We start from the raw sequence: 57,671 nt of genomic DNA on the forward strand, positions 1-57,671 counted from the left end.
ATCAATTATTGGAAAACAAATCAGTTAGGTTTTGGCACGACCAATTATTCTGTAAACCTGCTCTTCACGGTGGTGTAGTAGCTTGGCACCAAGACTACTCCTATTGGACCAGGACAATAGCCATGCAACACCTTACCTGCTGGACGGGATTGGATGATGCCACCACAGAAAATGGCTGCCTTCACTATATCCCCAAAAGCCATAAATGGGGTCTTTTGGATGCGCCTTCATTGGCAGGTGATATGGACGGGCTAATGAAATATCTTAGCCCGGAACAAAAAGAGCAATTTAAGCCCACCCCCATCGAATTAAAAAAAGGCTATGCAACATTTCATCATCCACTTATGGTACATGGCTCCTATGAAAACAAGTCGGAAAGAAGTAGGCGGGCGTTCGTACTTAATGTGTTTGCCGATGGCACGGTTAGCAATACGGACGATGAACTTTTGGCAGGAGTTCCCAGAGTACCCAAAGGCAATAAAATGGAAGGCAAGTTCTTTCCAAAATTATATTCCGGAAAATAAAGCAATAAGTTCAATGTTAAAATACTCATCAAACCTTTAGTAACCTTATTATGAAGTCTGATCCAAGACCCTACGTACTTGCCGAAACCAATTGGAAAAATGTAAAGACAGAGGAATATACTGTGGCCATATTGCCATGGGGTGCTACTGAGGCCCACAACTACCATTTACCCTATGGAACTGATAATATCTTAGCTGAAAATGCTGCCATTGAAGCTGCTAAAAAGGCTTGGTCCAAAGAGGCGAAGGTAATAGTCCTGCCCAATATTCCTTTTGGGGTGAATACCGGACAAATGGATGTTGATCTGTGTATAAACATGAATCCAAGTACTCAAATGGCAGTATTAAAAGATTTGGTTCAGGTACTGGAAGCCAATAGTATTCACAAATTAGTTATCGTAAACGGTCACGGAGGCAATAATTTCAAGCAGATTATTAGAGAACTGAGCATAATATATCCCACTGTCTTTGTTTGCTCCCTAAATTGGTGGCAGGCTGCCAAGGCGTCCGACTATTTTCATGAACCTGGCGATCATGCAGGGGAATTGGAAACCGCCGTTGTGATGCACTTAACCCCTAATTTGGTATTGCCACTGGACGAAGCTGGAGATGGAGATGCCAAAACTTTCAAAATAAAAGGATTAAAAGATGGATGGGTTTCCGCTCAACGTAAATGGACCGAGGTAACAAAGGATACTGGTGTAGGAAATCCTAAAATGGCCAGCCCGGAAAATGGAGCAAACTACTTTAGGGCAGTGACAGACGGTATTGCAGATTTTTTTGTAGCGCTGCACCATGCCGATTTAGATGATATGTACGAATAACAATAATTTTTTAATAAAACTTCAATTTGTAATTAGGAGGTCTATCCAAGGGCTGTACACCTTCTTTATTTAGTAACATATTCCAATTTATCTACAACCGGAAAGTCCTCCCTTCTTAACTTCCATCGTCTATGGCTCCACAACCACAACTCGGGAGCACTGATAATGGCCTGTTCCAATTGTTGGGCGTATTTTTCCAATATTTCAAAATTGTTTCTTATTTGTGGGTGATCCTCTATAATCCGAAATTCCAATTCGTAATAACCCCTTTTCAATTTTTTGAAGAACGGAAACAGAACTACCTGATCTGTTTTTTTGGCAATTTTATCGGCACCGACAAAAAAGGCAGTCTCCTGATTTAAAAAATTATACCAGTATTTGGAACTCTTTTTGGTTGGACTTTGATCGCCGATCATACAATTTAAGGTAAGTACCTTCCTTTGATGATTGTCTATAATGGTCCTAAATCCCTTGTCCGATTCCACACAATTTACACCAAACCTTTCCCGCATATTTTTGAACAACTCTTCAAAATATTTGTTTTTGATAGGTTTGTAAAATGTATTGGAGCTATAGGGAAACATTAAAGGCAAAAAAACCAACCATTCCCAATTACCTTGATGCCCAGTGTACATGAGGATACTTCGTTGGTCATCAACATATTTTTGGATCAACTCCGGATTCTTGATGAGCAAGCGTTTTTTTATTTCCTTCTCCCTTATCGTCAACCTTTTAAACGATTCCAAAACGATATCGCAGAAATGTCTATAAAAATCTTTGGCGATCTGCCCTATCTCCTCTTCACTCTTGGAAGGAAATGCGTTTCTGAGGTTACTGAACACCACCTTTTTCCGATAGCCTACTATCTGGTATGCCAGAAAATACATCATATCCGAGACTACATAAAGTGCCCCCATCGGTAGTATGGAAACTGCATAGAAGGGCAGAAATTTAACTTTTGAAAGGTATGTCATCCTGTTCAGTCTTAAGTTCTCCAAATAAAAACCACGGCATTTTTGATTCACTGCAATGGCAATATGCAAAATTATAAATACTTCCCCATTACCGTAAAATCTGAAACGGTAAGAATTTGTTAATACTATTCAAAATCATACTAATATATTGATTTTAAGACAATTGACAACAGCCCGATTATCAAGAGAACAAAAAAGTTAATATCAATTTTTAAAAATGACCAAAATCATTTACCTGCGCTTTTCAATTTCCTAACTTTAAGGTTGCAGGTATAAAAATTTGCTACTACCAACCATTTTTTATCCCTTACCACCTTTTGAGATTAAGAATTAAGCTTGTAAATATTGGGAATATAAAAACCTAAAGAATCATGTATTTAATCTAAAACACAAAATTATGAGTGCTGCAATAAATAATAAAAGTATGATGGAGTGGCTAGACCCCAACGAAATGCACGAGGCCAGTCTAAAATGGATGTCCGAATTAAAATTCATTAGGGACGAACAGCTGTTCTTGAACGATTTGGTAAAATCGTACACTTTACAATTAACAGATTCGGCGGTGTTTAACGAAAGCAAAGACATTATAGGAGCTATAACAGATGCCGAAAAGGAAGTTATCGTGCTTATGAAAAAAGTACAGGCCCATGAGAACCAATTGGAGATCATGTTGGACCAAATAGATCAATTGAAAATGGAAAAAGCCTATACTGAAACCCATTGGCAATTGAATTCAGAAATGGCCCGATATACTGTTGGTTACAGGGAACTCAAGTCACGACTTTTCAAATTGGTATCCAAGGTGATGAAAAAGGACAAAGGAAATAGATTGCTCAACTAGAGATAATTGATGATCACTATGGGAAGCATATTCTACTGCATTGATGTAGACAACAAAAAGACCATTGTCCTAGTGAAAAAATAATTTAACCGTACCTATATATTCAGCAACAGATGTGATAGCATCAAAATTGGTATTACATATTAAGTCTCCTTTTGCCCAAAAAGTTTAGTTCAAAACATTAAAATTATTACACCCATCATCCTGCTTCCGTCAGTTTTAACAAAGTTTGGGAGTGTTTTGCAATTTATTTAAGAAGTTTCTGAGCAACCTTTGTACAGATAAAATATCTAAAGAAAAAAATCGTTTAACCTTGGTCTATTTTTTAGATACTCCGAAATAAATTAATAATATGGAAATAGTGACCCCAATTGTAAAGCTAATAGACAATAATCCATTTATCTCAATAGTTTTTTGTCTGCTTATAGCCTTAGCACTTATCACCTACAAAATCGTTAAAAAAAGAACCTATTAAAACCAATTAAAGGGGATGGGCCAATTGGTCCATCCCCTAATATTTTTATTCTTAAAGAAGCCTTCAGCTGAATGTTCATTTTCATATAAAAAAGTCTTTCAGCCAGCAAGATTACCAATAGGTAGTTTGCAAAAAACCATTAAAGCAGCTTCTATTGCCCTAAACAGAAGCCAAAAAAAAATTACCCTTTTTCTGTTCTTAGAAAGAGCCCCTCAAACCAATACTGCCGGGACCAATTTGAAGGCTCCAGCTAATTTTGTCCTTGGAAAATTCCTCAGGACACCTTTCCTTCTCCAGATACCTATCAATAGAATCGACCACCACAACACTTACTGCTATACTCAGCGCTACATCGGTCAACCAATGTGCTCCGCTCCATAGTCTGGTTACCGGGGAGAGAAGCCCCAAAGTATAAAATCCGCCTTTGGCCCAAGGATTTTCAAACTGTTTACCAATGGCATAGAAGGTAGTGAATGCCAATATGGTGTGCCCGGACGGAAAACTGTGATAGGCAGCCTCGTTACTAAATGGTTCAAAACTTGCTTTTCCTACATTGGCAATGGGCCTGGCCCTCCCCACTAAAGTTTTACTAACGGTCTGTATCAAACCGACCGTAGTGGCCGATGAAATTAAGAGCACCCCTGTTTTTCTCCAATCTTCATTCTTCGTAAAAAGACCTATTAGATATATTCCTCCGTTGATGGAATAGTTGTACAATGGTTTTCCGAGATAATAGCCCGTTTCCTTAAGAACTCCTGGTATATCCTCTTCCTGACCCTGAAACCAATTGGAACTTTCCTCGTCAAAAGTAAATAAGGCGACTGTACCCAAGACTATGCCGCCTGCCGTTAAAAAATCCTTTTTCCCCCAATGAAATGGTCTGGAGTAAGCATATTTTAATCCCCCAAAGGCACTTGCCCCGTCATAGCCCAACATTTCCCATGTTGTTAGCGTGTCCTTAACATGGGATTGCCCCTCCAATTTGGGAATACACAAGAATAGGACTAAACAAAAACCAATTACTTTCACTTTTACCGCCATCAGCAACTCAATCTTAATTGTAGCCAAAATTAACCAATTATGGTTTTATTTGTAAACATTATCGTATTCCAGTATATAAAAGGCAAATAATATCGGAAATTGCCACCCTTATAGGTTCATACAGGCAAATTAAACATTCAACCCCTCATCATTACTTATCCAAACATTATTCGTTGGGCGGTCAATTCATATAAAACTACATTTAAACTTCTTTGAAACGAAAAAACGACCCCACCACAGTTGCAGGACAGCTATTCCATCCCTATTACCAATAACCATTAGCGCATACCTTGGATAGCAGAATCATTGATCCACTTCTGTTGAAAGCAATAAACAATTGATGTACATTGACCGTTTGTAGTCAAAACCAATACGTTATAAATTTACCCCTGTTCCCTGAAGAGAGCTATCGTGATCCCAAGTAATCAACCAAGGGTCACGGGTTTTGATTTGAAAGTCCTTCATTTTTTTGATCATTTCATCCATGACTCCCTTATAGTTTGGATCGTTGGCCAAATTCAACATTTCATCTGGATCTTTTTCCAAATCGAATAATTCAAATTCAGGACGAAATAGATAGTCTTGAACTTTTCTTTTTCCGTAAAACTCCTTGTTGTTACGATATACTTCCTGCCAGGTAGATGCTGCCCATAAGTCCGAGGCAAAGGGATATTCCGATCGCCATGCTATGTTTCTTATAAGCTTGTAATTTTTGTCGCGCACCACACGCATGGGGTAATACATAGTGATTTCATGAAAGGTATGGGAGGCATATATTTGATCCCATCCTTCAGGTTCCTTTACATTAAGTACATCTTTAAAAGAACGCCCATGAAATGAATTGTCCTTTATTTCCACTTTCGCCATATCCAAGATGGTAGGGGTTAGGTCTACCCATGAAATCATGGCGTTAGATGTAGTGTTCTTCAATTTTGAGGAGGGATCCTTAATTATACAGGGCAATTTCATTCCAGGCTCATATAGGGTGGTTTTCGCACCCGGAAAGGCCATTCCATTATCGGAAATATAGATTACAATAGTGTTGTCCGCCTTGCCCGACTCCTTGAGCATCTGCATCAACCTACCAAAACCCTGATCTATCCTGGAAACACTTTGATAATATTGTGCAATTTCTTCCCTGCTTTCCTTGGAATCAGGTAAAAAATCGGGTACAATAACGTCTTCGGGGTTATATGTTATGGTTTCTACTCCGGCATACCCTTCCATCTTATTTCCGAAACTGTTCGGGGCATCCCATTGACCTGGGTTGGTCGAGGCTGCACGATGTGGGTCATCTGTACAGAAATAAAGAAAGAATGGTTTTTCCGAAGCCAATATACCCTGGCATTGCTCGGCCATTTCCACAGTGTTTCTTGGGTTGGCCTTTAACTCCTCTTGAAAATGGTACACCGATTCGGGAGCCACGTGGTACTTGCCTATTCTTGCAGTTGCATAACCTTCTTTTTCCAGTAATACCGGTAAGGATTTCACTTTATCATAGGTGCTAAAATGATGGTAATCATGTACATGCCCATAAGAACCCGTGGCATGGCCGAATAGTCCGGTAAGAATTACCGATCTGCTGGCTGCACAACTGGCAGTTGTACAATAGGCGTTGTTGAAACGTACACCTTCAGAGGCCAATTTATCCAGATTCGGGGTTTTTATCACCTTATTCCCGTATGCCCCGAGGGCATCGGTTCCATGGTCATCAGCAACAAAGAGTATTATATTGGGCCTCTCTACCTGTTTCTGTAAAGCTATCTGTGTTTCCTTTTTTTCACTACAGCCTGTCAACATTAAACCCAAATAAGCGGAAATAATAATTAGCCTATAATTCATAAATTATCGTTTTAAATAGAATAAACAAGAGTCATAATTTCTTCCGCTCGCTATCCGGTTGTAAACCAAAACCACATTGGGTTCTTGCAATAGTAGGTGCTGACCTAATTCAGGGAGAACCAGCAGCATTGGTGTGAATAGAGACATAACAATATCTTTAACTGTGCTAAATTATTCATCCTGCTTCACATAATTCAAAGGAGATATACGCTCCCCTGTTTTATAATCCAACCGCTTTCCGTAGTAGATATAATTATCAAAAATATCGCCATTGCCTAAGGTTCGTGGGTCTCCCTGAGCCATAAGCTCTGTTTCCATTTGAGTGCGAAGTTTTTTTATTTGCACAGCATATTCGGGAAGATCGGCTAAATTATTGATACAATGTGGATCTTCTTGAATGTTATAGAGCTCATGCTCCGGCCTTTTATCAAAATTCATTTCAAAAAAGAAGTATTCCTTATCCCCTGGTTTTAAATCTGTAAGATAAGTTTTGGTTGGGGATCCATCGCAGTTTAAAAACCCGTATTCGGGATTTCCAACAGGCCATCTTTTTGGTTTTATATTATGAACGTAGAGTAACGAATCATTCCGAATTGCACGGACCGGGTAGGACAAATCTGTCCCGTCCTGATCGGAACGACCAACATCATGACGTTCCTTGCCCAATAATACATGGTCACGGGCAGGGTCTATTTGCCCAGATTTTGGAGAGAACAACTGTTTTATAAGACTTCCTCCTGTCATTTGCCGACGTGGTTTAGCCCCCACTACCGCCATAAATGTTGGTGCCAAATCGGAAAAACTCACAAAATCGTTCACGGTACGACCAGGGTAGATTTTACCCTTCCAATAAACGATCAATGGAATATGAAAGCCTTCCTCATATATTTGTCCTTTTACCCTAGGGAATGGCATCCCATGATCTGAGGTAACCACTATCATTGTATTTTCCAACAAACCTTTTTCCCTCAATATTTGTATGGCCTTACCCACTTGGGTATCGTACCATTCCACCTCATTGGCATAATCCAATAGGTCTCCACGAACTATGTCGTTATCCGGATAAAAGGGGGGCACAACTGCTTCTTTCAATTCGCGCCCTGCCTTTTTCCAAGAATCCAGTTCATAGGCCCTATGGGGCTCCTTGGCCCCCAACCAAAAACAGAAAGGTTTTTCCTCTCCCTTTTCGTTCAAAAATGCACCAAAGTTGGCGGCATAATCTATATTACTTATACTCTCATACGGGGGTGTTATTTTTATACTGTTGTATTCCGGTCCGGCCGGATTATCGGCAGTATCATACACCCCGGGACCCCATCCTTTACCAGAAAAACCTACATTATACCCCTCATTTGCCAATAATTGCGGATAGGTCTTAAACTCTGAAGGAAAACGGCCATTGTGATCCGCCGCCTCTTTGAGTTGCCAACTGTATTTTCCTGTAAGAATACAGGCCCTTGCCGGGGAACATTTTGGATTGCCGTTATACGCATTATTAAAAACAACCCCTTCTTTAGCCAGGCCGTCAATAGTTGGAGTGTTCACAAAAGTATCCCCATATGCTCCAAAACTCTTCATGGATGCATCGTCTGCAATGCAAAACAGGATATTGGGCCTTTCCTTACTCTTTTGAGCGTTCGCTACCAGAGTCAGGAACAAGCATCCGATCAACAAGGTATGTAAGGCAGATTTTTTCATATATCAAGATTCAATTCTTTCTTCTTGGCTATGGGTAATTAATACACCTTATTTGAGTTCCAAGTCTTGGATTCCGTCATTTGAATTGCCTCTGATTTTTTCAAAGTCCGCAATTAATTCCTGAAGTTTTTCAGGATTGGATTTAGCCAGATTTTCCTTTTGACTTGGATCGTTTTCCAGATTATATAATTGATACTCTTCTGCATTACCCAACTCAATGTTTACCATTTTGTTTATCGCTGGTCCCTTATATGGAGGAATCATAGCCCAATTACCTTTCCTAAAGGCTGTTCTGGAGGTTGCTTCCAATACCAACTCTTCCCTTCCGTCCTTGGATTTACCCATAAAGGCATCCAAAAGATTCTCACTATCCCCACCTGTCTTATCACTTCCAACCAAAGCGGCCATTGAAGTAAGCAAGTCTAACTGGCATACTAAGGCATCAGATTTACCTGGCGCTATTGTACCTTTCCAATAGGTAATAAATGGAACTCTAGTACCAGCATCGAATAAACTATACTTACCTCCCCTTAAAATTCCTGCAGGAGTATGATTGCCCAATTTTTCTTCGGAGTCGTCATAATAACCATCGTTGACTACTGGGCCATTATCACTTGAGAAGACGATTAGTGTATTATCTAGGATTCCTTCGTCTTCCAGGGTTTTCATAAATTGCCCTATCATCCAATCTGCCTCCAAAATAACATCCCCTCTTGGACCCATTCCAGATTTTCCGGCAAAACGCGGGTGTGGTGTACGTGGTACATGTGGCTGTTGCAAGGCATAGTACAAAAAGAAAGGTTTGTTTTTATGCTCTTTTACATACTGTTGGGCTTTGGCCAGAAAATGGTCCGCCATATCAACATCGCTCCATTTGGCAGACTCCCCACCCTTCATAAAGCCAATTCTTGGAACTCCATTCACTATACTGTTGTTATGACCGTGATGCCATTTCATAGTAGTCAGTTCGGGATTGTCCAATCCCGTGGGTTCCCCTTCAAAATTTTTCTCGTAGCTAACTTCAATGGGGTCATTGGGATCCAATCCGTCTACGTGACCGTCGGCAATATACACTGTTGGCACCCTATCCTGGGTTGCAGCAAGAATATAGGAATAATCAAAACCAACTTCGTTGGGGCCAGGTGACACCCTTTCATTCCAATTCACATTTCCGCTACCAAGTCCCAAATGCCATTTACCCACAATACCGGTGGCATAACCTTCCCCTTGCAACATTCTGGGTACAGTCATTTGATCCGTATCAATTATTAAAGGAGCTGTTCCTGGCAATATTTTGGCATCTTTGTTGCGCCATGGATACCTACCTGTTAATATGGCATACCTACTTGGCGTACAAGTAGCTGAGGAGGCATAACCATTGGTAAATTGCACACCGCCCGTTGCCAATGCATCCATATTAGGGGTGCTGATCTCCGTTGCACCATAGGCACTCATATCGCCATACCCCAAATCATCCATATAAATAAATACAATATTGGGCTTTTTAGCAGTTTCATCAGTAGCGACTACTTTCTCTTCCTTGGATTTACATCCCACCAAAAGCAACACAATTATGGCGGTATGGAACAAATTCCTTTTAATAATTTTCATTTTTCTATTTAGTTAATTTTAATGATTTTGGTTTTAGAGGCTAGTAAGGTACAACCCATATATTTTTGATAGGCACCTTTCCACCTATTTTATTCAATTGCCCTAGACCTCCATAACCTCTTTGGGATCCGTACTTATGGCAATCGATTTAATGACTTTTTCATTTTGCCCTTCCCCTATGATCAAGGTATATTTGGCCAAAGAGTATACTTCTGGCACAAATTCCTTTCCTTTAACCCTCAACGATTTTACCATTTCATTGGTCTCTTCATTAATAATCTTAACAACTTGGTTAGATTCCTTAAGCTGTAATCTAGGCAGGTAGCCCAAGGCCCTTCTGCCATCGTTATCATCCTGGCCAATGGTCAATGGCCATCCCGGGTAGGTATTGTCTTCGGAATCCACATCAAGGTCTGCCAAAAATCGAATTGCTTCCATTTTTATAGTCCTTGCTCCGGTATCAAAAGTAACTATCCCAAAACCAGATGCCTTTTTCTGAGCCTTTAAGTATCTATTTTTCTCTAGGTCAAAATCATCTGTCGGATTCCCAACGGCATAGATATAATTAGTATTTCCAAATCCATCTCGATAGCTACCCGTATTGGGCAGCCCATGTTCTGGTCTATCCGTAAAAGGTACATTGACTGAATCTGGTTGTCCCCATCTTGGGTATCCCGTTGAAATGGCCGGGGTACAGAAGGTCCAGCCCCCATCCCGTACTTCATCAACACTATATTGTACCATAAAAGGCAGGTGCTGATCTCCGTTGATATGAAAAACAGAAGCTTTTCTAATGGTCCGTATTACCTCATCCCGTTTTGATTTTGGCCAACCTCCCGAGTCCAAATCGCCAAATAAGAATTGCTTTTTGGGACCATGATGGGTACCTACATTGGAAAATAAAGTCTGACTTAACAGCACCTTCATATTCGCTCCCTGCCAATCTTCGATCCAGCCATTCAAAAACTCCATTTGACGATTTCCAAAGAAATCCAGGTCATTTGAATCAAGTTCTTCCGGTTTGGCCGGGGCAGTAAGATGATCTATCCTACCTTCCCCACTCCTAAGCATCTCTGGACCGGATTTAAATAATCTATCACTCACAATAGCGAAACTAACCTTCCCGTAAACCATTTGTGTAAACCAATTGGTAATCCCTGATGGTAAAGGTGATGGGTCATATGGATCTGGAAGGTGACCACATTGGGTGCGAAAAACCACATTGACCATATTGGGTGTCTGCACAAGTCCGCCATGGGCATCCCTTACCTTTTCCCAAGCTTCAAAAGAAATGCCTTCACCTCCTTCTCCCCAAAGATTACCTTGATAAACATCGTGGTCATCGGGCGTACAGATTGTAGGCCGGTCGCGCATAATATTTCCAAAAGCCCAACCAAACATATACCATTTTCCCAAATAGTTTAGAATTGCGCTGTCCTCTGGCTGTCTTTTTATAGGATATCCTCCATTGCCCTCGTACAATTGATCCCCCGAAAAATAAAGCATATCCGGGTTGGATTTTTCAAGATTCTCCACCAAGGGACGATATGGATATCCTGCCCATTCCTGACAGGTTAAACCTCCAAATCGCAGTGGCCGGTCATTTGGCTCTTGTCTTATAGCGCCTTTATAATAATGCTTTTCCTTGTCTATGGAATAGACCAAACGATAAGGTGTATCTTGGGCTGAATCCCAATTTTCTATTGAAAAAATAGTACTGTAGGATACAGGATCAATTTCGCCTTTTTCTTCCTTGACCCACTTACCCTTCTTAAAAAATTGAAGCTCCACCTTTTGTGAATCTCTGTTGCTTACAGGAGGTAGTTGTGCCGTTAATTTAAGTTTCCCTTTTGAAAGTGTGTACATGGTCCAAAGGATAGGTCCAAAACTGTTATCGGGGACATATTCAACCTTTGTGCCATCAAGGGCAATTGACCGAGACCAGAAGGTACTCCCCTCCTTTTCGTTCATGTTCTGTTCCAAAGCCACCAGGCCTTCGATCTCTCCGGCGTGGCGATATGCCAATTCCGCTTTACGATCATCCTTGTCCACAGCGATCAAGGTACATTCGTAATCTCCATTTTTTGGTGACACCCCCAATTCCAGAGTAAAATCGCTAAAATCAAAATTTTCCGGAAGCTCAGCTTCTTTGTCGGCCACAAACAATTTGCCTTCCAAGGAAATACCTGTAGATAATCCTTCACCAAAATAACAGGCCGCTTTTACACTCTTTGGATCGGTAGCATCCTTTATTCCGCTAGAAAAACCGACACTCCCTTTGTCATTATTATTTTTTAAAATCCCAATTCTACTTTTAATGCGAAAATCTCCCATGTCCTTTTTAAGCACATAAGTCAATAGATGAAGACGGGCATTTCGCATAGTCCCTTTAAACTCCAGCCTTTTATTTCCTATTTCCCAATCTTCCATGGGAATACTCCAAAAATCCTTTCCAATCCAAACTCTCTCATTTAAATTTTCAAAATTAAAGGCAATGGATTTTCCAGAACTACTTTTTAGCTCATTATCCAACACACCACTTTGGGCGAATATATTGGAGAAAGGGTTGGCAATCATTGGAATTGCCAACCCTACTTTTTGAATAAAATTTCTTCTCTTTAAAACCATTTTAGCAATAGTATTAATTACCTAACTTAGGATTTACATTGATTTCCGATTCTGGAATCGGCCATACATCGTCTACACCTTCCCGGAAATTCTTGGTGGTAACATACCACCTAGACTGTGGATCTATTTTTTTTGATGTGGTTGGATATAAGGTGGAGTTTGGGAATGGTGCACCCCAGAAATCTCCCACTAACACTTCATCTCCAATTCCCCATCTAAAGATATCCCACAAACGTTGCCCTTCCAAAGCCAACTCAATTCTTCGCTCGTTTCTTAATAGTGGTCTAAGAGCATCCGTATTGGTTTCCGTAATAGCCGGCAACCCTACGGACTCCCTACCCCTAACGGCATTGATAGTTTCATCCAACAATTGTTGGGTAATGGCATTACCCGCTTCGAGTTCGGCCTCCAAATAGCTCAACAATACTTCGGCATACCTGATAATAGGAATATTGCCACCATAATCGGTCCTTAGGTTACCGCTGAACGACTCGTCAAAGAATTTTCTTAAACCATATCCTGTCCTGGTAGCCTGCTTGGAATAGGTCAATTGATCTACCGAACCAGTTGAATCCGGATTACAATCATAGGTCCTGCCAGCAAACGTAGCACCATCCCAAATAAAATTGTACCTAAATCTTGGATCCCTGTTTGCACCCATGTCGTTATAGTCAAATCTAGGGTCATCATAGGACAAAGGGGTACCATCATTAAAACCATAGGCATCGGCAAGACTACCCAAAGGGTTTACGATATGCCAGCCCGAAGCAACTGCCGGATAGGCGTGCTGGGGTAATGAATTACCTGCCTGACCACCAAAATATTGGGAACTAAAAATGTTTTCACTGCTATTTTCATTGGAAGGAATAAAAAGTGAGCTATAATCTGGATCAATAATATTATCGCCCATATCTATAATCTGTTTGTATGCTACAGAAGCTTCAGGAAATCTCTTCTCCCCGAGATACAATCTCCCTAAAAAAGCCAATGCTGCCTGTTTACTGGCCCTACCAGCTTCCCCTGCTTTTAAATCGCCGAATGCCGGAAGTGCTGCTGCAGCAGCCTTAAGCTCATTCTCAACAAATGTCACCAATTCCGTTTTAGAGGCCTTATCCACGTTATTAGCCTCATCAGGTGTTAAAGTAGCCGTAACTAAAGGAGCGCTACCCCAAAACTGTGATAGATAAAAATACTGTGTAGCCCTTAGAAACTGTACTTCGGCCTTCATTCTATCAATCTTAGCCTGTTCCATATCTACTTTTTCAATATTTTCCAGGAAATCATTGCAAATGGCGATACGCTTATAAGACCCTTGCCAATATCCGTTAACAACGTTGTTATTTGGTAGCAAAGTACCATTTGTCAATCGGTTCTGGGTGGAATTATCACCTCTTCGATCATAGGCGTTGTCCGTAGCAAATTCCATAAACACAATGCCACAATAGGTCCACCAATCCGAAGGCACAACCTGTGTACTATATTCCACGGCCCCTCTGTAGGCTCCTGTCAGCGCAATGTTGGCATTGGACTCCGAAGTCCAGAAATTATCGGCCGCAAAGGCGTTACTGGGAAATTGTTCCAATTCCTTATCGCAGGAAATTACTGTTCCCAAGGAGACAATTCCTAGAAGAAGTAATCCCAGAACCCTTGATTTAGATGAATGTTTGTTATATATTTTGATCATGATCTTAAAATTTTAGGTTTATACCAAAAGTGTAGGTAGTTAATATGGGATAATATGCTCCGCCCCCAGTTATTTCTGGGTCCCATCCCTTTCTATAGGAATTAAAAGAATGCAAATTCTCTGCGCCCAAATAACATCTTAAATTATCTATCCCTAGAATTTCATTGACCGCATCAGGAAAATTATATCCCATCTGAATATTCTTTATACGCAAATACCCAGAATTGATGACCCAAAAGTCCGATGTTTCCGTATTGGCCGATCCGCTATTGGTCAATACTTCCAGTCTAGGATAATCTGGATAACGGACTGGGCTGTCGGGATCGAACCTACCGTCCATTTGCCAAGTTTGAATATTCCCTAGATTAAAGAAAGCATAACCGGCATAACCGTCCAATTGGCCTTTTACCCCTGCCGTTCCTTGTAATAAAACGGATAGATCGAAGTTTTTATAATTAAAACCTAGATTAGCGCCAAAAGTATACTTAGGTATACGGCTTCCCAAATAGGTCCGGTCATAAGTAGGATCTACCTTACCATCCGGAACCCCGTCCGGTCCACTGATATCCTTATATCTAAAATCACCTGCCTGTGCGGTAGGATTTACCGCTGACATATCTGGCCAGCTATCTACCTCACCATCATTTAAAAACACACCATCGGCTTTATAGCCGTAGTACATTTGCATGGGATAGCCTATAAACAAGTCGGAACCATTTCCTACAAACCCATTGGGCTGCTCTACATTACCAAGTCCCAAGGTAACAACCTCATTATTGATGATCGAAAAATTAGCGTTGATGGAATATCCAAAATCTCCAGCTTTTCCACGATGGCCCAAGTCAAATTCCCATCCCGTATTTTTAACTTCTCCGGTATTGGTCTCACTTATACCAACTCCTAAGACCGAGGATACACTTGCAGAAGGCTTAAATAGTACATCTGTTGTGTTTCTATTGAAATAGGTAGCATTAAAAGTTAGCTGTCCGTCAAAAAAACCGGATTCGATTCCTATGTCAATAGTTTCAGTAGATTCCCATTTAATATTGGCATCCTTGTAATTGGCATATGCTGCCCCAGTTGCAAGTCCACCTCCCAAGGAATAATCCCTTCCTGAGGCCAAAACCGTTTGATAAGGATAATTACCTATATTTTGGTTTCCTAATATACCCCATGAAGCCTTTGCTTTTAAATTGGACATCCAAGATACCCCTTGCATAAAGTCTTCTTGGGAAATACGCCATCCCACAGCCGCAGAGGGAAAAAATGCATATTTATTATTCTCCGGAAAACGCGATGATCCGTCATACCGCATAGTAGCCTCAAAAAGATATTTTTGGTCTATACTGTATTTAAGACGGGAGAAAAAGGATTGCAAGGCCCATTCCGCATCATAGCCCCCAGATTGCTGATTTTCGGCACTTCCAAGATCCATTACAGTATAGTCATTACTCGCAAAATCTTGACGGTAACCATTGAAAAGGGATAGCTCTTCATTTTCAAAGGAATATCCAGCCAATAAGCTAAAATCGTGCGACCCAAATTCCTTGGAATACTCCCCGGTAAACTGCATGGTCTTAAAAATAGTTTTGTTGCTCTGTTGATTTAAATACGATTGACCTAAAAACACATCCTCATTAAGTCTTTGTGATCCCAGATAGGAGCGCTCCTCATAAAGAGTAAAATTATAACCCCCAATAGCGGAAAAGACCAAATCATCATTAGGCTTCCAGTCCAATTTTACATTTACCCCGACCCTAGTTGTAGGATTGGTCAAATAGGACTTGGAATCCAACCAAGCAACTGGAGTTCCTCCACTTTCCGGTCCTATTCCGTAATTGCCCTGGGAATCCCGGCCCAAGAAAGTTGCCGGATAACGCACTGCATTTTGAACAAGTTGATCTAAAAATCCGCCTCCTTTATTTGCAGTGGCCTGTGGCTCTTTTCGTTCCTCCAAGGCTCCAAAAAATCTAGAGTTCAATTCAAATTTTTCGCCCAACTTATTATTGAGATTCATACGAAAGTTATAGCGGTTAAAGCTATTCTTAGGTACTATCCCCTGTTGATCCAAAATACCTGCAGATACATAGTACTTGTTGTTTTCATCACCACCATTTACGGTAAGTGTATGTGATGTCTGAATTCCATTTCTAGAAAACAGATCTTCCAAGAACCTTGTATTGGGATAATTATCAGGATCGTTTTGCGCCCTGTATCTGTCAATGTCATCAGCAGTAAAACTAGTGCTCCCTGAAGCTATATTGTACATTTCCGCATACTCCCAAGAGTTGGCGAATTCAGGAAGTTCAGTGGCTTCATTAACACCAATATAGCTATTGTAGCTAACTGAAAATTTCTTGTTACTGCCGCTTTTAGTAGTAATTAAAATTACCCCATTGGCTGATCTGGCCCCATAGATAGCTGCCGAAGAAGCGTCCTTAAGAACGGAGATGGAAGCAATGTCGTCTGGATTAATATCATTCATGGTACCTGCTATACCATCTATCAAAACAAGGGCATTGGCGTCAGCTCCAAATGAACCAACTCCCCTAACGCGGATCTCCCCTCCACTTTGTCCGGGTCTTCCCGATCTTTGTATTACCGTAACTCCCGGCATCTGCCCCGTTATTGCTTGGGACGCCTGTGTTACAGGCCTATTTTCAATGTCCTTGGAAGATACTTGTGATATGGAGCCAATTACGTTGATCTTCTTCTGGGTTCCATAACCTACTACGACAACCTCATCCAATCCTGCCGCACTTTCTTGAAGGGTAATACTAAGGCTGGTTTGCCCATCTAAAGGTACTTCAATAGTTGAAAATCCAATATAGGAAACTACCAGCGTGGCGTTGGCATCTGCTACCTCAATAGAAAAATTACCGTCAAAATCGGCTGTTACCCCATTCGTGGTTCCTTTTTCCACAATATTTGCCCCTGGCAATGGCGTCCCGCTATCGTCCACAACCGTACCTGAAATAGTAAGTTGCTTCAATCCCATTTCCTGCGTGCTACTTTGGTCAACATTTTCTTCTTTAACCCCAGGTTTTAAGGCTATCTGTTTGTCCAAAACCTTATAAACAATATCGGTTCCCTTAAACACTCTCTCCAATATCTTGGAAATAGTTTCCCTTTTCACTTTTATGGAAAACATTCTTTCCAAATCCACTTCTTTAGTGTCCACAAAGAACTTAAATTCCGTCTGGGATTCAATTTCATTGAGAACGTCAAACACCTTAACATTGTTAAGATTCAAGTCTATTTTTGTGCTTTGGGAATAGGTACTTGCATTAACTTGAAAAAGTGCAACTAATAAAAATAGGGTTGTTAATTTCATTTTCAAATCGAATCGCCATGGACAACCATTACGATTCCGTGGTTTGTTAAATTTTTTCATAATTTAGTAATACATTTGGTGGTTAATAAAAATTTTTAATCACTTTAATCTGCCAGAAAATGTCGCAAGCATTTTCTGGTTTTTTTTATAAAGTAGATTGTGTCCTAGACTCTAAAAATTCACTTCATATTTAATTGTTTTAAGATTAATTAATTACTATTTCATTTTGATCAATGATGTACTCAATAGAATAAATTTCATTTAAAGTTCGCAACACCTGTTCTATACTTTCAACATCGAAAACCGCATTATAGGTCCTCTCTTCCAGTATTTTATTATTGTTTTTAATTGAGATGTTATAGTGTCTTTCCAGTTTTTTCCTAATGATTTTAAAGGGAGTGTTTCTAAAGATCATCCTTCCTTCTACCCAGCTGGTATACTCATTTGTATCTACTCTTGCCAAGGTTGTTTCTTTTGAATCGGGGTTCCATTCCCCTTTATAGCCCGGTTCCAATAAAACTGCGGTTGAAGCATTGTATGTAAAATCCTTATCATGCAGAGCAACAGACCCTTCTACAAGAACAGTATTGATAATCTCATCTTCAGGATAGGAAGAAACATTGAATTTGGTTCCCAAGACCCTGACGTTCAATTCGTTTACATTTACTACAAAAGGTTGGTTTGCATTTTTGACAACATCAAAAAAAGCTTCCCCTTTTAAGAATACTTCCCTTTGGGCACCTTCAATAAATTTTACCGGATATTTAATGGAGCTCCCTGCGTTAAGGTGAATGGTTGTACCATCGGACAAAACCAACTTAAAGGTTTTACCATAAGGTATGGTCAATTCGTTGTATATAGGTTTTGTAGTATCAAGATCATTTGAAACACTCTTATAATTTAGAACATTTCCTTTCTGTATACCAACCAGCTTTCCTTTTTTGTCAACAATGGTTTGTTCTCCATCTTCGGTTATAACCTGAATATTTCCGTTGCCCAATTGCAAGGTTATGGCGTTTTCATCGATGACCGGTAAATCATAATTTGATTTTTGTTGTTTAAAGAAATACCCTATGCCCACTAGAAGTACTAAGATGGCGGCATACATTATGAGTCCTGAGAATCCAGATTTGGATTTGTTGTTGTCTAGTTTTGACTCCAAGGCCTTCCAGGCCAGTTGGCTATCTTCATAGCTTTTGGCACCCAAGGCCCAGGCCTTTTTATATTGAATAAAAACTCTTTTATTCTCTGGGGAATCATCCACCCATTGAAAGATTTGTTCCACTTCCTCCTCTGTGGCATTTCCTAAAAGATACTTTGAAATTAAATGGTGATCCATTAACTGGAATTTAGCGTTCCAATTAAGTACACTTTAGAAGTCCTTTACCCTACATTGATTTATGATTTTTTTGCTAAAATTGCAAAAAACAATAAATAAATATATGTAATACGTAATGGGAGAGTCTTAATTTAAGGAATTTGGTTGCTCGCGTAATATTGGCCTCTACTGCTTTGAGAGTAATACCTAGCTCGTCCGCAATCTCTTTGTTCTTCTTATTTTCAAATCGCTTTTTTACAAATACCAGCTTACATTTGTCTGGCAATTCCTCTATAGACTTTTCAATAAGGCTTTCCAATTCCGAAAAGGTGACGGAATCAAAATTTAAGGAGTTTAAAATTTCTGTGTGCAAGCTGCTCTCCCTTTCGTGCAGTAGCTTGGATTCATACTTCCGAACAACTTTGTTATGTCTTATTAAGTTTAAGCAATCGGTTTTTACCGAAGTATATAGAAAGGATCTAATTCCATTAATTTTCTGGACCTTTTCCCTATTCTCCCATAGCTTTATGAATGCATCCTGGGCAATACTTCCAGCTTTGTCCTTGTCCCTTATAAATTGAATACCAAACCCAACAATACTATTGTAATATTCTTTAAAATAATACTCGAAAGCACGCCGATCTCCTTCCTTAAATTGAAGGAACCGAAAATCTGCCAAACTTAACTGCGCTTTCTCCATTATAAATTAAGAATTACACAAACTTAAAGAAGCTTATTTGCCAATATAGCAGCTAAATATACAAAATTTTATTAAATGTAAAATATACGTGTAAAAATTATTTTTTTTAACAATGCCTAGGCTACAGCAAATTTTCACGAATTCCATTAACCATTCAAGAAAGGATTTGTCTCTTTCAATTGGACTGAGTGGTATTTTGAATTATTTTTTCCATTTCTTTTTTAGAGGGTCGCGGGCGTTTCCTAAACGAATTTGATTTACCGGTTTCCCTATCAAATTCATCCGGAGTCCTAAAAGAAGGTAGACTATCATTGGTAATCCGTCTTATCTTTTTCATTTCTTCCCGCAAAGTCACCAAACTTTCCTGATAATCTCTGTCCTCTGCCAAATTAATAAGTTCATAAGGGTCATTCTCCATATCGTAAAGCTCTTCGTTGGGTCTGGGAGTAAGGAAGCATGCCATCTGGGCTTGGGTAAGTCCTCCGGCTTCCTTCAGTCTGAGCATTTCAGTAAATGTACCGCTGACAAAGGCATCCGCCGAAGGGGTGTTGGGAAGATCGGGATAAAAATTACGTATATATTTAAACTTCTTGGTCCTAATAGCCCGGGTATAGTCCTCATAGTCGTGCCAATGATCTTCGGCATATACCATCTCCCTAATACTAATTTCAGGACTCGTCAACATCCTTGAAAAATCCTTTCCTTCAAAAGCAGGAAGGGGTTCAAGACCAGCCAATTTTAAAAAGGTGGGCGCAATATCCACAGCACTGACCAGGTTGCTACAAATAGAATTAGGCTTCACGCTTTTGGGCCATTTTACAATCCACGGAGTCTTTATACCTCCATCGTAAAGGGTTGTCTTATCTCTTGGAAATGGCCTTCCATTATCGCTAATAAAGAGAATTAACGTATTCTCCGATATTCCCTGCTTATCCAATTCCGCCACTACTTGGCCCACATAATCATCCAGCCTTAAAATTTCGTTGTAGTAATACACAAAGTCCTCCCGTACCTTTTCCGTATCCGGCATATATAGAGGTACAATTACATCTTCATTGTTCTGCGGAAAGGCTACAATATCATCCGTATAAGGACGATGGGGATCAACGGCCGCCAACCATAGAAAAAAAGGCTGATCCTTGGGCCGCTCTTTAATTAAGGGAACCCAATTTTCACAACCGCTACCATCTCCTTTTTGCTTGGCTTTGGAACCATCCGGTGCCAACTGAAACCCAGATGTCCCTATGTCATACACCACATCGAAGCGGTCCTTAATAGCATCTCCCATATGCCATTTTCCGGCCTGGGCGGTCCAATAACCGGAGTCTTTCAACTTTTCCACAAGGGTCATTTTGTCCGGGGTAAGTGGCCAGTGTAGTTGCTCGGCATTGGTATTGTGCGGGTATAGCCCAGTGATAATGCTTGTTCTACTGGGACTGCAGGAACTGGCAGTAAGAAATGCCTGGTCAAATCGCATCCCATCCTTGGCAAGCTTATCTATATTTGGGGTCCTTATGTTTGGATGTCCATATGCCCCGCTATCGTCCCAAGCCATATCGTCTGCTATTATAAGAACAATATTAGGCCGTTGGTCATCAATTTGCTTTGACTCCTTTTTTGGAGTGCAGGAAATGTTCCATAGTGCAAAAGTGAAAATAAATAGCTTTAAGGCATCTAGGTCATGGTTGGACATTGGGGCTTAATTGTTTTAAAACTTTAAACAAACTGGTTGTGGAATAGCTATTTCATTTCCAGTATAGTTTAAAAGCCCGGTTTGGCCATCTACCTTAAAAACAGTGATATTATCCGATTTCTGGTTGGCTACCAAAAGAAAATTGCCATCTGGTGACAAGGCAAAATTCCTAGGCCAATCCCCCTGCACAGGTTCTATGGTCAGAAGTTTTAAATCTCCGCTTTCAGATACAGAATAAACAGCTATACTATTATGCCCCCTGTTGGAAGCATAAAGGAATCGGCCATCGTTACTAATATGAATATCGGCACAGGCATTTGGTTCCTGGTAATCATCTGGGAGCGTACTCTTTTTATCTATTATTGTAAAAACTCCGGTCTCTTCATCCACGGTGGCCGACAAGACGGTACTGGACAGTTCATTTATAATAAACACCTTGTTTTGCGTTGGATGGAATACAAGATGTCTTGGACCGTCGCCAGGATCCAATTGTAGACCGACTTCCGCTTTGCCCAATTTCTTTTCCGAATTAATTGGATACGTCAAAATCTGATCAATACCCAAATCTACGGCATATAAAAATTTTCCGTTTTGCGAAAATTGTACACAGTGTGCATGGGCTGTTTTTTGGTTGGGATGCGGACCACTTCCCGTATGTTGTATCCCTTGGGGTTCATCCAATATAACCCCCTTTTCATTAATGGGATATAGTACAATACTGCCCGAGCTATAATTTGCTGCAGCAACAAGATGTTCCTCGGGACTTACCCCAACATAACAGGCCCCATCTCCTTTACTTGGTAGATTGGCCACTCTGTTCAAAGCCGTTTTATCTTCGTTCCATTGGAATGCAGATACACTGCCCGGTTTAGTTCCATTAGAGGAATAGACCATGTCACCATTCTTTGAAAGGTATAGATAACCTGGTTTACTCTCTTCGGCCACACGGTGGCTATTGGAAAGTTGCCCTGTTTCAGTATTGAAGTCGAGCTGGTAAATACCTTGGTCCTCACCTTCGGCAAAACTTCCTACCAAAAGTTTTTGAATTTTTCCTTTGGAATTTTCTATTTTTTCAAAATCCGTCTCGGATATTTCTTTCTTTTTGGAGTTCGATTTACATCCGATTAAAATAGACGTCACCAATAATAGGGCTATGAATCCAGAATACTGTTGCAATGGAAGTCTTAACATATCATTTTATTATTAATATTGAATCTTAAATATAATGATACCTGCTCTCTAAAAAAAAAGAGTTTAAACATTTTCATTTACAAGCCTTCATTCTATAAATAAAAACACCCATAGCACATTGAAAACAAGGCATTTGTAGTATCTTGTATAGCCTGAACGATGTAGAATGCGAAAACAACTGCTTTACTTATCCATAGCTCTATGTGGAATACTCTCCCATGCGCAGTTGGAATGCCCAACAATGATAAGTCCCCCCAACGGTTCCGTAAACATTAGTTCACCTACAATTATTTCGTGGTCGGAAACCCCTTCGGCATCTGGCTACCTTTTAACTCTGGGAAGCTCCCCTACTTCTGACGATATCCTGAGCAAAACAATATATATGGTGAATTATAGTGAAGAAATCAATTTTCCAAACAATGCTACTATCTATGTTACCATTACTCCTTTCAACGATATGGAAATTGCCAGCGGTTGCCCAAAGTGGTCGTTTAGCACCCCCCAGGAATGTGACTTTTATATAAATTCAAAAAAAGATATATCGGTCTGTTATACCGAAAACGTAGGGACCAATGAAATTTTTGTAGATTTTGCTAGTATTGAACGGGAACTTATAGGTGCGCAGGAAGATCTTTTGTTAACCTATTCTGATTTGATCGGTAATGCCATTGATCTCAACCAACTTTTGCCAAACCCAAACTCCAGCCCATATACTCTTCTGGTTAGAGCTTCGGATGCCAATGGCTGCTTAAAAGAGACTATATTTAGCCTTAGGTTGGTAAGCCCCCCACTTGTTGACCTATTGGATGATGTGGTGGTGTGTGAAAGTTTTGCGCTACCAGTACTTAGTGCGAACAACCGTTATTATACCGGACCCAACGGCACAGGCAGCGAACTCCAAGCTGGCATTAGAGTTGCCAACAGTCAGCTAATATATATTATAAACCAGGTAGGTTCCTGTATGGAACAATCCAGTTTTAGAATTAACATTGACCCTTTAGACTGTGTTGGCCAGGCTAGCGCAATGCAATTCCCAAAATTCTTCACGCCTAATGGAGATGGCATCAATGACTTTTGGCAGCTTAACCGTGCTGAATTAAATATTACGGAAAGGTCACCTGTATTAATTTATGACCGGTATGGAAAATTAGTACGTATGTTGGAATTTGACAGCCAGGGCTGGGACGGCAGCTATGATGGCTCACCAATGCCCTCATCGGATTATTGGTTCTTTGTGAATTTGGGCAACAATAAGTCCTTAAGCGGACACTTCAGCTTAAAACGATGAAAATACAGCTATCCATTTCCGCCAGTAATGTAAGGCCTTCATTTCTTTTTCCTAAAAATCCTTTTTTTTAATCGCCAAATTCATTCCTATCTAACGACCAATTTCAGCTTTTATCTTGGCGAAATGCTCGGTCAGCCCTTCAAAATTTCCATCTTGAATAAGTTTTTTATTAAAGAGTGAACTGCCCATTCCTACGCCTACAACACCAGCCTCAAAAAAAGATTTGATATTTTCCAAAGAAACCCCGCCAGTAGGCAAAAGCTTAATATCGTTAAGTGGAGCCGCAATGTCCCTTATAAATTGAACCCCAAGCTGGGAGGCCGGGAATATTTTTACAGCCGATGCCCCTAAACTCCAAGCCTTATATATTTCCGTAGGGGAGTAAGCTCCTGGAAAAATAGGTATCTCTTGGGCTACGGCAGTTTTAATAACGGCCTCATCAATGATCGGGGTCACAATAAACTGGGCTCCGGCAGCAACGGCTATTTCATAATCCTGCAAATTGCAGACCGTACCAGCACCAACATTGAGCTGCTGAAATTCTTTCCGCAGCATGGCTATCATTTGGGCAGCTCCAGGAGTGTTCATGGTTATTTCTATGGTGTGCAGGCCCGCCCGTAGATACGCCTTGGCAATATCCTGAATAACGTCCATGGACACTCCCCTTACAATACCCACAATGGGGGCCCTATTGTAGAGCTCCCATGAAAATGATTCTTTATTTAACATTTGCTTCCAAAATTTTTCGCTGGCCAACCAATAGGGCCGTTTCTATAATTTGTGGGTCAAAACAAACTATTCGGGCTTCCGCCAGAAACGATTTCAAAGCCAATTGGTACAACTCGTTTTGTATACCAGTTACCGCAAGGTATACCGTTTCCCTGCTATCTTTCAAATGGGACAACTCCGCTCCGATCAGCAATCCGGACAGAAAATAATAGTTTTCAGAGCTGGAGGATTTATGTATCAAACTATTTGCCCTAATGGAAAAAAGCGATGACATCTGTTGGTTGTCCACTCCTTTTTTAACACCTTTCAAAAAAGTATCCTTAAATAAAGGGCTCCATGGCACTTCCTCCAGGGAGGCGGACAAAATACTGTGTTTCCCAATAACCTCAAATAATTCTCCGGTCATATAGGTAGTGAAATCCATAAATTGCCCATCATTGAATTGGATATGTTTACTATGCGTTCCTGGCAATAAAAGTATCCCCATTCCCCTCTTGGGCAGGTAATCCGTAAGCCCTATGGCCTGGATTTCCTCCCCACGCATTACATCGCTATTGGTTCTAGCCCCTGAGATTAAAAGGAGGTCCAAATCCCTACCCAAAGGAACCCAATTACTAATCAGATCTTCCCCAGAAAATGCAATGGGCAATTTACAATACTCCAATTCCTGCATGCCTATGGATGAGGACAGCATTCCTGAAGACACCACATAACGCTTTCCAACTTCCTTCAAATCCAACTTCTCCAGCTGTGCCAACAAATAATTCGTAAAAAAGGCTTTCTGGGTTAGTTCCTTTTGCTTTTTGTACAACTCATAGCATTTTTTAATCCCCAAATCGCTCCTACATTCCGAAAGGATCTTTAAAGAATTTGTTTCTACCAAACGGAGTCTAAAATTGGAGGTGCCCCAATCACAACTGATAAACTTTTCGGGTAGCCCCATATTTATTATAATGCTTTAATTACTCTTTATTTAGTCAGATTATGGTAAAGTGCAATAGTTGTACAAGCCTCTTCAACATCGCTGATTTTTATTCCCCTTTAGCGCCTGTAATTATCAAAATGAAATCTGGGATTGTTCCTTAGATGCCACTATTTCCGAAAAATACGTTAATTATTTTCATATTTAAAATATATCTCTAAAGCGAAACAAATATTGGCACAAATTCCAAGCTTGCTTCTTGATGTCTGGATTACACCATTTTAGATTTCACCCACAATAGTTCAAACTCACAAAAAATTGACAGAAGAGTCCCTTTGCCCAAAAATTCATCGATAAAATATGGCGATTGGTATAGGGAATCCCCGTTTCAATCTATTTCATTCAATTCTGGTTGCCCTATGCGGGATATTTGATATGAATTTACATTTGAAAGGTTTAAATCCATGAAAAAATATATCATATTAACAATCCTTTTTATTGCTCAGTTTGTAAAAGGGCAAACAACGATTGATTCTGTCCAGAAAATTTGGACATTGGAAGCGTGCATTAACTACGCTCTGGAGAACAACATAAGTGTAAAACAAGCCGAATTGTCCAAGAACATTACTGAAGCCAGCTATCTGGCAACAAAATCTTTAAGGTTGCCCAATCTAAGTGGCAACGCTTCCCAGAATTTCACAAACGGGAATTCCATAGATCCCATTACAAGCGATTTCGTTTCCCAACAGATCAATTCCACCAGCCTGGGATTGAACTCCCAGCTAACCCTTTTCCAAGGGAACCAGATCAACAATCAGATAAAACAAGGAAAGCTGCTAATAGATCAATATACGCTATATGAGGAAGAGGCCAAGAACAATATAACTTTGAGCATTACAGAAAGTTATATTCAATTACTATATGCCAAAGAGAATATATTGATTGCCGAAAACAACCTTGAGGTATCGCAAAAAGAAGAAGAGAGGGCCAAGGCTAGACTGGATGCCGGATCTATCGCCATAAAGGAGTATACCGATGCCCAATCGCAAACCGCTACAAACCGGTACCTTCTTATAAATACAAAAAACGATTATGCGCTGCAGCTTTTATCTTTAAAACAACAATTGGAACTGCCCCCAAACACTAATTTTGAGATTGCCGATGCAGATGAAATTATCCTGGATATTGTCCCCGACCTAAATGAAGTCTATTCCGAAGCATTGGAAAATCTTCCGGAAATAAATGCAGGCAAGATAAATGTTTCCCTTTCTGAAAAAGACTTGGACATTGCCAAAGGAGGCTACCTGCCCACCCTATCCTTAACTGGAAGTCTGGGTTCTGGCTACACCTCTACGCAAGATTTTAATTTCACCGATCAAATGGACCTGAACTTCAACCAAAGATTGGGACTATCCCTGAACGTACCCATTTTTAACAGAAACAAGACCAAATCTGAGGTGCAAACAGCCAAAATCAATATTGACATGGCCAAATTGGAACTGGCGCAGGGAGAAAAAGACCTCTACAGAAAAATAGAAACAGCCTGGCAAAATGCCATTACCTCCCAGAGTGAAATGGAAGCTGCCGATATCGCAAGAAATGCGGCAAAAGAATCCTTCAGACTGGCACAAAAACAATATGAATTGGGTGCTTTGAGTACAACGGACCTTATCTTAAGCCAGAATACCTATACCAATACGGAACAAAATTATATCCAGGCCAAATATCTAAGCCTTTTATACCACCAATTACTACAATTTTATCAAGGAAACGATATTAAACTTTAATTAATTTAAAATGAAAAATAAAAAAAGTATCATTATAGGCAGCATTGTATTAGTAGTACTAGCCATTGTAACTTATAGCCTTTTAAGTGGTGGTGATGCCATTGTTGTTGAAGCCAAAACAGTACTGGCCAAAAAAGCAAATGTAACTACGATGGTTACTGCAACAGGAACTATGGAACCAATTATACAAGTAGAAGTCGGGACACAAGTTTCTGGAGTTGTGGAAAAAATATACGTAGACTATAATAGCATAGTGACCGAAGGGCAATTGATTGCCGAATTGGACAAAACAAACCTAAGGGCGGCACTTACACAAGCACAGGCAGCTTATGATAATGCGGTGAGCCAAAGGAACTACATGCAGACCATCTACGACCGACAAAAAACACTTTATGACAATCAGGTGATCAGTAAGTCGGATTTTGATGACTCCCAATATAATATTGAAACGGCAAAAGGCACGGTGACCCAACGCTTATCCGACCTTGAAAGGGCAAGAACCAATCTAAGCTATGCCGATATTTATTCGCCCATAGATGGTGTGATACTTTCCAGGGCAATAGACGAAGGCCAAACGGTAGCAGCAAGTTTTAGCACGCCTACATTGTTTACCATAGCACAAGATTTAAAGGAAATGCAGGTAGAAGCTGATGTTGATGAAGCCGATATTGGCCAAGTAAAAGAAGGGCAACGTGTCACTTTTACGGTAGATGCTTATATGGGGGAAATCTTTGAAGGTATCGTTACACAGGTTAGATTAGACCCAACTGTAACTTCAAATGTAGTAACCTACACAGTAGTAATTAAGGCAGACAACCCAGATTTAAAACTGAAACCAGGTTTAACAGCCACAATTTCAATTTATACCTTAGAATTGAAAGATGTTTTAACAGCTGAGGCCAAAGCGGTGAATTTTAAACCAAACGTCCAAACCTTTGCGGAATATAATGAACAACACAATTTACCAAATTCCGACAACCATAATAACAATGACAACACAACCCTTTGGGTGTTAGGAGCCAATGGAGCTATAACTTCAAAAACAGTGGCACTGGGTGCAAGTGATGGGGTAAACGTGCAGATAGTAAGTGGTGTTACTGATGGAGAAAAATTAGTATATAGTTTAAAAGGTGTTAGTAAATCTGAAATTTCAAAAGAAGCAACAAATGAGAGTCCATTTATGCCACAACGACCTGGTGGCAAGAAAAAATAAAAATAACCATGAGTAAAGAAATTATAAAAATTGAAGATTTAACTCGTGAGTTTATTATGGGAGCTGAAACGGTTCGCGCTTTACGAGGTATCTCTTTTACAATTAAAGAAGGCGAATTTGTTACCATTATGGGCTCTAGTGGTTCGGGGAAAAGTACCTTATTGAATATTTTAGGATGTTTAGATCAACCAACTTCTGGAATTTACGAAATTGATGGCGTAAAAATGAAGGATTTAAGTAAGAACCAACTGGCTACTATACGAAACGAAAAAATAGGCTTTATTTTTCAATCTTACAATTTATTGGCAAGAACATCAGCTTTAGAAAATGTAGAATTACCCTTGTTCTATAATAGTAAAGTTTCGTCAGAGGAGCGAAGGGACAGAGCTATAAAAGCAATAGAAATGGTTGGTTTAAGCGACAGAAAGGATCACACACCTTCCCAACTTTCAGGTGGTCAACAGCAACGTGTGGCCATTGCAAGATCATTGGTAAACAGCCCAGTTATGATATTGGCAGATGAGGCTACAGGAAATCTGGACACAAAAACTGCCTACGAAATCATGTCGATTTTTCAAGAGTTAAACAAACAAGGTATAACCATAGTATTTGTAACACACGAACCGGATATTGCCTCATTTAGCAATAGAACCATCGTGTTAAAAGATGGAAACATCATCCAAGATAAAATAAATAATAAGGTACTATCTGCCGCTGAAGAATTAGCAAATTTACCTAAACAAGACGATTAGTTATGAGACTATTAAATCTATTGAAAATCGCATTTAAGGCCATCGTTCTTAACAAAATGAGAACCTTGCTTACCATGTTAGGTATCATCATTGGGGTGGCTTCTGTAATTGCTATGCTAGCTATTGGAGAAGGTTCTAAAGAAAGCATTAGAGAAACCATTTCAAGTATGGGTTCTAACATGATTACTATTAGACCAGGAGCTGATGATAGAGGTCCAGCAAGAGGAAGTGGTGGTAATGTACAAACATTAACGCTTCAAGATTATGAAGTCATAAAAGCAAAAAGTGAATTGTTAAGTTACATTACCCCAGTTGTAAATGGTGGTGGCCAGGTTATTAATGGTTCTAACAACTGGCCAAGTACAATTTATGGCGTCAATCCAGATTATCTTAATATTAAAGTTGTCGGTTTACAAAGCGGCAGTATGTTTACCGATGCCGAAGTATCATCAGCTTCTAAAGTGGTGATCATTGGACAAACGGTGGTAGATAACGTATTTCCTGATGGTCAAGATCCCGTTGGGCAAATGGTTCGTTTCAATAATATTCCATTTAAGGTCATAGGAGTATTGGAAGAAAAAGGCGAAAACACCTTTGGTCAGGATCAAGATGATGTTGTTATTGCGCCTTACACAACAGTACAAAAACGTATTTTGGCTATCGATTATTTAAATCAAATCATGGCTTCTGCTATTAGTGAAGATGATGCTCCTGAAGCAGTAACCCAAGTAACAGAAATTTTACGTTCACAACATAAATTATTGGATAATGTAGATGATGATTTTCATGTACGCTCTATGGAAGAGTTAATCTCAACTTTTAGTTCAACTAGTGAGATGTTAACCATCCTTTTGGTAGCAGTAGCAAGTATTTCCTTGTTAATCGGTGGTATTGGTATTATGAATATTATGTATGTTTCTGTAAAAGAACGTACTAAAGAAATAGGTTTGCGTATGGCCGTAGGAGGTAAAGGTTCTGATATTCTAATGCAATTTTTAATTGAAGCTATTTTAATAAGCATCACAGGAGGTGTCTTAGGTGTAATCCTGGGGCTTGGATCTACGGTATTTATCGAAAAATTCTTACATTGGCCCACCAACGTTGCATTATACTCCATCATAATTTCCTTCGCTGTTTGTGCTGTAACAGGTATCTTTTTTGGATGGTATCCTGCAAAAAAAGCTTCTGCTTTAGACCCAATTACGGCATTGCGTTATGAATAAGAACAAAGTAGATGATACTGAATAAAAAAAAGAATTTAATCCCTTTACTCCACCTTTTAACATGGGTGATATTAATTGGTCTGCCCTATTTGCTTTCGTTGGGCCAAGATCAGGAACAAATCTTTAATCGGACCCTGATACACTCATGGATTCCCCTGTGCTTTTATGCCATTATTTTTTACTTCAATTATCTTTATCTTATTGATAGATTTCTTTTTAGGAATAAAACTTTAGCGTTCATATTGATCAACTTCGGCTTAATTGCCTTTTTCGTTTTGACCAACCATGAAATTAAAGGACTACTAATGGACCAACTTATCCCTAATCGCACCAACGACAAAGGGCCTCCAAAAAATCTATTTTACTATGTGGACATGATAGCATCCATGGTGCCCATTGTCTTTTCCGTTGCCCTAAAAACCACTGAACGCTGGTACAAATCCGAGAACGAACGCAAAGAGGCACAGACCATTAATCTACAAGCAGAGATACAGCACTTAAAATATCAATTGCAGCCACATTTCTTCTTTAATTCCCTTAACAACATTTATGCCTTAGTAGATAGTTCCCCTGAAACCGCAAAAAAAACCATCCACAGTTTGGGCAAATTAATGCGGTATCTGTTGTACGATACGGAAACCGAGAAGGTTGCTTTACAAAAGGAAATTGATTTTATGACGCAGTATATCGAACTTATGAAACTTAGGTTTTCCAATAAGATCACTATATCGTATTCCTTTCCCACAGTTCCACAAAATATTAAAGTAGTACCGCTATTATTTATTACCTTGGTAGAGAACGCTTTTAAACATGGTATTCCTGCCAGTAGTGAGGCCTCATTGTCATTTAAAATGGAAATAACGGATACCTTTCTGGTCTTTACAGCAAAAAACCAAAACCTGCCCAAAAGCGATTCGGATAAAAGCGGTTCTGGCATTGGGTTGGAAAACCTTAGAAAAAGACTGCAATTGTTATATCCGGATAGCCATAGTTTTGTTTATCAAGTTAAGGACGAAATCTTTACCGCTGTGCTAACACTTGAAATCTAGATTAAATGAATTCGAATAAATTAAGCTGTATTGTTGTAGACGATGAACCCATGGCATTGCAGCTGATAGAGGGATACGTTCAAAAAACTCCCTTCCTAGAACTCAAAAGTAAATGTGATAGTGCCATAGAGGCTTTAAGATTTCTGGAAAACGAGGAAGTTGACCTACTTTTTTTGGACATTCAAATGCCGGATCTCACTGGGATTGGATTATCCAAACTAATCCCCAAAAGTACCCGTGTCATCTTTACAACAGCGTTTAGTGAGTATGCCCTGGAAGGTTACAAGGTTGAAGCTTTGGACTATTTATTAAAACCCTTCGACTACGAGGAATTTTTGATCGCGGCAACAAAGGCCAAGGATTGGTTTGCCTTGGTAAAGGGTAGCGGCAAGGAAGCCACCTCTACCGACAAAAAGTTCCTGTTCGTAAAATCCGAATACAAGCAACTAAAGATAAATCTGGATGAAGTCCTATATTTTGAAGGTTTGAAAGACTATATCAAAATTTGGCTTAAAGGCCAGCCTAAGGCCATCCTAACCTTAATGAATCTGAAAAGCTTGGAAGAGGAACTTCCAAAAGATAAATTTATGCGCGTACACCGCTCTTTTATAGTTTCCTTACAAGCAATAGATGTGATAGAACGTAGTCAGATCATAATCGGAAACCAACGCATCACGGTTTCGGAAAATTATAAGCCTGCTTTTTTGGATTACATTACCAATAACAGCTTGGATTGATTTTCTTTTTTACTATAAAATATTTACTGTTGTAAACCCATTTTGAAGACACCAGTGAATAACATTTAACTCCAGCGTAGGCCCTAGACCCATTGAAGGAACCAAACTTAGGGTGAAAGTATAAAACATAAATCCCGCCAAAAAAGCGGGGTTTGTTCTATTATTGCATTTCTATGCGGCGTTTAAACTTCATTGTGACCCGCTAGTAGTTAAGGTGAGTTCGATGGAATATTAATTATTAATGGGTTGTTTAGGGTAATTTGGTCCGGTCGAGCGCTTCCCGATGGTTATCGGGAGAGGCCTCATTTTAAAAGAAAATTTGTCCAAAACCTCTCGACTGCGCTCGAGGAGACAGAAGCTTCTTAGACTTAATTAGCTCATAATAAGTATTGTATATTTCCTTTTAAACCGAAATCGGCATATTTTTAAACTTCTTTGTGACCCAGTATTAGTCGGTTTTTCGCTTCTTAAACCACAAGTCCTCCAAGCTTAAATTCAGCGTAAGTACATGGTAATTTTCCTTGACGAGTATATTTTCTATTAATCCTGTGGATCCATAGGAATAGGATAAATTAAGCATGGAATTATTACCACGTCCAATTGGCAAACCAATACCTGCGGTAAAATTATAGCCATCTATTTTTTCGTCGTTAATAGACAAATACCCCGTGTCGTAGTTGAAACCAGTTCTATAACGAATACGCTGGTTAAATTTATAACTGGCAGTATTTCTTACAAATTCCAATCCAACAGCATAGATATCCTGATCAACGTATGTCCCTATATTCTCGGTCTGCCCTGTATCACTCCAATAGTTCTTTTTATAATCGGCATTTAGGGTAAAGGATTTTAGAAAGTTTGTGCTAAGTCCCACTCCCAGCTCCAATGGCATATTAAAATCGGCGACAGTATCACTTTCATCCTCTTCCACTTCTATTTCAACCCCGTCAAGACTTTTGATTACAGAGCGTCTTACATTACCCTTTAGACTGGTTGGAAGTTGCACCGTACTTCCAATAGTGATTTTATTTGTGAGATCATATTGCAATCCTAGACCAACACGGGCGCCGCTGTAATTGGTATTCTCCGTGGAGACAAGGGCACTACTGTAAACCTGAAAGGATTCTTCCTCCTCAATTTTCCCAAATAATATAGAGAAACTGGCTCCAAACCTCAAATTATCAGTAATTCCATATCCTAGATTGAACTTAAGATCGCTCATTCCTCCAAGACCGTTTACATTACTTTCAAAGGATTCTTCAGATCCCTCAATATTGGTTTTTACCCCTACCAGAGTATAACCAACATCGGTATATGGAACTAGGGCTATTCCCGCCCCTAGTTTGTCCACTATCCTGAAGGCAAGGGCCAAATTTGAAAAATTGAACGTAGTTTTTGCCTCATCGTTTATCCTATTGCTATAACTGTTATGCTTTCCCCTTATCCCGACATCATAAAAAAATGAATTTTGGCGTGTCAAGGCAAAATTGGCAGGATTTAAATTATTTATTTCTGTGTCCGATTTCAATGCAATCCCGGAATACCCCATCCCATTGGTCCGCCCAATACTGGTCTGATTTATTACACCGAGACCATATAGGGAATAAGGTGAACTTGTGAGCCCTTCGGATTGGCCCAAAACAGGAATTGCAGATAAAAGTGTTAGAAATAGGGCACAGAATGGTAATTTATTCATCTTCATCATATATTGCATAGGTAAGTTCCAATTTTACACCTTGGTCAGTGCCCTCTGTTCCCATTAATACAAAACGGTCTACAGTGCTGTTGTAATTCTCTGGCAAAAGAATAAATGCATAATCCGCATCCCTTTCTGTTGACAATATTCCTTCTATATAGGTAGTTAGGGGTATTTCATAATAAATATCATTGAATTCTTGACCATCGCGGTTTAAAGTGGCCTGTACCGCTGCACCATCCGTTCCCGACAATTGATCTGTTAAATCGTTGTTTTGATCTACTATATAAAGCGCTAGGTTGTCCCTTAGAGCCAGTTCATCACTATAAGACCCCAAAACTGGTTTAATTTTAAGAACAGCATTCAACAAGGTACCCTGTCCCTGAATATCGAAAAGTGTTTTTAGATTCGAAAATTCTATTTTGGTCGTGTATCCAATACCGGATTGTACAAAACTTTGGTTATCCGATTCGGAACTATTGAGAACAACTTCCTTATCTGTTAGAGTCTTTAAATATTCGTTGGTTTCAACTACAGACATCTGGTTGAAGAATGGAATTGGACTGCTGGTCGTATTTATTGCAAAATCTGTGGTATACTGTATACGGCTATCCTCTCCGGAAATACTATAATACATCCGCATTACACTAGTAGCAAAATTAAAACCTACTATAGACCCATCGTCGTCTTCGCCAGGTTGAAATGTAACCCCATGAAAGTAATCCTTAAATTCCTCTGTGTTTGTAATATCCTTTTGTTGTAACTGATCAAAAAGACCAAGTCCTAAAGTGTCGCTCAATTTTATAAATATAGAATCGGTTTCCAAGGGTCTTGGGGTATAGGTTATGGAACCTAAATCTTCCTCTAAAAATGCTACCTTACTGGTATTGTAGAAATTGCTCCCATCTGCCGGATATAATACTTCACTTAACTCCTTAATATGGATGGTATTACTTTTTAGGGTGTCATTGTAGTAGTAATTGTCATATTTCAGAAAGAAGCCGATACTGTCGTATTCCGCGTCGGTATCGATATAATAACTGCTGGGCAACAATTCCACATAACTCGAACTTTTAACGGCCCCAAAAACGGGGTCCAAGTATTTACCTATCAGCATTCGAGTGGCTTGTGAAGTAACAAGACTATCAAACTTCATAGTGTAGGTCCCCACGTTCATGGTATCTATTTGCACCACCCGTATATTACTGTTGGTAAATGTTCCGCCGGCCACAAAATCGGAATCATTGATGGTATCATTGCTACACGAATCCATTAATATAAGCAAGGCTATAAGTCCAAGGAGTTTTCTCATTCGTTCATTATTTGATGCCAAAAGTATATGCGTTTCCCTAGCTCGGAAACCTCAATAGACCAATCCACTAACTTATAAGACCAAATAGGGGATTTCAACTATTAAATAGGGTCTACGATTGGTAGATAAAATAGCCGTTTTCATATGTTAAATAGGTGACTTTATCTATTTAAGTTTCAAACACCATGTTCGCCATCTAGTTTTGAAAAAAAATTAACTAATGAAATACATTTATAACATGAAGGGAAGGGTAAACCACATTAAAATGTTAACGATGGCCAGCGTAACACTTTGCTTAATGGCTAGTTGCTCTAATGACGATGAAGATGAGGATTTGGGAAACTGGATAGACCAATCTGTATTTGATGGGAGTCCACGTAGTGGCAGCGCCTACTTCACTATTGGAAATATAGGATACAGTGGTGTAGGTTATGATGGGGATGATTATCTAACCTCCTTTTGGTCCTATGATATGGATGGTGATTATTGGTCCCAAAAAGCAGACTTCCCGGGAACGGCAAGGAATGCAGCTGTAGGTTTTACAATAAATGACAAGGGATATATAGGTTCCGGTTATGATGGCTTGGACGAATTGGCGGATTTTTATTCTTACGACCCAACCACCAATACTTGGACAACCATTGCAACGTTCCCATCTACCCCAAGGAGAAGTGCCGTGGCCTTTGGAATAAACGGCTATGGTTATTTCGGTACCGGCTTTGACGGCGACAACGACAGGAAAGATTTTTGGAAATACGATCCCTCTACCGATAGCTGGCACGAACTGGTTGGCTTTGGTGGTGACAAAAGAAGGGCTGCGATTACCTTTACCATAGGGGATTATGTATATATGGGAACCGGTGTATCCAATGGTATTTATTTGGATGACTTTTGGGCTTTTGATTCGGCTACAGAAAGTTGGACCCAGAAATTGGATCTAGACGAAGAAGATGATTACTCCATTGTTCGAAGCAATGCCGTAGGCTTTACCTTAAACGATTATGGATATATAGCCACTGGAACTTATGGGGGCACCTTACAATCTATTTGGGAATATGACCCTAGTACCGATACTTGGGAATCCAAAACAGATTTTGAGAGAACATCCAGACAGGATGCGGTGGTATTCTCCAATAACGCAAAGGCATTTATAGGCCTAGGCCGCACAGGAAGTCTGTATTTGGATGATTTGGAGCAATTTTTCCCTTATGACGAGTACGACGACGAAGATTAGTGATTTTGATTATGTTTACTTATTGATTAGCAAAAAGAGCTAGGCTGTTTGGCATAGCTCTTTTAAAATTATAAATAAATGAAAAGAATTCTAGTAGCATATGTTTTTATAGCGGTCGCAACGGGTTTTTTGTTTTTGAGGTTCACAGATTACTCCTTTAGCACCACAAAAAGTAAAATCCCGCTGCAATCCGAAATATTCCCGGTAGGCGATGGCTACGGATATCAAATTGACCTAGAGGACAGAGTCCTTATAAAACAGGAGTATATTCCTATTTTAGAAGGAAAAAGGCCGTTTTCAACCACCGAGGATGCAGAACGTACCGCCAATAAGGTTATCAGTAAATTATTAAAAAAAGAAAGCCCTATATTAACAATTTCCGAACTAAAAGAATTACAGATTCCAGAATTTAACCTTTACTAAAAAAGTGCATGGTACTTGATAAGAAAAATATTCCGCAATGGCTTGTTCACGCACTATTATGGTTTATGCTATACGGCTTGCTGTCTTATCCTTTTTTGACTGGTTCCAGGTCCCTACCCTATAGTCTATTGGCAAAATTACTCTTGGCCATGGCACTCTTCTACCTCAATTATTATTACCTGGTACCAAAATTATTGCTCAAAGACCGTATGTGGTACTATATTGTACTTTCGGTTTTACTGCTTTTGGCAGTAGGCTTTTATACAAATATTGTTTTCCCTCCATCTCCTCCCGATGAGCTTCCCCGTAGGGCCGTACGTATGCGACAACACGGCGATGGTGGTCCAGGGGCATTCCGCTTTTTTTTAATGACCACCGTAATCTTTGCCGTGCCCTATATTTTCAGCACCATGCTAAAGGTCTATACGGAATGGCAGAAAAACGAGGACCTTCGGAAATTAGTGGAAAAAGAAAAAATACAGTCGGAACTTCAATTTTTAAAGACCCAATTAAATCCACATTTTCTTTTTAATTCCTTAAATACCATCTATTCGCTTTCGGTAAAACAATCCCCGGATACCTCCGAAGCGGTCATCAATTTATCTGAACTTATGCGGTACATGCTGTACGAGGCGGACAGAAAATTGGTGCCCTTGGGCAAAGAGCTGGAATACATAAAAAGTTACGTGGCATTGCAACGGCTACGACTATCCAATGGCGAGGATGTTTCGCTAAAAATTTCGGGCGAGGAAAGGGGAAAATTTGTCCCTCCACTTTTATTTATCTCCTTTATTGAAAACGCATTTAAATATGGTACCGATTACAATGGAAAAACCTTTGTGAAAATAAACCTTTCTGTAAATCATGAGTCAATACATCTGCAGGTGATCAACATTATAGGAACTTTTAAGGCAAAAACAAAAAGTAGTGGAGTGGGTCTTGAAAACGTAAAAAATAGATTGAACTATTTGTACCCACATTCCCATGTTTTGCTGATTAATGACGACGGAAAGACCTATGAGGTAAATTTAACTTTAAATTTAAAAAACTATGAATTGCATAATCATTGATGATGAGCCCTTGGCTATAGATGTTTTGGCAGACTATTGCAAAAAAATAGACTTTACCGAGGTAGTAGGGACTTTTACCAACCCTTTGGATGCCATTACGGTTATAAAGGAAAAAAAAGTTGATGTAATTTTTTGCGACATTGAAATGCCCCAAATAAGTGGTCTGGAATTTATAAACGCTTTGGAAAACAGGCCATTATTCGTTTTTACTACGGCCTATACCCAATATGCCGTGGAAGGCTTTGAACTTAATGCAGTTGATTACTTGGTTAAGCCTATTCCCTACCATAGATTTATAAAGGCCATCTCACGGACCAAAGAAATTTTAGCTCAAAAAGTAAAACCTACGGAGGCCAATATATTTCCTTCCTTTGGGGGAAACAACGAGAACCAAAAATTTATTTTCGTAAAATCCGAACACGAGAATATCAAAATCAACTTGGATGATATAGAATACATTCAAGGACTTAAAGATTATTTAAAAATTCATATTGCCGGCACCAACAAGACTATCTTGACACTTTTAAGCTTTAAGGATCTTTTGGAAAAACTGCCGCATTACCAGTTTATAAGAGTGCATAAATCTTTCGTGGTCAATGTTAATGTAATTAGGTCCATACAAAGGAATCGAATTGTAATCAACGATACCCGTATTCCCATCGGAGAAAGTCACAAGACGCAATTCTTTGCATTTTTGGGATTGTGATAGGACTGTATTCTCAAGGTAATATTCTCCGGTCGAGTTTGCCCAGTCGGCAGAAACAGTAACTTTAATTAATTTATAATCAGTTCTTTAAATTTCAACTTTCTAGTTAAACGAATTAATGACCGGCTCAGGCCCCATTTCCATTTCCAAGACCCCGCCTTCCGTAATTTCCTGATGAGTAATCCAAAACCTTTTCAAGGGCTTACCATTTAGGGCCATTGTTTGTATATAGATATTTTCTTTTGAGTTATTATTGGCCACAATTCTAAATTTCTTTCCAGTATAATAATCTTGGTCCAGCTGAATTTCAATTTCATTGAAAACGGGGCTGGTTATCTGGTATTTGTTATCTCCCGGGCTAATAGGATGAATCCCAATTGAAGCCAAGACGTACCAGGCCGACATTTGTCCAACATCCTCATTGCCACAAAGGCCGTAGGCATCTGTGCCATAGGCATCGTTGCATATTTTTCGTGTCCATTTTTGGGTCAGGTGGGGTACTCCGGCAGTGTTGAGCATAAATGGCACGTGGTGCACAGGTTCATTGGGATGGTTGTAATAATCGTTCCATAAAAAATCCTCAGGTGTATTCTCAAAGAAGGATATCAGCTCATTCCTATAGCCTTCTTCTCCTCCCATAAGTGTTTTTAATCCTTCTATATCATGGGGAACAAACCAACCTTGCTGAAAAGGATTGCTCTCTATACAACCTTGACCATGAACCGTTTTGCCCTTCCATTCCAACCAGTTTCCAACGCTATCCTTAGCCCTGAACCAGTTTACCTCATCATTCCATATATTACTGTAATTCTTACTTTTTTCAAGGTATTCCCGAGCTATTTCAGTTTTCCCCAAAGAATTGGCCATAGTGCCCAAGGCCCAATCCGAATAGGCATACTCCAAGGTTTTGGAGATATTGCCTTGGGAATATCCCAACTCCCCATTTCCGGTATTATCAACCGTATTTTTGGAATAGGTGAAAGCCTTTTCAATGTCGTAATAGCGAATCCCCTTTTCGTAGGCGTCCACTATGACCGAAACAGCAGGATTACCCAACATACATCCCGAATAGGAATTGAGCATTTCCCAACGTGGTAAATATTCCCTGCCACTAAACTCCGCCATCTGCAGCAATGAATTAATTTCGTCATTCACCAAATTAGGATTAATAATTGTCTGTAAAGGAAATTGGGAACGGAACACATCCCAGCCGCTAAAAATTGTTCTATAGGTAAAATCGGAGGTTTGATGCACTTTTTTATCGGCACCAATGTAATTCCCGTTTACATCCGAAAACGTTCTAGGATCTATCATGGTATGGTAAAGCGCGGTATAAAAGATGGTTTTCTCCTCTTCGCTACCTCCGGAAACCGTAACATTCTTGATAGCTTCATTCCAACTTTCCCGAGCCTGTTCCTGAACTTTATCAAAATCCCAGTGATCTATATCGTGTTCCAGGTTTTCCTTGGCGCCCTCTACGTTAACAAAGGAAATACCAGTCTTTACCAAAACCTGCTCTCCTTCCTTTGTACTGAAGTTGGCGTAAAACCCTAGATGCTTGCCTTGCATCTCATCTTTAAATGGAAATATTTCAGCATTCTCTACGGCCAGTTGGTAGTCTTCCTGTTCAATAAATCGCATTTTCCTGGGTACATCCGGAATATTGGCACTCCAGATGCCATAATCCTTTAACGGCTTACTAAACTGACAATAGAAGTACACTACATAATCGGCATTGCCATCTCCTCCGCCCCAGCCACCACCTTCAGGCGGACATTTCATCCACCCTTCAATGGTATTCTCGTTGACCACTTTTATATACTGTTCGGTTGAAGTACCGCCCACTCTACGTGATAAATCGATTTGTATCCTGGAACTATCTTTTTCAGGATAGGTAAACCGAATAATTCCTGCTCTAGGTGCGGCAGTAAGTTCTGCCCTAATTTTATGATCATCTAGGGTTACCGCATAATATCCGGCCTTGGTCACCTCCGTATCATGAGAGTAACGGGACCGATATCCTCCCTCGGGATTTTCCGGAACCCCTCTGTTGGTCTGTAGTTTTCCTGTGGTTGGGGTAACCAAAAAATTACCAAGGTCTCCAAACCAGCCCACCCCGCTCATATGGGTAAAACTAAACCCTTCCAAAGTCTTATGCTCATAGGAATAGCCCGATCCATTATCACCTCCCGTAAAGGTATCCGCACTCAACTGTACCAATCCAAAAGGGGTTGCGGCCCCGGGAAATGTCTTGCCAAATCCGTGGGCATCCTTAGTTTTTTCGCCGTAGGTAATCGCACCAATAATGGGATCTATATAGTCTACTGGCTCCGGTCCTGAGGATAGACTTTCCTTGGAGGGAGAACAAGAAAACACTGATAACGCTATAAGGGTAATACCAATATTTTTCAGTACCAGTTTTATTTTTTCCTTTTTCATAGGTTAATTGTAACTTTTTATTTTAATCTGATTTCTGTTACCCTCCCCAATAGTGTTCCTTCCTTATTGAACAGTCCAGCTTTTACGAGTGTTTTGGGGGCCGCGATAAAATCGCTCTCGTACTTTGTTGAAGCTGTTGTGGGGTCTTCCCCGTTAGTAGAATAAAAAATATCATATCCAACGGTTTCCGTATTTAAATACACATAGGCCTCACTCTCTAATTCGTCCAGGGCATAGGAAGCGTATACCGTGAACAAACTTTTGGCATAATTCACCTGCTCCCGTTCCAGTCTTTTAAAGTGGGAAGCTTCCATGGCAGTTTGAAACCGCTTCCAATCCTTAACTTTAGTGTCGCTCCAAGACACCTCTGCACTGGCCAGAGCGCGAGGGTACAACATATATTCACAGTGTTCTTGAGTGGGGGTAAACTCGCCCCATAAACAGGCTTCATTGCCCAGAACCCTATTTACCTCTTCGGGCGTCAATTCTGCCGGTAGAGGCTCATGACCATATACTTTGGACAAGGGCAGAACCACTTTAGGACCTTCGGGCTCCATAAAGGTGGGTCCCTGAACCTGACTGATATACATATGTTTATAAGATGTCATTACAGTAGGATACCCCTCCTTTGGCGCGGTAATTTCTGGGGTGTACGTACCTCTCCGCCATGCCATTATCGTAGCACCGGGTGCACCTTTTCCGCTTAATATCTCATCCCAACCTATCATGGTCTTTTTTTGGGCCTTTACTATTTTATGCACCCTTTGAATAAAATAACTCTGTAGTTCCTCTTCGTCCTTTAAGTTATTTTCTGTTTTTACCCCTTGGCAATACGGACATTTTTTCCAATTGGATTTATTGCACTCATCACCACCTATATGCAGGTATTTTGAGGGGAACAGGGCCGCAATCTCTTCAATTACCCCTTCCAAAAACTCATAAGTAGTGTCCTTACCTGCGCAGACCGCATTATCGGGTGCCTTGCCCCCTACCGCTACTTCAAAATTTGCATCGGGTTCATCATAGCAAAACAGCTGAGGATATGATGCCACCAATGCCTTGCTATGCCCAGGCACATCTATTTCCGGAATAATTTCCACATTGCGCACTTTTGCATAGGCAATAACTTCCTTGATGTCTTCCTGAGTGTAAAAGCCCCCAACCGTTTTTGGTTCTTCGGCGGTTGCCTCCTCACGTTGCCACCAGCTTACGCCAGTTCTATCGGCACGCCAAGCTCCCTTTTCAGTAAGGTTCGGATACTTTTTAATCTCGATTCGCCATCCTTGGTCATCGGTCAAATGCCAATGGAACTTATTTACCTTGTAGGAGGAAAGAACATCTATATGTTTTAGGATAAATTCTTTGGGTTGAAAATGTCTGGAAACATCCAACATGATACCGCGCCAGCCAAATCTAGGGCTGTCCTTTACCGTCATCCCTGGCACATTGACCGTTCCAGAATTTTCCAAAGGAAAGGTTTGGTGTAAGGTCTGGAAACCGTTAAAGAGTCCTCCGTAATTCTTGGCGGTTACCACGATCGATGCTGGTTGTACCTCCAACAAATAGCCCTCATCCTTTACCGCCAAATTTTTATCGAGTTTAAACAAAATATGTTTTTCCCCCATCTCTGGATTTCGGTAAGAATAGGTAAGGTTAAGCCCTAAATCGCTATAAAATTTTTCCGCCAAATAAGGAATTAGCTCCCCCTGAAACTTTTTGGGGACCACTACTTTGGTATTCTTATCCAGAACAAAGGCATCCCCTGAAAAGGAAACCGACTCTGGTTGTGGTACAAAGTGATACTCTTGGGCCGCCACTTGAAGGTTGAACCCTATCATTAAAAAAAACAGTATACTAGTGAGATATTTTATCATTTACCTATTGGTTTAATTGTTCTAGGATTACTTCGGCTACTTTCTTTCCCTGTTCCGTTGTCCCTAGTTTATTATAGTGTACGTTACCTGGTTTTTCCATCCATTTTTCATGATTTGGCAGGGTATACCCATATAAATCATTTATGATAACAGAAGGATAATTCTTTAAGACTTCCAAGGCTGCTTCATTATATTTTTTGGCATCACCCGCATAACGTCCATTTGCATTTTCGGGAACTGGGGTCGTGGTAGCAAAAATCAATTTTGTATTTGGAAAATTGTCTTGCAAATATTCACAAATGGCCACCAAGTTTTCTTGGTAGGTCGGCACCGTAGATACGATTTCCCCATTTTCTTTGTCCATTCCCTTGCTACTCATATACTTAATATCGTGGAGCCCAACATTGAAATGAATTAGGTCCCATTCAAAATCCCAACCACCTTTTAAATGTGGTTTAAACATAGTTTGCTCAAGTTTATCCATCTTAGGAATAAAGTCGTGGCTAGAAATACCATTGCTGAAAATTCTAAAAACCGAGGCTTTCCCGGCCAGTTCTTCCCTAACCGTTGTGGTATAACCTATGGAGATCGAATCTCCGTAGAGCAAGACATTTGGCACACCTTTTTTGGGGTGTATATAGGAAAATACGGGTCCGTCCTGTGCCCTTAACCCTGACCAGGCCTTTTCGGCTATACTTTTATTGGTTCCGCAAGAATATACCTGCGGCAATAATGCTAAACCAACACCGCCTGCACAGGCCTTTTTTACAAAATCCAGTCGTTTCATCTTACGATTTTTACTTAACCATGAATTGCTGTCTCCATTTATTAGATTTGCTATTTCATATACATATGGGATGAACCTATAAGAAGCTCAATGAGGCCTTTAGATAACACAACAAACTATCAATTTAAAACTCCCCAAATTCAGCTCTATTGGTACCTATTGTTGTCCGTTTTTAACTCGGCATCGAATTCGTCCAGCATCTTGATCAACTTTTGTACCATTTTAGGATGGGCTTCGGCTAGGTTTTGGCTTTCGGAGATATCCTCGGCCAGATTGTAAAGTTCTATTTCCCCTTCATTCCTTCTTAGTTTCCAATTGCCTTTTCTAACTGCTTCAAGCGTAGACTCTTTGTAATAAAAGAATCCATCTTTCTTATGAGGCGAAGCCTTTTTCTTTCCTGCCAGTAAGGGCCAAATATTTTTTCCGTCCACGATTTCCTCAGACATATTGCCATCGGTTAAATAAGCAATGGTGGGCAATATATCTATGGTAGAGGCTACTTCTGAACAAACAGATCCTGCAGGTATGGCTCCCTTCCATTGGGCGATCATTGGCTCGCGCATTCCGCCCTCATAAGTCTGAAATTTAAACCCTCTTAAGGGCAGGGCAGATCCCCCATGACCATTCTTGAGATTCCATGGGCCATTGTCCGATGTAAATATTACAAGTGTATTTTTATCCAGATCTAAGGCTTCCAAGGTCTCTAAAATTTGGCCCATGCTCCAATCAATTTCTTCGATTACATCACCATACAGACCACGTTTACTTTTTCCTTTAAATTCTGGGGAGGCATGTAATGGAATATGGGGCATTGAATGCGCTAGATATAAAAAGAACGGCTCTTCTTTATTCTCCTCAATAAACTCCAAAGCTTTTTTGGTATAGCGCTGTGTTAATGTCGATTGATCTACAGGGTATTCAATAATTTCATTTTGTTCTGTTAATGGCACCATGCCTCCTCTCCATTTTTCCTGTCGCAAACTATCGATGGTCATGCCTTCTCTAAACAAAACGTTTTCTGATACTTTGGCTTTCGGATATACGGACATATCGTTGCTATATGGAATACCATAATACATATCGAAGCCCTGAGCAGTTGGCATATATTGATCCTTATCCCCTAAATGCCATTTCCCAATACAAGCTGTGGCGTAGTTTTGGGTTTTGAGCATATCGGCTATAGTCAATTCCTCATTTGGTAATCCACCTGGTAAGTTCGGCCATAGTACCTTAGGAACACCAACTCGAGGTGGGTAAGCCCCTGTTAGCAATGCTGCTCTTGATGGTGAACACACGGATGAAGCAGAATAAAAATTGGTAAATTTTATACCGTTTTCTGCCATTTTATCAAGGTTAGGGGTTTTAATTAGTGGCGAACCAAAAACGCCTACGTCCTGATAACCTTGATCGTCCGTAAAGACAATAATAATGTTTGGTTTGGAGTTTTTATTCTGGGCGATTAACACTGTTTTAAAGCTTATGAAGCCCGTAATGATCAGCGTTATTAATTTTATTCTTTGCATATATTGTTCTATTTTTCATTCAATAAACCATCAAAATGATAGGTTTTACCAGCTTCAGTTTTAAACTCAATAGTTTTGTCATTGTATTTTAAAACACATGGCAAGCCACTTTTTGAAAGAACAGAAACGCCTTTCAATTGGCCTTCTTCCCAAGAAAAAGACAATTCAAAACCACCTCTGGCCACTATACCCGAAACACGTCCTTCTGGCAAGGCCATTGGTAAAGCTGGCAATAATTCAATTTTATCTAAATGGCTTTGTAATATCATTTCCAAAATACCTGAAGCTCCACCAAAATTTCCATCTATTTGAAATGGGGGATGTGCATCAAAGAGGTTTGGATACGACCCACCACCTTCTTTTCCATCTGCTCTTTCTGCGGGACTAAGTAGATTATGCAATAATTTATAAGCATGATCTCCATCCCTAAATCTAGACCAAAAATTAATTTTCCATGCTAAACTCCAACCAGTACCATTATCGCCCCTATATTCCAATGATTGCTTTGCAGCGTTCATTAAATCTGGCGTATCTTCATAATTGATTTCATTTCCGGGATGAACAGCCCAAAGATGCGATACATGTCTGTGATGGTTTTCAGGGTCATCATTGTCTTCCATCCATTCTTGAAGTTGACCGTATTTCCCAATTTTATTAGGAGCTATCTTAGGGATCAAGGCTTTGATATCATTGGAAAAGGCGGCATCCACATCCAAGATCTCGGCTGCCTCAACAGAAATATTGAACAAGGCCCTTATGATTTGGTGATCCATTGTAGGACCGGCCACTAGACCACCTATTTCAGGGGAATTGGACGGGGAACTTATCAAATATCCCGTTTTAGGATCCTTGTATAAATACTGGGAATAGAATAAGGCCGCTTCCTGAATAAGACGATATTTTTCTTTTAGGAACACTTTGTCTTGTGTAAACAAATAATGCTCCCAAATGTGGGTACTTAACCAAGCCGCTCCACCCAACCAAATACCGTGGTGCGATGCGTTTACCGGAGCTGCACCACGCCAAATATCAATATTGTGGTGTGCAATCCAACCCTCGGCATTGTAGTGTGCTTTGGCCACTTTGGCTCCAGTAATAGAAAGGTCTTCAATTAAATCGAATAATGGTTCATGGCATTCACTTAAATTGTACATTTCCACCGGCCAGTAATTCATTTCCAAATTAATGTTCGTGGTATAACTACTAAACCATGGGGGTGTTAATTTATCATTCCAAATACCTTGAAGTGTTGCTGGCTTTGTTCCTGGACGACTACTGGCAAGGGTTAAATATCTCGCATATGCTACATACAAGGCTACCAGTTGCGGATCGTTTGGATCGCTGCTAAAATCCGAAATGCGTTGATCGGTCGGATTTTTGGATTTTCCGTTATCCCCAAAACTAATTTCAAATCGGTTGTATAAGGATTGGTAATCTGAAATATGCTTTTCTTTTACCGCTTTGAAATTTGTACTAGCAACTTTAGTCAATATTTCAGGCACCATTTTTTCAGGCTCCCCTGAAACGTCTTCAAAATCAATATAATTTGTAGCAGCGGTTAAATAGATGGTGGCTTTTGAGGCCTTGGAGATTTGAAGTTTCCCTCCCACCGTTTTTATGGTACCGTTTGTTTCCACCCTTAGCGTAGATACCCCTCTTAAAGCGCCATCCTTAACCTTAACTTCCAGGGTTTGAGTAGAACCATTGGTCTTCACCGCTTTATCTTCATGAATAGCATCTAACCACAAATCGAAATTAAGGGCTTTGGATTTACTGGAAGTTAGGTTTACCGCAATAATCTGATCCGGAAAACTGGACAATACCTCACGCTTATATTCTACACCTTCAACGGTATAGGATACCGAACCAATGGCATTATTTAAATTGAGTTCGCGCTTATAATTGGTGTAGTTATCATGGTTTTTGAAATCGATATAAATATCACCAAACGGTTGATAATGCACTTGCTGTAAGGGTTCGCTCATAAACTCTTGCTGTGCCAATTTTTGGGCCTCCATTTGTTTACCTTCTGTAAGCAACAGCCGTATTTCATTTAAATAATCTCCAGCATCTTTATTGGAATAATCGTGGGGTTGTCCACGCCAAAGCGTTTCTTCATTAAATTGAATATGCTCTTGTGAAACACCTCCATAGATCATGGCCCCAAGACTACCGTTGCCCACTGGTAACGCTTCTGTCCATTCTGTAGCAGGTTGTTTATAGGACAAATTTATTTTTTCCTGGGCCTTTGTCCCTTCAATTAGTAAGAACAGGATAAAAAATAAGGTAAGTATATTTCTTCTTTGCATCCGTTTAACTTCTGATCATTATTGCTCAATTCTTATTTAGTGCACCCTTGTATTCCTAACTTTCCCAATGGTCAGCGATAATTTGATGTATTTCCGGATTATCCGAATCGGTATCCCCCAAGGCTTCCCTTTGCCTTAATATCTCCTCTTTCATTTCTTTAATGATATCCTTGTATTTAGGATTATCATAGGCGTTTCGAAGTTCCTTGGGATCCTGTTCCAAATCAAAGAATTCCCAATATTTATCTGGTTGTTCTTCTTTGGTGTATTCATTTACCTTGAGTCCGTTTCCATAATAAAACGCAAGCTTATAACGCTCTCCCCTAATTCCAAAATGGCCAGGGCGGTCTTTGCTATGGTCCCAGTACCTGTAGTAGCCATGCTTGCGCCAATCTGCAGCGGTATTGCCTTTTAAGTTCTCGCGAAAACTATGGCCCTGCATGGTTTCTGGATAATCAATACTGGCATAATCGGCGAACAGGGCGGAGAAATCGGCATTTTCTATGATATCCTTATTCCTGGTTCCAGCAGGAATCTCTTTTGGATACCTAATTACAAAGGGCATGTGAATGGATTCCTCATAGATCAAACGCTTGTCGAACCATCCGTGCTCCCCTAAAAAATACCCCTGATCGGCCGTATATATCACTATGGTATTTTCTGCCAATCCCGACTTTTCCAAATAATCCAAAATTCTGCCAATATTGTCATCAATGGCAGCTCCACAGCGCATAAAATCCTTTACAAATTTCTGATAGGTCTTCATTCTTGCCTCATCAGCACTTAGGCCCTCCACCGAGAAGGGCAATTCCGGATAGGCCATATAATCTTTTCTCAATTCAGGATCGGCAGTAGCATCCAAATAGCGCTTTTGCAGGTTGTCTATAGATTGCCCCTTAAAGACCCGCCCAGTAGTTTCTGCTCCACGATCATAGAAGGAATCCGGTACCGGAATTTCCTCATCGCGATATAGATGACTAAATCGTTCTGGGTAATCATAGGGTTCATGGGTAGCCTTAAAATGGCACATGGCCATAAAAGGTTTGGATTTGTCCCTGTTTTCTATCCATTCCATGGTTTTATCGGCAATGATATCCGTACTGAAACCTTCCACTACCTTTCCACCCCCATAATAATCTTCCCAGTTATCAGCTGTTTTCAATCTTGGGTTCCAATAATCGCCCTGCCCGGGCAATACGGCATAATAATCAAACCCTGCCGGCTCCTGTTTTAAATGCCATTTCCCTATAATAGAGGTAGCATAACCGCCTTTTTGCAGTTCCTTCGCTATATTGTTATGACTCGGGGATAAACCAGCACCTAGGGTAGTAACCCCATTAACGTGACTGTATTGTCCGGTTAGGATCGTTGCCCTACTGGGGGTACAAATGGAATTGGAAACCAAACAATTCTCCAGTACACAGCCTTCAGCTGCCAACCGTTTTATATTGGGATTGTGCACATAATCCTTAAGTATGCCCCCGTAAATTCCCCAGGCCTGGGCAGTATGATCGTCGGACATTATAAAAAGAATATTGGGTCTCTCCGAACTGTCCACTTTTTTTTCTTCCGTCTTATTCTTACAACTGGAGATTGTTAAAAATAGGGCTAAGCCAAGTAAAGTTGCAAAGAATTTCATTTTCATCATGCTTGATATATTTTAAAACTTAATTTCTGTAAAATTAACTTTTAAAACCAAAAGATAGCTTTTAACACTAGTTATTGGGATAATTATACTGTTATTGAAGTCAATAATCGATGGTGTTTTAAACCATCTGGACTTCATTCTATAATCAAATTCTATGGTCCAATTTGTAAAATGCCTGGGGTTCTATTTAAATGACTTCTAGATTTTTCTGGATTGGGCATTAAAATGCATAAAAAAAGGGAGAAATAGCCTCCCTTTTTAATCTAACTAAACTAACCAAGAGGCGTATACCCCTTATGCTTTATAGGACTATTGCCGCCTAAATCTTCGCTTTCTGGAATACCGTAAACAAACCTCACTGTAGGCAGGTAGATTTAAGCACTACCTCTCACTGGTCAAAAAAGAAGTACTATTATAAATTTTCTGAAGGATACCCCAGCTCCTGTCGTAATTTTAGGCCCATGACCTGAGTCCTATTCCTTAATTTTTTGGCTTGGGTCAAAAGGTTTTCAGTTTGCAACAATCTATCCACCAAGGCGTTCTGATATTCCTTGGTATTTAGCAATGTATAATAATTGGACATTCTTCCAAAGTCCCTGATTTTATTGTACTTAGGACTATCCTGTGGCAGTATATCCACTAAGGCAAGATGCTTTTCCAATACCGGCTGCAAGTGATTGACCACTATATCGTTGATCTTTGCATCTGTTATTTTAAATTCAGCAATTTCCGTGGGGTAGTTGGAGATAAGGGTTTTTAGAGAATCACTTTCAATAATCTCAAATTTAGAGGTACTTATTACCGAATTTAATGCCCCGTCCAGCAAGACCATTGGCGCATAATTAATGTGCACAATGGTATCCTTGGCCCCTGGCGTAATTTTTTCGGGAGCAAGGCCAACATAGTTTAAGGTAGCTTCCAATCTGTTAACATTGTTAGAGTACTTGACGATGCCCTCATTAAGAACTTTCAAATTTGTGTTCAATTCTTCATACAGGCTATGATAGATTTTCATCTCCACTATCCGGTTTTTCCTGATTTCATTTAAATCGTTGATTTTCCATGCAATCAAAATACCTATTACTATCAGGAATATTTCTCCAAAAGCATATAAAAGATAACTTTTGAATTTTCCGGAAAATATGAAACCCCGTCGAATTTTAGCAAATAAGCGCATAGCAGCTACTCCAATTTTAAAGCTTTGATATCCGTAATGAGTTGGGCTATGGATGCCCTGTTCAACCCATTATAAATACCCCTAATATGTTTGTTTTTATCTACAAGCAAAAAGTTTTCCGTGTGCAAAAAGTCGTTTATATCCTTTGGCACTCCCAAATCATTTTCTACAAAATATTGATTTCTTCCCAGATTGTAAATTTCCGTTTTATCCCCTGTAACCAAATGCCATTTATTATCCATTACCCCATTTTTTTGGGCATAGTTTTTAAGTACAGGGACAGAATCTATAGAGGGAGTTACCGAGTGTGATAGCAATAGCACCTCAGGATCGTCCTTAAAAGCCTCTTGCACCTTGACCATATTTCCGGTCATCTTTAGACAAATTCCGGGACAGGTGGTAAAGAAGAAATCCGCTATATAGATTTTATCCTCAAAAGTCTTTTGGGAAACAGTATCCCCTAGTTGATTTAGGAGTTTGAAATCCGGGATTTTATGAAAACTTTTTTCTTCCCCACTATTGGGCATTATCCAATAGGGCGTAAAGGATTCATCACTGTAATAGGGAAGGTATTCCACCCTACTGGTCTCCACCACTTCTACGGTCTCCTTTTTTACTTGTTTTTTACAACTCCCAAGAAGTGTCAACAAACAAACTAAAACCAACCCAATCTTCTTAATCCCTAACAACAACTTCATCTTCTAATTTATAACATGAATTAGCCCTGAGCATCCCAAAAATGCGTCCGTTTTTGGCCTCATAATTAACATATAAGGTCCCGTTTGGCAGCCAAGCCTTTTGTAAACCTTCTTCTTTTCCTTCTATCAATTGCCTTACTTTGGACAATTGCCCGGTAGCATACCATTGTTTTTCCTCTCCTTGCTTTAAGCCATTAACATAATTGGATTCTTCCGCCAGCACCCCGTTTTCCCACCAACTTTTATATACCCCAACCAATTTGTTCTGACTATAGGTAGATTCTACCCTAAGCACCCCATTTTCGGACCATCTTCTTGCCAGGCCTTCTCTTTTCCCATTAAGAAACCCTAGTCTTTCAGCCAAGGTATCATTGGCGTGAAATTTCAACGAATAGCCATTGTAAGGCTGGTTTTTGTAATACCATTTGCCTTCTATTTGGTTAAGGGCCAGGTCCTGTTTGGATACCTCAGCACTATCTATTACAATAGATTTCCCAATCTCACTTTTAACACCAGGTGCCTGCTTACAATTTAACAGGGAAAAGGCCGTCAAAAATAATAGGATTAATGGTCGCATAATTTCCTTTTAGTATCCTTGATAAGGACCAGCAAAAGCCAAATAAGATCCTGTTGTAGAATACAATTCATTAATAATATGATAGTGATACTCCTCCGCTCCATCGGTATATTGGGTAGCCGTTGTATGTCCGCCAGAAGCATCCAAATCTGTTGGGTAGGTTCCTGTGGAAGTACACTTTCTACCGTAAAGAAAAACCCCGTCCAAGAGTATCCCCACTAAATTCTCATCATCATCAGTGAAAGCCTTGGGCTCCAAGTGGTAATGGTATACCCCTGGGCCTATATGGGCACCTGTCCAATCCAAACTAGCCGCAGCCTGATTTAATGGGCCGCCTCCTTCCTGATCGTTAAAAATGGAAGCCCCACTTACGGCAATACCGATAGTATTCAGTTGGGTGGATACTGTGTTACCGGTTAAATTAGGGGTTGCATCCACCATAATGGTAGTGGCGTTGTTGTTACTGGACATGATGCTTGGCGTTCTAGCCACATCGGGTTCCTCCTTATATAGGGCATTTCCTTCTCCCCAATAAACCGTTTCATGGTTGGGCAAACCAGTAGTTTCTATTACTACATTGGACCCATCCAAATAAATAGAGGTGGCATCGGAATTAAAGGCTGAAAATGCAGCGTGCAATTCGGTTACAACGGTTTCTTCAGTATCTTCATCCGAAGCGCTATCGGCACTACAGGCAATTAGGGTAGTTAACAACAAGGCCGAGCCCAGTGCTATTGCAGTGATATATTTATTCACTTTTGTTTCTTTTTTCATATCCTTCAATTTTGGGGGTTTACGTTGTTACTTTTGTCTATTCTGAATTTATGTTAAAACAAATCTCGTAAATTGGGCAACATGAAAATCTTCAAATCCATGAACTGCCCACTCTTTTAAGTCAATAATGGATATGGATCGGTAAACCAATTTTTAGCCCAATGACTTTAGGCTATTTTACGGGTTTTATCATTTTATAAATGACCAACACAGCCAGTACAATTACAATACATGAAACAATAAAGGCCCACCAGAGGTTGGGTTCATTACCCGAAATTTTGAATAGGCCCCATATGTTTTTCCATAATTCCATTAGCTAATTATCTTTGTTAAATTGTATTTCAATTACTTTGATTAGAATGCGCCATATTATTCTCTATTCATTGAACATAAGGGGCCATAGCTGATATATCGCTACTATGTAGTTGTTATTTCCTAAAATCTCCGCTAGAGGTACCCAAAAATTTATATCAGCGAACTATGGTAAGAGGCACTTCTTTAGATTTATTGGACTTATTAAATAAATGGCCTACCCCCAACACTGTCAAGCCCAAAATCAATATAGCTGCAACACCCAATACAATGACCCCTATACCGGTCGAAAAAAAACTAGCTTCATTTTTGCCTACTTCCACGAATTGATTTCCAGCTACCGCCAACGAAAGGTTGTGATCGTTGGCATTGTTCAAAACAAATCGTTCTTTACTAAATCCTTCCTTTAAAATAATTAGGGCACTTTGATTTTGGTGAATGTCCTTAAAGGCCGTGTTTATAACAACCACTGAATTTATATTCTCGGGAATATCATATACTTCGAAAACCACCATGGTTTCATGTCCAAGTTTTACGGCTCCATTCCCGAAAGCTATATCCTCTCCCCCATTGACACTGATATGAAGGTTGTTTTTAATATGCTCCAACACCATATGTTGAAACTCCTCTGGAGTTTGATAAGGTGTTTCAGCAAAATGGGTCCTAACTTCCTGCTGAAAAGCTGTTAAGGATGCACTTATCTGTAATACCCAACTGTTTTTTCCCTTTTCCACCAGCATTGTGGTGGAAACATTGGGATTGTGGGCAAAACTTGCCATTGAAAACCCCAACGCAACTAACAGTAACATGTATTTTTTCATCTGTTTGTATTTTTTTAATAATATTAATTACCTCTGGCCCCCTTCACCGGGCTCTCCAGTTGGTCCCAAATCTCCACCAATTTGTGTAACTGTGCTGTTTATTGTAAACGAATCACCTAAATATGTTCCTCCACTATATGTCCCGGAGGTGTACAATCCGTTAACTTCAGTACCACTACTTACACTTCCGCCTGTGTAAATTTTATAAGTTTTACCTGTTTCCAATTTTGCATTGGAGTAAATAATGGTATTTACGCTATAAGGCACTTGATAAGTAAGGGCTTCCGTACCATCTTCCGATTGAATATTTAATAGTGTATTTGAGCTAACTCCATCAAAAATCACCGAGTTTTGCGTGCTTTCACTTACTGTAGGAAATGAAGTATTTAATGCCAATCCCAAAATGGTTCCTCCGGTAATTTTAAATAGATTATCATCGGTGTCAAAACTACCGTCAGGTTCATCGGTCCTTACTGATATAGCAATGGTTGTACCACCTGTAATGGTAATCCCTGCGTTACTATCAATGGCATCATTAAGGGTACTGTAAACATAGATGTCCCCTCCGTTAATATATAAATTCCCAATAGCATTTAGGCCATCATCATAAGCAGAGATATTTATGGTGCCGTCATTAATGGTCATTATTCCCTTTGCTTCTATTCCTTCGCCTTCGGAAGTGTTTATCACAAAATCTCCCCCATTAATAGTTACGTTGGGTGTAATGGAATCATCTGGTTCTTCCTCATCATCAATGTCATAAGAGGCTACAATTCCATCATCAACAGCATTTATGTTAAATGTTCCATCGTTGATAATAATATAGCCTTCTTCGCAATCCATTCCGTCGCTACTTGCCGTTAAATTAAGCGTACCCCCGTCTACAATTATGTAATCGTTGGTGTGTATGGCATCCGATGCTGCTTCCGTAACCGTGATTGTTCCGCTAATTACCCTAACGTAATCATCACTGGTTATACCGTGCTTGTAGTTTCCTGCAACGTTCAATGCTCCTGAACCGCAAAAAACCAATTGCCCTTCACTAAAAAATGTTGCTTTAGCATCTTCGTCATCAGGGATATTGCTATAACTTGATGCATCTGTCAAACTACTTGTACCCTCCAATATCACAAAAATGGTTTTTGAAGATTGTATATTGATTGCAGGTCCGTCTGTGTTGGTGATACTTAAATCAGTTAACGATAATTTGAATTTTTTATCGCTATAAATTTTTAACATACCATCGGTTGTTGTTCCCGATACCTCATAAGCTACTTCTGAAATAGAGGAATTAATGGTAACATCGGCACCGTCTTGCGTAATTACCACATCATCTGGAACAGGATTTGTAATGGTAGCCGATGTATTTGAAAATACAATTTGCACTGTATTTCCAAAAGTGGCATTTTCCACTAAATCATCTTCATCGGCACCTGTGTTATCGGTATCCCCTTCAGCAGTGCCTGTAGAGTTTGTGCTTGTAATTACAATATCTTCTGATGTTGCAACTATATCGATCTCACTTTCATCATCACTACTGCAAGCTGCAAAAACAGCGAATACTACAGCTAAAATCCCTAGTTTTTTAAATATTGTGTACTTCATAATTCCTTTATTTTAGATAAACACCAATCTTGTTAAGACTCTTTCTGAGCACTATTTTAATTGACGTAAGCTCCCTTTAAACCATTTATAAAATTGTTATTACCAGCAGTGTCTACATGGTAATGATATCCTCTAGTATCATCCATGTGCCCACGTAATTCATCCAAGTCGGAAGGACTATCGCCATTGGCATCTTCCAATGCATATATTCCAAATCCGTCCAAGGCATATCCTATTAAAGCGGCATGCCCATCTTCTTGTACTATTTGGGTACCGAATCCTGTAGCAGCATGGTAGTGATAGCCCTGATGTACATTAATATGTCCGCCGGCATCATCAAAAGGGGCGAGTGTGTAGGCACTTAAAATATTATCCACGGGTGCAGGAGCAGAAAATTCAATACCGTTCAAAGCTACTCCACGAGTGGAAGGTGCCGAAGTGCCTGCTCCTGGAGGTCCTCCTCCAGCTCCTGCCGTGGTAAACATAACAGCATTGGCCTGAATTACCGGGGTAATTGGTATGGTCCAAGTTTGTGTAAGATCCGTAATATAGGAAGGAAGGCATTCTACGCAGAAGTTTTCGTATTCGGCACCTACATTTGGATTGGCAGCATTAATACAATCATCTTCGGTATCCGTTATATAAACATCTCCGTTTGCATCATACATTAACCAATTGGAATCGTTATAAAATGTCGCCATATTCTCAATAAAGGCACCATCCACGTCATATACTACTCCGCCTTCCAGCCAAATTCCTCCTTCTTCAGCACTATCTGCAATGTTATCAGGGCACCATGGACCCATTGTATGATCCGAGGGTAAACTGCCCGTAACAATTTGATAACAATCTGTTTCCGTCCCATCAGATAAGGTGCAGGGCACCGTGGTAATGGTAACCGAGCCGTCACTTGTCAGGAAATATGAAGCATCAACATTTACAACATCAGAGTCATCTACTGTTTCGCTATCATCCGTACCGTCCGTAGTATCCTCACTATCATTGCTGCAGCTAAGGCAGGACATGAGGAGCACGGTAACTAACATTAAATATGAAAATTTATTCGTCATGGTTTCAATTTTATAATTACAATTAAATTCTAATCCTATTCACGTTTACGTCCTTTAGGCTTTGGTGCTTTCTCCATTTCCTCTTTTGTGATGTAGCCATCCTCATCTGTATCTATCGTGTCAAAATCTTCTTTGATGGGGCCTTTTAATTCATCTTTGGATAATTTTCCGTCCTCATCCTTGTCCATTTCCTTAAAAATTTGGTCTACGGATGGTGGCTCTTTTTGTCCCTTTCCCCCTTGGGATTGTGCACTAAGGTCAGCGCTAAAAAATAAGGTTACCATTGCTGCTAAAACTGCCGATTTTACTATCATTTTTTTCATTGTTATTGTTTTTTAAATTCATTCTTTGGACTACAAAGATCGCCCAAGGTTGAATGCCAAATGGCTACTTTCAATGAAGCAACGGAGGTTTTAAGCGAATGAAGTGTTAGCATCTGCGAACTTCAAATTAAGAAGGATATGGATGGCCTATTTTTGCGTTGTGATGAAAATTAATTCCTTTAATTTGTACCATGGACAGAACAAAACGATTTCTTTTTCACGCGGTATTATGGCTAGCCGTTTGGCTAATGGCCTGGTTATTAATGACAGATGATGTACTCTTTGCTCAAAAGAACGCACCTTCCTTTCTTTTACAAATTGCGGTCATAGCCGTTCTGATCTATTACACGGCTCCTGCACTTTTGTTTAAAAAAAGGTATGTTCCCTTTATATTGATCTCCTTGGCCCTGATCGTGTTCTGTGCCGCAATTATATCTGAACCTTTTTTAGGACTACTTTCAGGTCAGCCACCACGTGAGGGAGGTCCACCACCCCAAATGCGCCCCAGGGTACCGCCCCAGTTTTTAATCCACTTTTTGGTATTGTCCATTGCCTATGTGCTGGCCACCTTTGTAGAGACATTTTTGTTTGCCCAAAAGAAGGAGGAAGAAACCATTAGGAACAAAAATGAAAATTTGCAGACCGAATTAAAACTGCTGAAATCACAGATCAACCCACATTTCCTGTTCAATTCGCTGAACAATATCTATGCGCTTTCGGTTACCAATTCGAACAAGACCCAACAGGGAATCAGTACCCTATCCAATATGTTGCGCTATGTTTTGTACGAATGTGAACAAGCTTATGTACCCATAGGAAAGGAGGTAGATTATATAAAGGACTATCTGGCCATGTACGTCTTAAAAAGTAGTAAGACCTATCCTATACATACAGAATTTCAAATAAAAAACGATACTGTACAGGTGGCCCCCATGCTTTTTATTCCCTTTGTTGAAAATGCCCTAAAACACGGTAATCTAGAAAAGATAACAGATGCCTTTTTAAAAATAAGTATCTTCTCCGATGAGAAGAAAATCGATTTTGAAATTGAAAACAGCATTCCCAAAGAGTCCATGCAAAAGGACAAAAGTGGTGGGATTGGCCTCGAAAACGTAAAGAAAAGATTGGAAATACTATATCCCAAAAAGCATAGCTTAAAGATCCAAAAAGAATTAACTACTTTTAAAGTTCAACTACACATAGATCTGAATGGGA

At 39.9% G+C, this 57,671-nt stretch carries 46 protein-coding genes (3 of these 46 running past the window's edge); 16 read left to right on the top strand and 30 right to left on the bottom strand.

What is annotated here, in order from left to right; genetic code table 11:
• Together LV92_RS11725 and LV92_RS11730 are read left to right on the top strand one after the other, a co-directional pair.
• Positions 1 to 524: the 3' portion of a phytanoyl-CoA dioxygenase family protein gene (locus tag LV92_RS11725; RefSeq protein WP_111623834.1), read on the top strand. Its footprint begins 358 nt before the window's first position; 524 of the gene's 882 nt are visible here — the last part of the coding sequence; its start codon lies off the left edge, out of view; the stop codon is at positions 522 to 524.
• 50 nt (positions 525 to 574) lie between these two features.
• On the top strand, positions 575 to 1,348 hold the full coding sequence (locus LV92_RS11730) for a creatininase family protein (protein ID WP_111623835.1): 774 nt from the start codon (positions 575 to 577) through the stop codon (positions 1,346 to 1,348).
• 65 nt (positions 1,349 to 1,413) lie between these two features.
• On the opposite strand, the gene LV92_RS11735 is transcribed toward LV92_RS11730, so the two are convergent.
• Complete coding sequence (locus tag LV92_RS11735; RefSeq protein ID WP_111623836.1) at positions 1,414 to 2,322, bottom strand: lysophospholipid acyltransferase family protein; 909 nt, start codon at positions 2,320 to 2,322, stop codon at positions 1,414 to 1,416.
• 397 nt (positions 2,323 to 2,719) lie between these two features.
• Between LV92_RS11735 and LV92_RS11740 the strand changes: the two genes are divergently transcribed.
• Complete coding sequence (locus LV92_RS11740; RefSeq protein ID WP_111623837.1) at positions 2,720 to 3,163, top strand: hypothetical protein; 444 nt, start codon at positions 2,720 to 2,722, stop codon at positions 3,161 to 3,163.
• A gap of 673 nt (positions 3,164 to 3,836) precedes the next feature.
• Here LV92_RS11740 and LV92_RS11745 read toward each other — a convergent pair.
• The 11 genes from LV92_RS11745 to LV92_RS11795 form a co-directional block, all read right to left on the bottom strand.
• Positions 3,837 to 4,706: a phosphatase PAP2 family protein gene (locus tag LV92_RS11745; protein WP_245946363.1), complete on the bottom strand. Its 870-nt coding sequence runs from the start codon at positions 4,704 to 4,706 to the stop codon at positions 3,837 to 3,839.
• A gap of 348 nt (positions 4,707 to 5,054) precedes the next feature.
• Positions 5,055 to 6,521, bottom strand: a complete 1,467-nt coding sequence (locus LV92_RS11750; RefSeq protein ID WP_111623839.1) for a sulfatase family protein — start codon at positions 6,519 to 6,521, stop codon at positions 5,055 to 5,057.
• A gap of 171 nt (positions 6,522 to 6,692) precedes the next feature.
• Positions 6,693 to 8,219 (bottom strand): sulfatase family protein, encoded by a 1,527-nt coding sequence (locus tag LV92_RS11755; protein ID WP_111623840.1) that lies wholly within the window; start codon positions 8,217 to 8,219, stop codon positions 6,693 to 6,695.
• Positions 8,220 to 8,267: 48 nt separating this feature from the next.
• Entirely contained in the window at positions 8,268 to 9,830 is a 1,563-nt protein-coding gene (locus tag LV92_RS11760) for a sulfatase family protein (protein ID WP_111623841.1), read from the bottom strand.
• Positions 9,831 to 9,932: 102 nt separating this feature from the next.
• Positions 9,933 to 12,458 carry an alkaline phosphatase D family protein gene (locus tag LV92_RS11765; protein ID WP_111623842.1) on the bottom strand — a complete coding sequence of 842 codons (2,526 nt, stop codon included), beginning with the start codon at positions 12,456 to 12,458 and terminating at the stop codon, positions 9,933 to 9,935.
• Between the two features lie 13 nt (positions 12,459 to 12,471).
• Positions 12,472 to 14,142, bottom strand: a complete 1,671-nt coding sequence (locus tag LV92_RS11770) for a RagB/SusD family nutrient uptake outer membrane protein (RefSeq protein WP_111623843.1) — start codon at positions 14,140 to 14,142, stop codon at positions 12,472 to 12,474.
• Positions 14,143 to 14,146: 4 nt separating this feature from the next.
• On the bottom strand, positions 14,147 to 17,536 hold the full coding sequence (locus LV92_RS11775) for a SusC/RagA family TonB-linked outer membrane protein (RefSeq protein ID WP_211322967.1): 3,390 nt from the start codon (positions 17,534 to 17,536) through the stop codon (positions 14,147 to 14,149).
• A gap of 145 nt (positions 17,537 to 17,681) precedes the next feature.
• The gene (locus LV92_RS11780; RefSeq protein ID WP_111623845.1) at positions 17,682 to 18,815 is read right to left on the bottom strand and encodes a FecR family protein; all 1,134 of its coding nucleotides are present in this window, start codon (positions 18,813 to 18,815) and stop codon (positions 17,682 to 17,684) included.
• Between the two features lie 73 nt (positions 18,816 to 18,888).
• Positions 18,889 to 19,494: an RNA polymerase sigma-70 factor gene (locus tag LV92_RS11785; protein ID WP_111623846.1), complete on the bottom strand. Its 606-nt coding sequence runs from the start codon at positions 19,492 to 19,494 to the stop codon at positions 18,889 to 18,891.
• A 175-nt stretch (positions 19,495 to 19,669) separates the two neighbouring features.
• Positions 19,670 to 21,187: a sulfatase family protein gene (locus tag LV92_RS11790; RefSeq protein ID WP_111623847.1), complete on the bottom strand. Its 1,518-nt coding sequence runs from the start codon at positions 21,185 to 21,187 to the stop codon at positions 19,670 to 19,672.
• Positions 21,188 to 21,202: 15 nt separating this feature from the next.
• Positions 21,203 to 22,378: a lactonase family protein gene (locus LV92_RS11795; protein WP_111623848.1), complete on the bottom strand. Its 1,176-nt coding sequence runs from the start codon at positions 22,376 to 22,378 to the stop codon at positions 21,203 to 21,205.
• A gap of 166 nt (positions 22,379 to 22,544) precedes the next feature.
• On the opposite strand from LV92_RS11795, the gene LV92_RS11800 reads away from it, so the two are divergent.
• Complete coding sequence (locus LV92_RS11800) at positions 22,545 to 23,666, top strand: T9SS type B sorting domain-containing protein (RefSeq protein WP_111623849.1); 1,122 nt, start codon at positions 22,545 to 22,547, stop codon at positions 23,664 to 23,666.
• Between the two features lie 90 nt (positions 23,667 to 23,756).
• On the opposite strand, the gene LV92_RS11805 is transcribed toward LV92_RS11800, so the two are convergent.
• Both LV92_RS11805 and LV92_RS11810 read right to left on the bottom strand, forming a co-directional pair.
• Positions 23,757 to 24,395, bottom strand: coding sequence for a bifunctional 4-hydroxy-2-oxoglutarate aldolase/2-dehydro-3-deoxy-phosphogluconate aldolase (locus LV92_RS11805; RefSeq protein ID WP_111623850.1), 639 nt, complete (start codon positions 24,393 to 24,395; stop codon positions 23,757 to 23,759).
• Positions 24,385 to 25,338 carry a 2-dehydro-3-deoxygalactonokinase gene (locus LV92_RS11810; RefSeq protein WP_111623851.1) on the bottom strand — a complete coding sequence of 318 codons (954 nt, stop codon included), beginning with the start codon at positions 25,336 to 25,338 and terminating at the stop codon, positions 24,385 to 24,387. The genes LV92_RS11805 and LV92_RS11810 overlap by 11 nt, the downstream gene beginning before the upstream one ends.
• A gap of 443 nt (positions 25,339 to 25,781) precedes the next feature.
• On the opposite strand from LV92_RS11810, the gene LV92_RS11815 reads away from it, so the two are divergent.
• The 6 genes from LV92_RS11815 to LV92_RS11840 all read left to right on the top strand — a co-directional run bounded on the left by LV92_RS11815 (position 25,782) and on the right by LV92_RS11840 (position 32,078).
• A complete protein-coding gene (locus tag LV92_RS11815) occupies positions 25,782 to 27,104 on the top strand; it encodes a TolC family protein (protein ID WP_111623852.1) in 1,323 nt (440 codons plus the stop codon).
• A gap of 10 nt (positions 27,105 to 27,114) precedes the next feature.
• Positions 27,115 to 28,317 (top strand): efflux RND transporter periplasmic adaptor subunit, encoded by a 1,203-nt coding sequence (locus LV92_RS11820; RefSeq protein WP_111623853.1) that lies wholly within the window; start codon positions 27,115 to 27,117, stop codon positions 28,315 to 28,317.
• An 8-nt stretch (positions 28,318 to 28,325) separates the two neighbouring features.
• Positions 28,326 to 29,069, top strand: a complete 744-nt coding sequence (locus LV92_RS11825) for an ABC transporter ATP-binding protein (protein ID WP_111623854.1) — start codon at positions 28,326 to 28,328, stop codon at positions 29,067 to 29,069.
• Between the two features lie 2 nt (positions 29,070 to 29,071).
• Positions 29,072 to 30,292: an ABC transporter permease gene (locus LV92_RS11830; RefSeq protein WP_111623855.1), complete on the top strand. Its 1,221-nt coding sequence runs from the start codon at positions 29,072 to 29,074 to the stop codon at positions 30,290 to 30,292.
• Positions 30,293 to 30,597: 305 nt separating this feature from the next.
• Complete coding sequence (locus LV92_RS11835; protein WP_245946364.1) at positions 30,598 to 31,341, top strand: sensor histidine kinase; 744 nt, start codon at positions 30,598 to 30,600, stop codon at positions 31,339 to 31,341.
• A 5-nt stretch (positions 31,342 to 31,346) separates the two neighbouring features.
• Entirely contained in the window at positions 31,347 to 32,078 is a 732-nt protein-coding gene (locus LV92_RS11840; protein WP_111623857.1) for a LytR/AlgR family response regulator transcription factor, read from the top strand.
• A gap of 448 nt (positions 32,079 to 32,526) precedes the next feature.
• Here LV92_RS11840 and LV92_RS11845 read toward each other — a convergent pair whose 3' ends face one another.
• Together LV92_RS11845 and LV92_RS11850 are read right to left on the bottom strand one after the other, a co-directional pair.
• Positions 32,527 to 33,774, bottom strand: a complete 1,248-nt coding sequence (locus LV92_RS11845; RefSeq protein ID WP_245946365.1) for an OmpP1/FadL family transporter — start codon at positions 33,772 to 33,774, stop codon at positions 32,527 to 32,529.
• The gene (locus tag LV92_RS11850; RefSeq protein ID WP_111623859.1) at positions 33,767 to 35,086 is read right to left on the bottom strand and encodes a DUF4270 family protein; all 1,320 of its coding nucleotides are present in this window, start codon (positions 35,084 to 35,086) and stop codon (positions 33,767 to 33,769) included. The genes LV92_RS11845 and LV92_RS11850 overlap by 8 nt, the downstream gene beginning before the upstream one ends.
• Before the next feature lie 220 nt (positions 35,087 to 35,306).
• Here LV92_RS11850 and LV92_RS11855 point away from each other — a divergent pair, with 220 nt between their 5' ends.
• From LV92_RS11855 to LV92_RS11870, 4 genes are all read left to right on the top strand, one after another.
• Positions 35,307 to 36,320 (top strand): Kelch repeat-containing protein, encoded by a 1,014-nt coding sequence (locus LV92_RS11855; protein ID WP_245946366.1) that lies wholly within the window; start codon positions 35,307 to 35,309, stop codon positions 36,318 to 36,320.
• A gap of 78 nt (positions 36,321 to 36,398) precedes the next feature.
• The gene (locus tag LV92_RS11860; RefSeq protein ID WP_111623861.1) at positions 36,399 to 36,743 is read left to right on the top strand and encodes a DUF4907 domain-containing protein; all 345 of its coding nucleotides are present in this window, start codon (positions 36,399 to 36,401) and stop codon (positions 36,741 to 36,743) included.
• A gap of 8 nt (positions 36,744 to 36,751) precedes the next feature.
• Positions 36,752 to 37,813, top strand: coding sequence for a sensor histidine kinase (locus LV92_RS11865; protein WP_111623862.1), 1,062 nt, complete (start codon positions 36,752 to 36,754; stop codon positions 37,811 to 37,813).
• Positions 37,794 to 38,519 (top strand): LytR/AlgR family response regulator transcription factor, encoded by a 726-nt coding sequence (locus tag LV92_RS11870; protein ID WP_111623863.1) that lies wholly within the window; start codon positions 37,794 to 37,796, stop codon positions 38,517 to 38,519. Before LV92_RS11865 ends, LV92_RS11870 begins: the two co-directional genes overlap by 20 nt.
• 102 nt (positions 38,520 to 38,621) lie before the next feature.
• Here LV92_RS11870 and LV92_RS11875 read toward each other — a convergent pair whose 3' ends face one another.
• The 14 genes from LV92_RS11875 to LV92_RS11940 all read right to left on the bottom strand — a co-directional run bounded on the left by LV92_RS11875 (position 38,622) and on the right by LV92_RS11940 (position 56,456).
• On the bottom strand, positions 38,622 to 40,958 hold the full coding sequence (locus LV92_RS11875; RefSeq protein ID WP_111623864.1) for a GH92 family glycosyl hydrolase: 2,337 nt from the start codon (positions 40,956 to 40,958) through the stop codon (positions 38,622 to 38,624).
• A 17-nt stretch (positions 40,959 to 40,975) separates the two neighbouring features.
• Complete coding sequence (locus LV92_RS11880) at positions 40,976 to 42,832, bottom strand: beta-N-acetylhexosaminidase (RefSeq protein WP_111623865.1); 1,857 nt, start codon at positions 42,830 to 42,832, stop codon at positions 40,976 to 40,978.
• Between the two features lie 4 nt (positions 42,833 to 42,836).
• Positions 42,837 to 43,619 (bottom strand): SGNH/GDSL hydrolase family protein, encoded by a 783-nt coding sequence (locus tag LV92_RS11885; protein WP_111623866.1) that lies wholly within the window; start codon positions 43,617 to 43,619, stop codon positions 42,837 to 42,839.
• A 146-nt stretch (positions 43,620 to 43,765) separates the two neighbouring features.
• Positions 43,766 to 45,142: a sulfatase family protein gene (locus LV92_RS11890; protein WP_111623867.1), complete on the bottom strand. Its 1,377-nt coding sequence runs from the start codon at positions 45,140 to 45,142 to the stop codon at positions 43,766 to 43,768.
• Between the two features lie 8 nt (positions 45,143 to 45,150).
• Complete coding sequence (locus tag LV92_RS11895) at positions 45,151 to 47,451, bottom strand: glycoside hydrolase family 95 protein (protein WP_111623868.1); 2,301 nt, start codon at positions 47,449 to 47,451, stop codon at positions 45,151 to 45,153.
• A 55-nt stretch (positions 47,452 to 47,506) separates the two neighbouring features.
• The gene (locus LV92_RS11900; protein WP_170126313.1) at positions 47,507 to 49,099 is read right to left on the bottom strand and encodes a sulfatase family protein; all 1,593 of its coding nucleotides are present in this window, start codon (positions 49,097 to 49,099) and stop codon (positions 47,507 to 47,509) included.
• Positions 49,100 to 49,511: 412 nt separating this feature from the next.
• On the bottom strand, positions 49,512 to 50,114 hold the full coding sequence (locus LV92_RS11905; RefSeq protein ID WP_245946367.1) for a hypothetical protein: 603 nt from the start codon (positions 50,112 to 50,114) through the stop codon (positions 49,512 to 49,514).
• Between the two features lie 167 nt (positions 50,115 to 50,281).
• Positions 50,282 to 50,974 (bottom strand): SCO family protein, encoded by a 693-nt coding sequence (locus LV92_RS11910; RefSeq protein ID WP_111623871.1) that lies wholly within the window; start codon positions 50,972 to 50,974, stop codon positions 50,282 to 50,284.
• Positions 50,952 to 51,551 (bottom strand): toxin-antitoxin system YwqK family antitoxin, encoded by a 600-nt coding sequence (locus tag LV92_RS11915; RefSeq protein WP_111623872.1) that lies wholly within the window; start codon positions 51,549 to 51,551, stop codon positions 50,952 to 50,954. The genes LV92_RS11910 and LV92_RS11915 overlap by 23 nt, the downstream gene beginning before the upstream one ends.
• 9 nt (positions 51,552 to 51,560) lie before the next feature.
• Positions 51,561 to 52,325 (bottom strand): YHYH protein, encoded by a 765-nt coding sequence (locus tag LV92_RS11920; RefSeq protein WP_111623873.1) that lies wholly within the window; start codon positions 52,323 to 52,325, stop codon positions 51,561 to 51,563.
• 470 nt (positions 52,326 to 52,795) lie between these two features.
• Positions 52,796 to 53,458 carry a DUF6702 family protein gene (locus tag LV92_RS11925; protein WP_111623874.1) on the bottom strand — a complete coding sequence of 221 codons (663 nt, stop codon included), beginning with the start codon at positions 53,456 to 53,458 and terminating at the stop codon, positions 52,796 to 52,798.
• 27 nt (positions 53,459 to 53,485) lie between these two features.
• Positions 53,486 to 55,063 carry a carbohydrate-binding domain-containing protein gene (locus LV92_RS11930; RefSeq protein WP_111623875.1) on the bottom strand — a complete coding sequence of 526 codons (1,578 nt, stop codon included), beginning with the start codon at positions 55,061 to 55,063 and terminating at the stop codon, positions 53,486 to 53,488.
• A 56-nt stretch (positions 55,064 to 55,119) separates the two neighbouring features.
• Positions 55,120 to 56,133 (bottom strand): YHYH protein, encoded by a 1,014-nt coding sequence (locus tag LV92_RS11935; protein ID WP_111623876.1) that lies wholly within the window; start codon positions 56,131 to 56,133, stop codon positions 55,120 to 55,122.
• A gap of 35 nt (positions 56,134 to 56,168) precedes the next feature.
• The gene (locus LV92_RS11940) at positions 56,169 to 56,456 is read right to left on the bottom strand and encodes an EF-hand domain-containing protein (RefSeq protein WP_111623877.1); all 288 of its coding nucleotides are present in this window, start codon (positions 56,454 to 56,456) and stop codon (positions 56,169 to 56,171) included.
• A 191-nt stretch (positions 56,457 to 56,647) separates the two neighbouring features.
• Here LV92_RS11940 and LV92_RS11945 point away from each other — a divergent pair, with 191 nt between their 5' ends.
• Positions 56,648 to 57,671, top strand: partial view of a sensor histidine kinase gene (locus tag LV92_RS11945; RefSeq protein WP_111623878.1) — the 5' portion only. 8 nt of this gene lie beyond the right edge of the window; only the first 1,024 of its 1,032 coding nucleotides appear in the window; its start codon is at positions 56,648 to 56,650; the stop codon falls past the right edge of the window.
• Positions 57,666 to 57,671 carry the 5' end (the start) of a LytR/AlgR family response regulator transcription factor gene (locus LV92_RS11950; RefSeq protein WP_111623879.1) on the top strand. It continues 672 nt past the right edge of the window, so the window shows 6 of its 678 coding nt (coding positions 1–6); its start codon is at positions 57,666 to 57,668; its stop codon lies beyond the right edge, outside the window. The genes LV92_RS11945 and LV92_RS11950 overlap by 14 nt, the downstream gene beginning before the upstream one ends.

Origin of the sequence: Arenibacter echinorum, from assembly GCF_003259375.1 — a bacterium.
GTDB classification, from domain to species: Bacteria; Bacteroidota; Bacteroidia; order Flavobacteriales; family Flavobacteriaceae; genus Arenibacter; species Arenibacter echinorum.

Excerpts from the sequence above, each read along its gene's own strand:
- LV92_RS11765 (WP_111623842.1), bottom strand. The coding sequence starts at position 12,458 with ATGGTTTTAAAGAGAAGAAATTTTATTCAAAAAGTAGGGTTGGCAATT.
- LV92_RS11790 (WP_111623847.1), bottom strand. The coding sequence starts at position 21,187 with ATGTCCAACCATGACCTAGATGCCTTAAAGCTATTTATTTTCACTTTT.
- LV92_RS11730 (WP_111623835.1), top strand. The coding sequence starts at position 575 with ATGAAGTCTGATCCAAGACCCTACGTACTTGCCGAAACCAATTGGAAA.
- LV92_RS11830 (WP_111623855.1), top strand. The coding sequence starts at position 29,072 with ATGAGACTATTAAATCTATTGAAAATCGCATTTAAGGCCATCGTTCTT.
- LV92_RS11750 (WP_111623839.1), bottom strand. The coding sequence starts at position 6,521 with ATGAATTATAGGCTAATTATTATTTCCGCTTATTTGGGTTTAATGTTG.
- LV92_RS11890 (WP_111623867.1), bottom strand. The coding sequence starts at position 45,142 with ATGCAAAGAATAAAATTAATAACGCTGATCATTACGGGCTTCATAAGC.
- LV92_RS11870 (WP_111623863.1), top strand. The coding sequence starts at position 37,794 with ATGAATTGCATAATCATTGATGATGAGCCCTTGGCTATAGATGTTTTG.
- LV92_RS11735 (WP_111623836.1), bottom strand. The coding sequence starts at position 2,322 with ATGACATACCTTTCAAAAGTTAAATTTCTGCCCTTCTATGCAGTTTCC.
- LV92_RS11800 (WP_111623849.1), top strand. The coding sequence starts at position 22,545 with ATGCGAAAACAACTGCTTTACTTATCCATAGCTCTATGTGGAATACTC.
- LV92_RS11755 (WP_111623840.1), bottom strand. The coding sequence starts at position 8,219 with ATGAAAAAATCTGCCTTACATACCTTGTTGATCGGATGCTTGTTCCTG.
- LV92_RS11935 (WP_111623876.1), bottom strand. The coding sequence starts at position 56,133 with ATGACGAATAAATTTTCATATTTAATGTTAGTTACCGTGCTCCTCATG.
- LV92_RS11820 (WP_111623853.1), top strand. The coding sequence starts at position 27,115 with ATGAAAAATAAAAAAAGTATCATTATAGGCAGCATTGTATTAGTAGTA.
- LV92_RS11795 (WP_111623848.1), bottom strand. The coding sequence starts at position 22,378 with ATGTTAAGACTTCCATTGCAACAGTATTCTGGATTCATAGCCCTATTA.
- LV92_RS11860 (WP_111623861.1), top strand. The coding sequence starts at position 36,399 with ATGAAAAGAATTCTAGTAGCATATGTTTTTATAGCGGTCGCAACGGGT.
- LV92_RS11885 (WP_111623866.1), bottom strand. The coding sequence starts at position 43,619 with ATGAAACGACTGGATTTTGTAAAAAAGGCCTGTGCAGGCGGTGTTGGT.
- LV92_RS11905 (WP_245946367.1), bottom strand. The coding sequence starts at position 50,114 with ATGAAAATCTATCATAGCCTGTATGAAGAATTGAACACAAATTTGAAA.
- LV92_RS11760 (WP_111623841.1), bottom strand. The coding sequence starts at position 9,830 with ATGAAAATTATTAAAAGGAATTTGTTCCATACCGCCATAATTGTGTTG.
- LV92_RS11840 (WP_111623857.1), top strand. The coding sequence starts at position 31,347 with ATGAATTCGAATAAATTAAGCTGTATTGTTGTAGACGATGAACCCATG.
- LV92_RS11780 (WP_111623845.1), bottom strand. The coding sequence starts at position 18,815 with ATGGATCACCATTTAATTTCAAAGTATCTTTTAGGAAATGCCACAGAG.
- LV92_RS11775 (WP_211322967.1), bottom strand. The coding sequence starts at position 17,536 with ATGAAAAAATTTAACAAACCACGGAATCGTAATGGTTGTCCATGGCGA.
- LV92_RS11915 (WP_111623872.1), bottom strand. The coding sequence starts at position 51,551 with ATGCGACCATTAATCCTATTATTTTTGACGGCCTTTTCCCTGTTAAAT.
- LV92_RS11785 (WP_111623846.1), bottom strand. The coding sequence starts at position 19,494 with ATGGAGAAAGCGCAGTTAAGTTTGGCAGATTTTCGGTTCCTTCAATTT.
- LV92_RS11740 (WP_111623837.1), top strand. The coding sequence starts at position 2,720 with ATGAGTGCTGCAATAAATAATAAAAGTATGATGGAGTGGCTAGACCCC.
- LV92_RS11805 (WP_111623850.1), bottom strand. The coding sequence starts at position 24,395 with ATGTTAAATAAAGAATCATTTTCATGGGAGCTCTACAATAGGGCCCCC.
- LV92_RS11895 (WP_111623868.1), bottom strand. The coding sequence starts at position 47,451 with ATGCAAAGAAGAAATATACTTACCTTATTTTTTATCCTGTTCTTACTA.
- LV92_RS11810 (WP_111623851.1), bottom strand. The coding sequence starts at position 25,338 with ATGGGGCTACCCGAAAAGTTTATCAGTTGTGATTGGGGCACCTCCAAT.
- LV92_RS11815 (WP_111623852.1), top strand. The coding sequence starts at position 25,782 with ATGAAAAAATATATCATATTAACAATCCTTTTTATTGCTCAGTTTGTA.
- LV92_RS11850 (WP_111623859.1), bottom strand. The coding sequence starts at position 35,086 with ATGAGAAAACTCCTTGGACTTATAGCCTTGCTTATATTAATGGATTCG.
- LV92_RS11865 (WP_111623862.1), top strand. The coding sequence starts at position 36,752 with ATGGTACTTGATAAGAAAAATATTCCGCAATGGCTTGTTCACGCACTA.
- LV92_RS11925 (WP_111623874.1), bottom strand. The coding sequence starts at position 53,458 with ATGAAAAAATACATGTTACTGTTAGTTGCGTTGGGGTTTTCAATGGCA.
- LV92_RS11825 (WP_111623854.1), top strand. The coding sequence starts at position 28,326 with ATGAGTAAAGAAATTATAAAAATTGAAGATTTAACTCGTGAGTTTATT.
- LV92_RS11770 (WP_111623843.1), bottom strand. The coding sequence starts at position 14,142 with ATGATCAAAATATATAACAAACATTCATCTAAATCAAGGGTTCTGGGA.
- LV92_RS11835 (WP_245946364.1), top strand. The coding sequence starts at position 30,598 with ATGGACCAACTTATCCCTAATCGCACCAACGACAAAGGGCCTCCAAAA.
- LV92_RS11940 (WP_111623877.1), bottom strand. The coding sequence starts at position 56,456 with ATGAAAAAAATGATAGTAAAATCGGCAGTTTTAGCAGCAATGGTAACC.
- LV92_RS11910 (WP_111623871.1), bottom strand. The coding sequence starts at position 50,974 with ATGAAGTTGTTGTTAGGGATTAAGAAGATTGGGTTGGTTTTAGTTTGT.
- LV92_RS11920 (WP_111623873.1), bottom strand. The coding sequence starts at position 52,325 with ATGAAAAAAGAAACAAAAGTGAATAAATATATCACTGCAATAGCACTG.
- LV92_RS11855 (WP_245946366.1), top strand. The coding sequence starts at position 35,307 with ATGAAATACATTTATAACATGAAGGGAAGGGTAAACCACATTAAAATG.
- LV92_RS11900 (WP_170126313.1), bottom strand. The coding sequence starts at position 49,099 with ATGATGAAAATGAAATTCTTTGCAACTTTACTTGGCTTAGCCCTATTT.
- LV92_RS11845 (WP_245946365.1), bottom strand. The coding sequence starts at position 33,774 with ATGAATAAATTACCATTCTGTGCCCTATTTCTAACACTTTTATCTGCA.
- LV92_RS11875 (WP_111623864.1), bottom strand. The coding sequence starts at position 40,958 with ATGAAAAAGGAAAAAATAAAACTGGTACTGAAAAATATTGGTATTACC.
- LV92_RS11880 (WP_111623865.1), bottom strand. The coding sequence starts at position 42,832 with ATGATAAAATATCTCACTAGTATACTGTTTTTTTTAATGATAGGGTTC.
- LV92_RS11930 (WP_111623875.1), bottom strand. The coding sequence starts at position 55,063 with ATGAAGTACACAATATTTAAAAAACTAGGGATTTTAGCTGTAGTATTC.